46 protein-coding genes and 1 pseudogene are annotated in these 57,671 nt (G+C 67.6%); 21 read left to right on the forward strand and 26 right to left on the reverse strand.

The annotated features are described in order from the left end of the window. Positions 1-251: 251 nt before the first annotated feature. The 12 genes and pseudogenes from RF701_RS00730 to RF701_RS00785 all read right to left on the reverse strand — a co-directional run bounded on the left by RF701_RS00730 (position 252) and on the right by RF701_RS00785 (position 13,374). Positions 252-2,219 carry an EAL domain-containing protein gene (locus tag RF701_RS00730; protein WP_308813736.1) on the reverse strand — a complete coding sequence of 656 codons (1,968 nt, stop codon included), beginning with the start codon at positions 2,217-2,219 and terminating at the stop codon, positions 252-254. A 105-nt stretch (positions 2,220-2,324) separates the two neighbouring features. After that, positions 2,325-3,389 carry an ACR3 family arsenite efflux transporter gene (gene arsB / locus RF701_RS00735; RefSeq protein ID WP_308813737.1) on the reverse strand — a complete coding sequence of 355 codons (1,065 nt, stop codon included), beginning with the start codon at positions 3,387-3,389 and terminating at the stop codon, positions 2,325-2,327. Continuing rightward, positions 3,389-3,817, reverse strand: a complete 429-nt coding sequence (arsC, locus tag RF701_RS00740) for an arsenate reductase (glutaredoxin) (protein ID WP_203311262.1) — start codon at positions 3,815-3,817, stop codon at positions 3,389-3,391. Before arsC ends, arsB begins: the two co-directional genes overlap by 1 nt. 14 nt (positions 3,818-3,831) lie before the next feature. Then, positions 3,832-4,161 carry a helix-turn-helix transcriptional regulator gene (locus tag RF701_RS00745; RefSeq protein WP_287979989.1) on the reverse strand — a complete coding sequence of 110 codons (330 nt, stop codon included), beginning with the start codon at positions 4,159-4,161 and terminating at the stop codon, positions 3,832-3,834. Between the two features lie 73 nt (positions 4,162-4,234). Further along, entirely contained in the window at positions 4,235-6,061 is a 1,827-nt protein-coding gene (locus RF701_RS00750) for a DUF885 family protein (RefSeq protein WP_308813738.1), read from the reverse strand. Positions 6,062-6,204: 143 nt separating this feature from the next. Further along, a pseudogene (locus tag RF701_RS00755) lies at positions 6,205-6,962 on the reverse strand (IS5 family transposase). A 208-nt stretch (positions 6,963-7,170) separates the two neighbouring features. After that, positions 7,171-8,523 (reverse strand): transporter, encoded by a 1,353-nt coding sequence (locus tag RF701_RS00760; protein ID WP_308813739.1) that lies wholly within the window; start codon positions 8,521-8,523, stop codon positions 7,171-7,173. A gap of 37 nt (positions 8,524-8,560) precedes the next feature. Beyond that, on the reverse strand, positions 8,561-9,283 hold the full coding sequence (locus RF701_RS00765) for a hypothetical protein (protein WP_308813740.1): 723 nt from the start codon (positions 9,281-9,283) through the stop codon (positions 8,561-8,563). Positions 9,284-9,285: 2 nt separating this feature from the next. Beyond that, positions 9,286-9,993: a C39 family peptidase gene (locus RF701_RS00770; RefSeq protein WP_308813742.1), complete on the reverse strand. Its 708-nt coding sequence runs from the start codon at positions 9,991-9,993 to the stop codon at positions 9,286-9,288. Beyond that, a complete protein-coding gene (locus RF701_RS00775) occupies positions 9,990-10,358 on the reverse strand; it encodes a hypothetical protein (protein WP_308813743.1) in 369 nt (122 codons plus the stop codon). Before RF701_RS00775 ends, RF701_RS00770 begins: the two co-directional genes overlap by 4 nt. Positions 10,359-10,442: 84 nt before the next feature. Beyond that, positions 10,443-12,035, reverse strand: a complete 1,593-nt coding sequence (locus RF701_RS00780; RefSeq protein WP_308813744.1) for a hypothetical protein — start codon at positions 12,033-12,035, stop codon at positions 10,443-10,445. 193 nt (positions 12,036-12,228) lie between these two features. Beyond that, positions 12,229-13,374 carry a hypothetical protein gene (locus RF701_RS00785; RefSeq protein WP_308813745.1) on the reverse strand — a complete coding sequence of 382 codons (1,146 nt, stop codon included), beginning with the start codon at positions 13,372-13,374 and terminating at the stop codon, positions 12,229-12,231. Between the two features lie 581 nt (positions 13,375-13,955). Here RF701_RS00785 and RF701_RS00790 point away from each other — a divergent pair. The 4 genes from RF701_RS00790 to RF701_RS00805 are packed head-to-tail and all read left to right on the forward strand — an operon-like array spanning position 13,956 to position 18,677. Next, positions 13,956-15,428 carry a TolC family protein gene (locus tag RF701_RS00790; protein WP_308813746.1) on the forward strand — a complete coding sequence of 491 codons (1,473 nt, stop codon included), beginning with the start codon at positions 13,956-13,958 and terminating at the stop codon, positions 15,426-15,428. Further along, positions 15,428-16,429 (forward strand): efflux RND transporter periplasmic adaptor subunit, encoded by a 1,002-nt coding sequence (locus RF701_RS00795; RefSeq protein WP_308815593.1) that lies wholly within the window; start codon positions 15,428-15,430, stop codon positions 16,427-16,429. The genes RF701_RS00790 and RF701_RS00795 overlap by 1 nt, the downstream gene beginning before the upstream one ends. Before the next feature lie 35 nt (positions 16,430-16,464). Next, entirely contained in the window at positions 16,465-17,571 is a 1,107-nt protein-coding gene (locus RF701_RS00800; protein ID WP_308813747.1) for an ABC transporter permease, read from the forward strand. After that, the gene (locus RF701_RS00805; RefSeq protein WP_308813748.1) at positions 17,568-18,677 is read left to right on the forward strand and encodes an ABC transporter permease; all 1,110 of its coding nucleotides are present in this window, start codon (positions 17,568-17,570) and stop codon (positions 18,675-18,677) included. Before RF701_RS00800 ends, RF701_RS00805 begins: the two co-directional genes overlap by 4 nt. 55 nt (positions 18,678-18,732) lie before the next feature. Here RF701_RS00805 and RF701_RS00810 read toward each other — a convergent pair whose 3' ends face one another. Then, on the reverse strand, positions 18,733-19,740 hold the full coding sequence (locus RF701_RS00810; RefSeq protein ID WP_308813749.1) for an NAD(P)-dependent alcohol dehydrogenase: 1,008 nt from the start codon (positions 19,738-19,740) through the stop codon (positions 18,733-18,735). Between the two features lie 327 nt (positions 19,741-20,067). Between RF701_RS00810 and RF701_RS00815 the strand changes: the two genes are divergently transcribed. Together RF701_RS00815 and RF701_RS00820 are read left to right on the forward strand one after the other, a co-directional pair. Continuing rightward, a complete protein-coding gene (locus RF701_RS00815; RefSeq protein WP_308813750.1) occupies positions 20,068-20,628 on the forward strand; it encodes an alpha-ketoglutarate-dependent dioxygenase AlkB in 561 nt (186 codons plus the stop codon). After that, the gene (locus tag RF701_RS00820; RefSeq protein ID WP_308813751.1) at positions 20,628-21,296 is read left to right on the forward strand and encodes a 3'-5' exonuclease; all 669 of its coding nucleotides are present in this window, start codon (positions 20,628-20,630) and stop codon (positions 21,294-21,296) included. The genes RF701_RS00815 and RF701_RS00820 overlap by 1 nt, the downstream gene beginning before the upstream one ends. A gap of 33 nt (positions 21,297-21,329) precedes the next feature. Here RF701_RS00820 and RF701_RS00825 read toward each other — a convergent pair whose 3' ends face one another. Beyond that, positions 21,330-24,329, reverse strand: coding sequence for a TonB-dependent receptor domain-containing protein (locus RF701_RS00825; RefSeq protein ID WP_308813752.1), 3,000 nt, complete (start codon positions 24,327-24,329; stop codon positions 21,330-21,332). Positions 24,330-24,512: 183 nt separating this feature from the next. Here RF701_RS00825 and RF701_RS00830 point away from each other — a divergent pair, with 183 nt between their 5' ends. The 3 genes from RF701_RS00830 to RF701_RS00840 are packed head-to-tail and all read left to right on the forward strand — an operon-like array spanning position 24,513 to position 27,483. Then, positions 24,513-25,763 (forward strand): extracellular solute-binding protein, encoded by a 1,251-nt coding sequence (locus RF701_RS00830; protein ID WP_308813753.1) that lies wholly within the window; start codon positions 24,513-24,515, stop codon positions 25,761-25,763. Further along, positions 25,760-26,641, forward strand: coding sequence for a sugar ABC transporter permease (locus RF701_RS00835; RefSeq protein WP_308813754.1), 882 nt, complete (start codon positions 25,760-25,762; stop codon positions 26,639-26,641). The genes RF701_RS00830 and RF701_RS00835 overlap by 4 nt, the downstream gene beginning before the upstream one ends. Positions 26,642-26,646: 5 nt before the next feature. Then, a complete protein-coding gene (locus RF701_RS00840; RefSeq protein ID WP_308813755.1) occupies positions 26,647-27,483 on the forward strand; it encodes a carbohydrate ABC transporter permease in 837 nt (278 codons plus the stop codon). On the opposite strand, the gene RF701_RS00845 is transcribed toward RF701_RS00840, so the two are convergent. The 3 genes from RF701_RS00845 to RF701_RS00855 form a co-directional block, all read right to left on the reverse strand. Then, on the reverse strand, positions 27,473-28,561 hold the full coding sequence (locus tag RF701_RS00845; RefSeq protein ID WP_308813756.1) for an ABC transporter ATP-binding protein: 1,089 nt from the start codon (positions 28,559-28,561) through the stop codon (positions 27,473-27,475). The genes RF701_RS00840 and RF701_RS00845 overlap by 11 nt on opposite strands. 49 nt (positions 28,562-28,610) lie before the next feature. After that, entirely contained in the window at positions 28,611-30,419 is a 1,809-nt protein-coding gene (locus RF701_RS00850; protein ID WP_308813757.1) for a glucan ABC transporter ATP-binding protein/ permease, read from the reverse strand. A gap of 220 nt (positions 30,420-30,639) precedes the next feature. Next, positions 30,640-32,196, reverse strand: a complete 1,557-nt coding sequence (locus tag RF701_RS00855) for a sodium:proton antiporter (RefSeq protein WP_308813759.1) — start codon at positions 32,194-32,196, stop codon at positions 30,640-30,642. 200 nt (positions 32,197-32,396) lie between these two features. Here RF701_RS00855 and RF701_RS00860 point away from each other — a divergent pair, with 200 nt between their 5' ends. The 3 genes from RF701_RS00860 to RF701_RS00870 are packed head-to-tail and all read left to right on the forward strand — an operon-like array spanning position 32,397 to position 36,081. Further along, positions 32,397-33,743 (forward strand): alpha/beta fold hydrolase, encoded by a 1,347-nt coding sequence (locus RF701_RS00860; RefSeq protein ID WP_308813760.1) that lies wholly within the window; start codon positions 32,397-32,399, stop codon positions 33,741-33,743. After that, positions 33,740-35,266: a GMC family oxidoreductase gene (locus tag RF701_RS00865; RefSeq protein WP_308813761.1), complete on the forward strand. Its 1,527-nt coding sequence runs from the start codon at positions 33,740-33,742 to the stop codon at positions 35,264-35,266. Before RF701_RS00860 ends, RF701_RS00865 begins: the two co-directional genes overlap by 4 nt. 11 nt (positions 35,267-35,277) lie before the next feature. Further along, positions 35,278-36,081 (forward strand): SDR family oxidoreductase, encoded by an 804-nt coding sequence (locus tag RF701_RS00870; RefSeq protein WP_308813762.1) that lies wholly within the window; start codon positions 35,278-35,280, stop codon positions 36,079-36,081. A gap of 51 nt (positions 36,082-36,132) precedes the next feature. Here the strand turns inward: RF701_RS00870 and RF701_RS00875 are convergent, their stop codons facing one another. Next, positions 36,133-37,026, reverse strand: a complete 894-nt coding sequence (locus tag RF701_RS00875) for an SDR family oxidoreductase (protein ID WP_308813763.1) — start codon at positions 37,024-37,026, stop codon at positions 36,133-36,135. A 47-nt stretch (positions 37,027-37,073) separates the two neighbouring features. Further along, positions 37,074-38,897 (reverse strand): glycoside hydrolase family 15 protein, encoded by a 1,824-nt coding sequence (locus RF701_RS00880; RefSeq protein WP_308815594.1) that lies wholly within the window; start codon positions 38,895-38,897, stop codon positions 37,074-37,076. 212 nt (positions 38,898-39,109) lie between these two features. Here RF701_RS00880 and RF701_RS00885 point away from each other — a divergent pair, with 212 nt between their 5' ends. Further along, positions 39,110-39,679 carry a Dps family protein gene (locus RF701_RS00885; protein WP_203311237.1) on the forward strand — a complete coding sequence of 190 codons (570 nt, stop codon included), beginning with the start codon at positions 39,110-39,112 and terminating at the stop codon, positions 39,677-39,679. 21 nt (positions 39,680-39,700) lie between these two features. Beyond that, entirely contained in the window at positions 39,701-41,188 is a 1,488-nt protein-coding gene (locus RF701_RS00890) for an FAD-dependent oxidoreductase (RefSeq protein WP_308813764.1), read from the forward strand. Here RF701_RS00890 and RF701_RS00895 read toward each other — a convergent pair. The 5 genes from RF701_RS00895 to RF701_RS00915 form a co-directional block, all read right to left on the reverse strand. Further along, positions 41,185-41,577, reverse strand: coding sequence for a hypothetical protein (locus RF701_RS00895; protein ID WP_308813765.1), 393 nt, complete (start codon positions 41,575-41,577; stop codon positions 41,185-41,187). The genes RF701_RS00890 and RF701_RS00895 overlap by 4 nt on opposite strands. Positions 41,578-41,585: 8 nt before the next feature. Then, on the reverse strand, positions 41,586-44,750 hold the full coding sequence (locus RF701_RS00900; RefSeq protein ID WP_308813766.1) for a TRCF domain-containing protein: 3,165 nt from the start codon (positions 44,748-44,750) through the stop codon (positions 41,586-41,588). A gap of 187 nt (positions 44,751-44,937) precedes the next feature. After that, on the reverse strand, positions 44,938-45,957 hold the full coding sequence (locus RF701_RS00905) for an SDR family oxidoreductase (protein ID WP_287980017.1): 1,020 nt from the start codon (positions 45,955-45,957) through the stop codon (positions 44,938-44,940). 68 nt (positions 45,958-46,025) lie between these two features. Continuing rightward, positions 46,026-46,607: a phosphatase PAP2 family protein gene (locus RF701_RS00910; RefSeq protein ID WP_308813767.1), complete on the reverse strand. Its 582-nt coding sequence runs from the start codon at positions 46,605-46,607 to the stop codon at positions 46,026-46,028. A gap of 5 nt (positions 46,608-46,612) precedes the next feature. Further along, positions 46,613-48,100: an aminotransferase class V-fold PLP-dependent enzyme gene (locus tag RF701_RS00915; RefSeq protein ID WP_308813768.1), complete on the reverse strand. Its 1,488-nt coding sequence runs from the start codon at positions 48,098-48,100 to the stop codon at positions 46,613-46,615. 231 nt (positions 48,101-48,331) lie between these two features. On the opposite strand from RF701_RS00915, the gene gntA reads away from it, so the two are divergent. Together gntA and RF701_RS00925 are read left to right on the forward strand one after the other, a co-directional pair. Then, the gene (gene gntA / locus RF701_RS00920; protein ID WP_287980021.1) at positions 48,332-49,012 is read left to right on the forward strand and encodes a guanitoxin biosynthesis heme-dependent pre-guanitoxin N-hydroxylase GntA; all 681 of its coding nucleotides are present in this window, start codon (positions 48,332-48,334) and stop codon (positions 49,010-49,012) included. Continuing rightward, complete coding sequence (locus tag RF701_RS00925; protein ID WP_287980023.1) at positions 48,985-49,653, forward strand: urea carboxylase-associated family protein; 669 nt, start codon at positions 48,985-48,987, stop codon at positions 49,651-49,653. The genes gntA and RF701_RS00925 overlap by 28 nt, the downstream gene beginning before the upstream one ends. A 43-nt stretch (positions 49,654-49,696) precedes the next feature. Here the strand turns inward: RF701_RS00925 and RF701_RS00930 are convergent, their stop codons facing one another. Continuing rightward, positions 49,697-50,932 (reverse strand): efflux transporter outer membrane subunit, encoded by a 1,236-nt coding sequence (locus RF701_RS00930; RefSeq protein ID WP_308813769.1) that lies wholly within the window; start codon positions 50,930-50,932, stop codon positions 49,697-49,699. 712 nt (positions 50,933-51,644) lie between these two features. Between RF701_RS00930 and RF701_RS00935 the strand changes: the two genes are divergently transcribed. The 3 genes from RF701_RS00935 (at position 51,645) to RF701_RS00945 (ending at position 56,230) form a co-directional block, all read left to right on the forward strand. Beyond that, positions 51,645-52,880 carry an HlyD family efflux transporter periplasmic adaptor subunit gene (locus RF701_RS00935; RefSeq protein WP_308813770.1) on the forward strand — a complete coding sequence of 412 codons (1,236 nt, stop codon included), beginning with the start codon at positions 51,645-51,647 and terminating at the stop codon, positions 52,878-52,880. Next, positions 52,877-55,207 (forward strand): peptidase domain-containing ABC transporter, encoded by a 2,331-nt coding sequence (locus RF701_RS00940; RefSeq protein WP_308813771.1) that lies wholly within the window; start codon positions 52,877-52,879, stop codon positions 55,205-55,207. Before RF701_RS00935 ends, RF701_RS00940 begins: the two co-directional genes overlap by 4 nt. A gap of 150 nt (positions 55,208-55,357) precedes the next feature. Then, positions 55,358-56,230: an alpha/beta hydrolase gene (locus RF701_RS00945; RefSeq protein ID WP_308813772.1), complete on the forward strand. Its 873-nt coding sequence runs from the start codon at positions 55,358-55,360 to the stop codon at positions 56,228-56,230. Positions 56,231-56,329: 99 nt separating this feature from the next. On the opposite strand, the gene RF701_RS00950 is transcribed toward RF701_RS00945, so the two are convergent. Next, complete coding sequence (locus RF701_RS00950; protein WP_308815595.1) at positions 56,330-56,611, reverse strand: DUF427 domain-containing protein; 282 nt, start codon at positions 56,609-56,611, stop codon at positions 56,330-56,332. A 136-nt stretch (positions 56,612-56,747) separates the two neighbouring features. On the opposite strand from RF701_RS00950, the gene RF701_RS00955 reads away from it, so the two are divergent. Together RF701_RS00955 and RF701_RS00960 are read left to right on the forward strand one after the other, a co-directional pair. After that, positions 56,748-56,930, forward strand: coding sequence for a hypothetical protein (locus RF701_RS00955; RefSeq protein ID WP_308813773.1), 183 nt, complete (start codon positions 56,748-56,750; stop codon positions 56,928-56,930). Continuing rightward, positions 56,927-57,586, forward strand: coding sequence for a UPF0149 family protein (locus RF701_RS00960; protein ID WP_308813774.1), 660 nt, complete (start codon positions 56,927-56,929; stop codon positions 57,584-57,586). The genes RF701_RS00955 and RF701_RS00960 overlap by 4 nt, the downstream gene beginning before the upstream one ends. Positions 57,587-57,671: the final 85 nt, after the last annotated feature.

A 57,671-nucleotide genomic window follows, 5' to 3' on the forward strand; every position in this document is an offset into this window, starting at 1 on the left:
TTATCATCATCCGCGCCGCCCTAGGACCATCCCAAGGCGGTTTTTTGCGTGCCATTCCGCTCGAGTTTGGCGTCCGGTCTGCCTTCTGCGTCGGATCGGTCGCGAGGCTCAGCGCCCGCCCGGTACGGGGTGACGATTCTGTCGAAGCTGTGCCGCTATGTGGCGTCGGCGATGTCGTACTGTCCTACGCCCGGGCGACGATCGGGCGTTCGCTAGGCCCATCCTTGTGCGCGCGCATCGCTACGCGGCGATCAGAGGCCGTAGCGGCTGACGACGGCCGGCGTAGGCGACGTCGTGCGGGCGAGGAACCAGGCGGCTAGCTCCAGCGCGGGCATCGGTTTGGCGAAAAAATAGCCCTGAACGCGCTGGCAGCCGAGGTTGGTGACCCATGCGAGTTGCGCCTCGGTTTCCACGCCTTCGGCGACGCAGTCGAGTTCGAGCGTCCGGCACAAGGCCAGGATGCCCGAGAATATGTTGCGTCCGAAGGATTCCTCCATGTTTTCGACGAAGCTGCGGTCGAGCTTCACCTTGTCGAAAGGGAGGCGCCGCAGGTGCCCGAGGCTGGAATAGCCGACGCCGAAATCATCCAGCGCGAAGCGGGCCCCCAGCGCCCGCAGCGACTGTATCCCCCGGACCGCCGCGTGGAAATCGCGCATGAGCGCCGTCTCGGTCAGTTCAAAGGTGATGCGCTTCGGATCGATGCCGCCTTCTTCGATCAGATCCATCAGTTGCCGAAGCGTTTCAGGGGACGTGATGTCCTTTGCGGACAGGTTGAAAGACAGACGTATCGACGGCGGCATGGCGCTGAATTCCCGCAGCGCCTTGCGGAACAGCGCGATCGTGATGTCGTGGATGATGTTCAGCTTCTCCGCAGCGACGATGAAGCGGTCGGGCGGCACGGGGCCGAGACTGGGAGACGTCCAGCGCCCGAGCGCTTCGACGGACAGCACGTCGCAGCTGTGCGTGCAGAGGATCGGCTGGTAGCAGACGTGAAGCTCGCGATCGAGATCGGCTGCGAGCAATGCTGTCTCGACGGCGCGCTCGGATCGGATGATGTTTTCATGCTCGAACGAGAACAGGGCGCATCCGCCGCGTTCGTTCATCTTCATGTGATAGGCGGCGTAATCGGATCGGTCGAACAGCTCGTGCACGGCGCTGCCGGCATCGGGATAGGTTGCGATGCCGGCCGAGCAGCCGATCGAAATCGTCTGCCCCTCGATCACGAATGGCCTGGACAGCGCATCGCACATGGCCTGGCCGGCGGAGCGTACGTCGCCGATCGGGTCGGCGAACAAGACGCCGAATTCGTCGCCGCCCAGACGGGCAAGGCTGACACGCTCGCTCGCGAAACTGTCCAGCCGCGCACCCACCTCGACGAGCAGGCGGTCCCCCCAGGCATGGCCGTAGGTGTCGTTGATCGCCTTGAACCGGTCGAGGTCGAGCACGCCGACTGCCATGCGGCCGTTCTCGCGCCTGGCGTCCTGCAGCCATTGTTCGAAGCGATTGAAGAAGAAGCGCCGATTGGGCAGCCCGGTGAGCATGTCGGTGTGCGCGAGATGCGCATTGTCGGCGCTGAGGCGCTGCGTCTCTTCCTGCTTGCAGACGAGTTCCGCCTTGGAGCGGATCATGTTGGTGAAGGCGCCGAAGCCGTTCAGCAGCACACGCACCATGACCCCCGTCACCAGGGCGATGTTGAGCGCCATCGCGGTGAATACGGGATCGCCTCGCCAGAGATAGTAGAGGAGATAAGGCACCGTGACGATTGCGGTGACGAGCATCGCCGCGGACGGCAGATTGTACAGGCAGAAGATGCAGCCGATCACGGTCGCCGCGATGAACAGCGCGACATGGGCCTGCTGTTCCACGCCGCCATATTGGTTCATCAGCATCGACCAGGCCAGGAAGACCGCACCCAATATGCCCGCGAGGATCGTGGTGCTGACCAGTTGGGCCCGCGCCGCTTCCACCGTGACGGCATGGGCTTCGGGCGCGCGAAGCCAACAGACGATCCGCCACCCGCACGTCGCGATCAACGCGCCCAGGAACCCGACCGTCACCCAGACCGGCGCATAGGCGAAATGCGTATAGGTGACGGCAGAGGCGTTGAGGATGAGCAGCGTGTACAGCAGCGGCACCTGCCGCTTCAGCTCGCGATATTGCGCCAGAATCAGGCTTGGCTCTCTGGAAATGGCCAGCCAACCGACCAGGGTCTTTGCCATGCGCCCTTACTATCGGGGGCGGGCTAAAATACTGTAAATCCCGGCGGTTAAGAGAGATCAGGCAGGTACGCTGCCTGACCGCCCGCGCATGTACCGCACCTTGGCTCAGCTGGCAGCTTGCTCGTACCAGCCGCGCGTACGCCTGACGATCGCGACCACGCTGAGCATGACCGGCACCTCCACGAGGACGCCGACAACCGTCGCCAGCGCCGCGCCGCTCTTCAGGCCGAACAGGCTGATCGCCGCGGCGACGGCGAGTTCGAAGAAGTTGGACGCGCCGATCAGCGCCGCGGGCGCCGCTACGCACCAGGCGACGCCCAACCGCCTCGACAGCCAGTAGGCGATGCCGGCGTTGCAATAGACTTGGATGAGGATCGGGACCGCGATCAGCGCGATCACGGCCGGCTTGCGAACGATCTGCTCGCCCTGGAAGCCGAACAGCAGGACCAGCGTCGTGAGCAGCGCGACCAGCGACACCGGCCCGAGCGCTGCCAGCAGCCGGTCGAGCGCCGCGCGCCCGCCCGACGCCAGCACCGCCCTTCGGAGGACCTGCGCGACGGCGACCGGCACGACGATGTAGAGGCCGACGGAAAGCAGAAGCGTAGCCCAGGGCACCGTCACCGAGGCGACGCCGAGGAGCAAGCCCACGAGCGGCGCGAAGAGGAAGACCATCAGAACGTCGTTCAGCGCGACCTGGCTGAGCGTGAAGGTCGGCTCGCCGTCGCAAAGGTTCGACCAGACAAAGACCATGGCGGTGCATGGCGCCGCCGCCAGCAGGATGAGTCCGGCGATATAGGTTGAAATTTCCTCCTTCGGCAGCAGCGGCGCGAACAGCCAGCCAAGGAAGATCGTACCCAATGCCGCCATCGAGAAGGGCTTCACCGCCCAGTTGACGAACAGGGTAACGGCGACGCCCTTCCAATGCTGTCGTACGCTTCCGAGCGCGCCGAAATCGATTTTGAGCAGCATGGGGACGATCATCAGCCAGATCAGCCCGGCGACGATCAGGTTGACCCGCGCGATCTCCGCGGACGCGATCCTGGCGAAGGCGTCGGGCAGGAGATGCCCGAGCCCGATCCCTGCGAGAATGCAGAGCGCGACCCAAAGCGACAGGTAGCGTTCGAATGCGCGCATGCCGGAGGCAGGCGCCTCGGCCGGAACCGTCGCCATCAGCGTACCCGTCGGCCGTCGGCGTCGACGACCTGTTCGCCGTCTTCCTTGGCGAAGGCGCCGCGCTGCGGCTCGGGCAGGATGTCGAGCACCATTTCCGATGGCCGGCACAGGCGCACGCCCAATGGCGAGACGACCAGGGGACGGTTGATCAGCATCGGATGCGCCATCATCGCATCGACGAGCGCGTCGTCGGTCAGGGACTCGTCCGCCAGGCCAAGTTCGCCATAGGGCGTATTCTTCTCGCGCAGCAATTGACGCGGGGTGATGCCGGCGCGGGTTATGAGATGGGTCAATTGCGTGCGCGACGGGGGCGTCTTCAGATATTCGACGACATGCGGCTCGATGCCCGCGTTGCGGATCAGAGCCAGCGTGTTGCGTGACGTGCCGCACGCAGGATTGTGGTAGATGACGATGTCGATGGTCATAAGCGCTTCCGTCGTCAGCAGCAGGAAAGATCGGCGAGCAGCGGCTCGCACAATTCGGGTCGCCCCTCGCAGCAGTCCCTCGCCAGGAAGGTCATGAGCCTGCGCAGCGTGTCCAGATCGGCATGCTGGATCTGTTGGCGGCCACGTTTCTCGGCGACGACGAGACCCGCCTTTGCCAGAACGGCAAGGTGCGTGGACAGCGTACTCTGCGTCAGCCCGACCGCCTCGACGAGGGCGCCCGTCGAAAGCCCCTCAGGCGCGTGTCGCACCAGCAGCCGGAACGCCTCCAGGCGCGTCGGGTGAGCAAGCGCGGAGAGCGCAACCAGCGCGTCGTCGGTCGTCATGCATCGGCTTTATCCGATGGTTTGGCCATGGTCAATTCCCATCGGAAAATGCCGATGCATTCGGCCTGTGCGGTCAGACCGTCCGAGCACGCTCCTCGACGATCCGCTCCAGCATGGAAAGCGGCATGGCGCCGGCCTCCAGCACGTCATGGAAATGCTTGATGTCGAAACGTGCGCCCGCGATCGCCTTGGCCTTCTCGCGCGCGCGCAACCACGCCGCATGTCCGATCTTGTAGCTGCAGGCCTGCCCCGGCGAGACGCAATAGCGTTCGACCTCGCGCTGCGACCGACCCGGTGCGAAACCGACCGTGTCGACGAGATACCGGGTCGCCTGATCGTGCGTCCAACGCTTGGTATGGATACCGGTGTCGACCACGAGCCGCGCGGCGCGGAACAGGAAGGATTGCAGATAGCCTGCGCGTTCGACGGGCGATGCATAGCCGCCGAGTTCGTCGGCCAGCTGCTCCGCATAGAGTGCCCAGCCTTCGAGATAGGCGTTGAAGAAGGCGATCTTGCGCAATGGGTGCGTGGGCGCGCGCTGCGCGGTCGAAATCTGCAGATGATGGCCGGGCACCCCTTCGTGGTAGGTCAGGCTCGGCAGCGAATATTTTGGCCAGTCGGCTACGCTCTTGAGATTGATCCAGTAGATCGCGGCACGCGAACCATCGAGCGGCGCGCGGAAGTAATAGCCGTTCGGTGCGCCGTCCTGGATCTCCGGCGCGACGCGCTTGATCTCCAGCGGGGCGTTGGGCGGATTGGTGAACGCCTGCGGCAGACGCGCCTGCATCGCCCGGACGCTGGCGTTGAGGCTGGCGAGCAACGCCGCTCGTCCCGCGTCGCTATCCGCAAACAGCTGCGCGGGCAGGCGGTTGAGCTGGTCGAGGCGGGCGCCCACGCTGCCTTGCGTCAGACCCTGGCCGCGCAGGATCGGATCAAGCTGCGCGGTGAGTTCGGCGACCTGTTCCAGGCCCATGCGATGCACATCATCGGGCGACAGGGTCGTGGTGGTCGCCTGCGCCAGTGCCGCGGCATAGAGCCGATCGCCGTCCGGCAAGGCCCAGACGCCGGCGGCGCTGCGAGCCGACGGTCGCAGCGAACGGAGTAAGGTGATCTGCCGGTCGAGCGCCGGATAGATCTGTTCGGCGACGATACGGGCGGCGCGGGCTTGCCAGTCTCCGGCGATGTTCGCCGCGCTCGTGCGGCGGGTCAGCGCCTGGACCAGTTGACTGTCCGCGGGGGCGGGGGACCTGAGCTTCGCCATCTGGCCGAGCGCGAGATCAAGCGAGAAATCGGGTGCGACCCGGCCCTTTGACGCCTCCCGCCGCTGCACTTCGGTCTGGTTGTCCAGTTGCCGAGACATCAGCGCGAGGCGATCGAGATAGGCTTGCGCATCCTCGGCCGTCTTGACCGGATGGGTCGAGGCGAGGAAATCGGGTAGCGAGAAATAGACGCCATCCTGTTGGGAGATGGGGTAGGGGCGCTGCGGCGAGGACAGGCCGAACTGCTCCGGCCCGATCATGTTCGATTTGATGTTGTACAGCACGACCTCGCGATCGATGCGCGCCTGCGGCGATAGCGATCCGGGGTCTACGGCCGTGATCAGCGCATAGGCTTTCCGGTTTCGCGCCAGATCCCTGGCGATGGCGGCATAGCTGTTGTCGCCCAGCTTGTGCCGCAGATCAGCGTTGCTGCCGGTGTCGAGGCCAAGCGAGGTAGCGAATTCCGGTGACTCGCGAACGGTTTGGCCGAGCACCTGGTCGAACGCGGCGTTCAGTCGCGCATCGCCCGGCGATGGCGTCGCTGCCGGGGCGGCGGGTGCCTGCGCCAAGCCTTGGCGGGCGGGGAGCGCGGTCAATCCGGCGGTTGCCGCACTGGAAAGAATGAAGGTGCGACGATCCATGCCGATTTCCCCTGACGATACGGTGTTTTGGCGGAGGCTAGGCGACCGAGGGGGCGCTGTGCAACCCAGCCGTCGCCGGATACCGCTTCCGCGCACTTGGATCAAACTAGGCCGGCGCTGGGTCTAGGGTCAGGACTCATTGGTCACAGCCAGAAGATGACAGTGGCCGCGAGGGCAACAGCCGAGAAGAAGACCGTTGGGCATCGGTCGTAGCGGGTGGCGACGCGACGCCAGTCTTTCAGGCGGCCGAACATGATCTCGATGCGGCTGCGACGCCGGTAGCGGCGCTTGTCGTATCTGACCGGTTCGTTGCGCGATCGCCGACCTGGGATGCAGGGCTGAATGCCTTTGGCTTCCAGGGCATCCCTGAACCAGTCGGCATCATAGCCGCGGTCGCCGAGCAGCCATTGCGCCTTTGGCAGATCGTTGAGCAGAGCTGCCGCGCCGGTGTAGTCGCTGACCTACCCGGCGGTCATGAAGAAGCTCAAGGGCCGTCCGTCCGCATCGCTGACGGCATGCAACTTGGTGTTCATGCCGCCTTTCGTGCGGCCGATCAGGCGGCCGAGATCCCCTTTTTAACCCGCAGGCTCGATGCCGTGCGGTGTGCCTTCAGGTAGGTCGCATCGATCATGACGGTCTTTGGCACGGCCTCCGCTGCCGCGAGACCCTCCATCATGCGCAGGAAGACGCCTCGTTCACCCCAGCGCTTCCATCGGTTGTACAGCGTCTTGTGCGGACCATACGCGCTCGGTGCATCACACCAGCGCAGTCCGTTGCGATTGACGAAGACGATGCCACTCAGCACCCGCCGGTCATCGACCCGCGGCTTGCCATGGCTCTTGGGGAAGTACGGCTGCAGGCGCGTCATCTGCTCATCCGTCAACCAGTACAAGTCGCTCATCCACGGTCTCCTTGCGGAGCCTGAATCAGATCGCGACGCTCACATCAATGGGTCCTGACCCTAGCGTCCCCGTCGTCATGCGCGACGGGAATGCGTGCGGGGGCACTGGCCGCATCCGGTGGGGCGGGAGCGATCGCTCGGTTGTTCGCCAGGCGCGCCGGCCAGGCCGGCTTGCAACCCCAGGCAGGTCGGCGGTCGTGTCCCGGCGTTATTTCGGCATGATCAACACCAGCGGGACACGCAGGACGGTGCGCACATCGGCGGCGTCGTCGGTCGCGCCCACCTCCACCGACCAGTTGATGCTGGCGCGGTCGGTCGCACGATAGGTCACGCCGAACAGCAGCCGGGCAAGTTGCAGGTCACGCGACGTCTCCTCGAAAAACGCGGGATCGGTGGGCCGGGGGTTGATCAGCGAGGTGCGCGTCCGGGTGCCGAATGCCCAGGTGTGGGCATAACCCAGATTGATCGACGTGCGTTCGTTGAGCGAAATACCGATCCCCGCGCTGAACGACAGCGCGTCGCCCGGCTTGACGTAATTGATGCGTACCGGCGGGATCTCGGTATTCACGTTCTTGCCGAAGTTGCGGGTATAGCCGATCGTCCCGAACAGGACCGCCGGATCGCTCGGCAGGATGGCCGTGATGCTGGGCGACACGCCCCAAAAGCCGGCGCCGGTCGCAGCCTTCGTGGCTTCGCCCGTTGCCAGACGCGGTACGGCGAACGGGTCGCTGCCGGTCGGTGCGACGACCTGAAGATTGCCCACGAGATAGGGAAGGCCGCGGCGCCCGGTGAGGATCTGGTAGCGCGCCGAAAGTTCGACGTCGCCGATACCGCTCCCACGCGTGGAGCTGTTTATCTCGCGCGCGGCGTCGTTGTTCGTACTGCCCTGGACGGGCACCAGCACGGACGTGTCCCAGCGCTGCACGAAGGGTACTCGCGCGCCCAGTTCCAGCCGATCGGTGACGCCGTAGCGCGCCGCCAGTGAGCCGGTGATGATGTCCTGCCGGCTTTCGTTGATGTTGAATTCGCCGACCAGCACCGACTCGACGATCTCGATGCCGCGGAACAATGCCCGGTTACGATCGGCACGGGCGTAGTCGAACTGAAGCTCGCCGGTAAGCTGGCCCTTGCGCGTGACGACGCTGCCCTCGCTGCCGAGGACCGCCACCTCGGGCGGACGGTCTCGATCGGCAGGACGCGTGCCGACGCTCTCGAGCCGTGGCGTGGGCGTGGCCGCGACCATCGTCGCGGGGTCGCCCGGCGTGCTGGCCGCGCTCGCCTGCGCCACGGCGGCGGCGGGCTGCGTCGCGCCCGGACCGCTGGTGGCGGCCCCCGTCGCCAAGACGAGGCTGCCCATCCGCGCTTCCAGCGCCGCCAGGCGTGCCTCCTGCGCCTCGATCTGCCGGTGCTGGGCCGCGATCTCGGCGCGCGCGGCCTCAAGCTCACGCTGCAGGATCTTCGTCTGACCGAGTGACTGACCGGAGGGCCGCGACTGCGCATGACCGGCAGCCGGCGTCAGGATCGTCGCTGCGATCAGGGCTATGCGCCAGCTTCGTATCATGTCGTTCCCCCGGCGAATGTTCGTGTTTCCCGCACTGTCAGCGTACCATGCCCCGACCGGCGTCGGCCGCCAGTGCATCCACCTTCAACACCGCGCTGCCGAGTGTCAGTGCGGTCGCATCATGCAGATCGATGCCAATCGTCGTCACCGTATCGATCGTACGATCGTTGCCCGCATTGAGGATCGCGGTCGCGACCGATTGGCCGACCAGATGCGCGACACCGATCTGGTCCCCGACCAGCATCACCTGCGACCCGTTGGGCAGCGTGGAAAGCGAGACGAGGCCATCGGGCGTCCGCACCGCCGGGCCACCTGCCACCACGGCGATCGGCACCAAGCCCGCCTGCGCTTCGGTGGACGTAGCGCCGGTGCGGACGGTACTGACCGTGGGCAGCGTGATCTGCGCGCCCGTCGGGCGGTTGAACAGCACCGACACACCGTTCGCGAGCGTAGGGGCGGTGCCGGCGCCGGTCGCGGTCTCGGTGCCCCCGGCGGGTGTCGCGACGCTACCGTCGCGACCGAAGACCTGCAGCGTGGAGCCCTGATCGATCGTCAGCACGGTCCGCAGGATCGGCGTTCCGTTGAGCAACGTGTCGCTGGTGACCGAGAGGGCCAGCGAGCCGCCCCCCGGCAGAATGAACTTCCCGGTCTGCGTGGCGAGTTCCGCCTCGGGCAGGGGAGGGCCGAAGTCCTGGCCCCGCACGATGCTCGTCGGTGTGGCCGCTCCCACAAGTGCACAGCCGATGAGAAGTGCGCGCATCGTCAGAAGTCCCGGTAGAAGGGCGCGCTCAGCGTCAGCGCCTGCAGACTGAGCGGATCCAGGAAGGGCGTATTGATCGGCGCGCGTGCGAGCGGTTGCCATTGGCGGACGCCGTTGAAATTGCTCGTGCCGACGGGCGTCGCCGAGTTCAGCACGAAATAGACGCCGTTCCACATGCGTTGAAACGCCTCACGCGGCATGGCGTGAAGGCCCAGGCTGGGATCGCCGAGCAGCACCGTAGTGGCGGTGATCCCTTTGACGACGACGAAATGACGATAGCCCTTGTAGGTGATCAACGCGATCCCGGGCAGCCGCCGTGCCGCGATCGCATCCAGCGTCACCTTGTAGCCGTCGGACTGGAGATGGCTGTCGGCGAGATAGCGTTTCATGTCGAGCAGCGAGAAGCCGACCTTGCGGATGTTGGCCTGGTCGCCCTGGCGCCACATGCCGGTGAAGACGTCCGCCTCCGACCGCGGCAGGCCGTAATGATAGCGCAGCAGCGTGGCGAGCGCGGCGGAGCCGCAGCTGAAGTCATATTGCTGACGCACCACGGTGGCGAATTTGCGCGCCAGCATCGAGGCGACGGGGACCTGATAGTCGGCGATCGCACCCGAGGCGCCGGCGAAATGCGGATCGGCAGGCGCGATCGTGGCGGCGCAGCCCGTCAGGCCGAGCATCGCCGGAATCAGCCAGGCCAGCGTCGGCCTCATTGCGGACCGAGGTTGATGACGACGTTCATCGCCGAATTGATCGCGACGTTGTTGCCGCTGTTGGCGCTGATGACGGCGAGGCCGGACAGGTTCGAAAACGCATGGCCGTCGATCGTCACCGACCCCGTCACCGAATTGCCGGTGACCGAATTGTTCGACACCGTGTTGCGCTGGTCGGCGGCGGCGATCTGTGTACCGCGATCCTCGCGGCCCGCGACCGTGCCGAGATCGGCGTCTCCGAGCACTGCGCCATCCACGAAGGCCGGCGATTGCTGGTCCGCCGCCGCAGAGCGGTCCTGTGCAAGGCCAGGCGTGGCAACGGCTAGGCCGCCCACCAGTGAGAGAGCGCAGATGATGCGGCGCATGACGATCCCCTTTGTCCGTGCTGGACGTCGACACTAAGAAGGAGGCGGCCGGCGTAGCGCCGACCGCCACAGGTTGGGCTGCGATCAGCGCGTAATGTCGCCGGCGGTCACCGCCACGCTCACATTGGCGTTCTGGGAAGCGCCCGCGCCGGTGTTGACGTTGAGCGCCTGCATGCCAGCGAAGTTCTGGAACGCCGTGTCGCCGGTCGTCAGGCTGTTGTTCGTCGTGCTCGATTCACCCGCCGAACCGGCGAAGTTCACCTTCACCCCGCTGACGTAGTTCGACAGGGCCGAGGTCGCGACAACCGCGCCGTCGCCGAACGTGCTGCTTGGCGAGACGGTGGAGCTACCGGCGGTCTCCGTGGTCGTCGTCGTATACGCCAGGGAGGTATTTTCGGTGTTGTAGGTTTGGTTGTTGTTATTGGTCGTCGCCGTGTTGTTGCTGTCGTTCGTCGACGAGTTGCTGTTGTCGACCTGATTGTTGTTGTTGGTCGTCGCCGTATTGCCGCTATCGTTGGTCGACGCGTTGGTGGCGTAGGTCTGGTTGTTGTTGTTGGTCGTGGTATTGGTGGCGGTGTTGTTGCTGTCGGCCGTGTTGCCGCCGTTATAGCTGCCGTTGGTCGAACTGTTCGAGTTCTGGCTGTCGGCAATCGACGTATTGCCACTGTTGTTGGTCGAGGCGTTGGTGTTTCCACTGTCGGCCGTCGACGTGTTGCCACCGTTATTGCTGTCGTTCACCGAGTGGTTCGACGCGTCCGTCAGAGTCACGTCGCCGACCGTCGTCGATCGATCCGTGTTCGTGGTCGACGCGGTATTGCTGGTGTTGGCGGTGTTGGTCGTGTTCGACGTGTTGCCGCCATTGTAGCTGCCGTTGGTCGAATTGTTGGTATTGTCGGTGGTCATCACGTTGCCGCTGTCGGTAACGGATGCGTCGGTGTTGGTGGTCGTCGTGGTCGACGTTGCGGTGTTTCCGCTGTTGTTGGTCGAGCTGTTGGACGCCAGCGACACGTCACCGACCGTCGTGGAACTGTCCGAATTGCTCGTCGTGTTGGTCGAGCTCATGTTCGACGTGTTGCCGCCGTTGTAGCTGCCGTTGACGGAAGCATCGGTGTTGGTGGTGGTGGCGGTATTGGTGGTACTGGCAGTATTGCCGCCGTTGTAGCTGCCGTTCGCCGAATTGTCGGTGCTGGTGTTGGTGTTCGTATTGGTGGCCGTGTTGCCGCCGTTGTAGCTGCCGTTCGCTGAATTGTCGGTTCTGGTGTTGGTGTTCGTATTGGTGGCCGTGTTGCCACCGTTGTAGCTGCCATTCGCCGAATTGTCGGTGCTGGTGTTGGTGGCGGTGTTGCCACTGTTGTTGGTGGAGCTGTTCGATGCGAGCGAGACGTCCCCGACGGTCGTCGAATTGTCGGTGTTGGTGGTGCTGCTCGAATTATAGCTGCCGTTGGCCGAGTTGTTCGTGTTGTCGACCGCGACGGGATTGTAGCTGCCGTTGACCGAGTTGTTCGCGGCATCGGTCCGCGTCGTGTTGCCGGAATCGCTGATGTTTCCGGTCGCGATGCTGTCGTTGCGCGCGGCTGACTGGCCTGCGCCGGAGCTGCTGTCCTGCGCGGCAGCGGCGGAAGCGGTCGCGGCGAGCAGGGCGGCGACCGACGTACTGATGATCAGGCTCGATTTCATGCTCATTGTCCCTTCGAAGGAGTGCGAAAGGAGCGCCGTCCCCCTTTTCGCGAGGATCACCGCCCGTTCCATCGGAACAATGGTTAATTAGCCGTTCAGCTTTATCTCATTCTCCCTTCATGTGGGAGCAAAACCATTCTCATTCGGGGTTTTTCTGCTCCCCAAAAGGGGGGGCGCGATGCGGCGCGTCCTGTCAGGCCGCGTCGAACAGCATCTCGCCGCTGACCGCGCGTTGATAGCGGAGGAAGAGCTGCAGCAGGTCGGTCTGACGATGCATGTCGGTCTTCGCGAACACCTGTTTGAGATAGGTGCGCGCGGTATCCGTCTTGATCCGCATGCTTGTTGCCGCCTCGCCCAACGTCATGCCCCGAGCGAGCGAGGCGACGAGCTGGGTTTCGACCGGCGAGAGGCCGTGTAACTGGCAGATCGTCTCAAATCCGTGCGCAAAGCTGGTTTCCGGGCGCATCAACCGGACGATCGCGGCGGCGCCGCCGGAAGGGGCATCGGCGTCGCCGCCGGCCCCGACGTCACTCGCATGCCCTCGGTTCGCCGGTGCAATCACGGCAATCAGTGGCCGCTCCGCTCCCGTGCGCTCCAGCAGGAGCATGGCGCCCCGTTCGCGCTGGCTTTCCCGATGCCGCGGCGGCGCGATCACCGCATCGAGCGCGGCATGAAACCGCACGGCATCATGATATCGCGTCGGGCGGAGCGCGTTGCGCCGCAATTCCACGCCGTCGCCCGCATCGAGGATGGCCTGAGCCGACGCATTGGCGAAGAGCACGGTCTGATCGGCGCTGATGATGACGACGCCGCACTCGCTTTGCTGCAACGCCGCCTCCATCGCGCCCCGCCGTCGGTCGGCCTGATCGAGTTCCGCCGAGATCGCCCGCATCGCGCCGGCCATCACGCCCAGTCCTGGCGCGAGCGTGAGCAATTGCGCGGTAACGGCGGGGTCTTCCAGATGATCGCGGGCGAAGGCGAGGATCAGATGTCCGTCACGGTGGGCACCACCCGTGGCGACAATCAGCCCGCAATGGTCGGGCGTCGCTGCTTCCCGGATCCAGCTGAAGCCCCGACGCGAAATCGGCGGTGCGGCGTCGATCAGCGTCCGCATAGCGGCGCGATCCGTCTCGGTACGCGCCACGAGTCCGATCGCTTGGCTCTGCTCAGGAAATCCCCCGCTTTCGCCAGGCACGACGATGCAGCCGGCAATGGCGCCGACCGCCCGGCAAAGGCCTTCGACGAAGCGATCGACCGGGGGAAGGCTGGAGATCGGTATGGGCGACTCGGCGCCCTCGGCGGGCGCCAGAAGAAGCAGCTCGGCAAGATCCAGATCCACCATTGCTCTCTCTCCCGCTTCGACGCTCTCCCAAAAGCGTCAAGTGCCGCATTCAAACGGTTCTCCGGCCGGCATCAGTGTCGTGAACAGTGTATCCTACAACAACGTAAATCATTCAGTCATTGTGAATATTACTCAAAATGGGGCGGGCGCGCCAGCGCCGGCATCGGTGTCCCCGGCCGATCCGTAGGGTGCATCCGGCCGAATGAGCCACCCTTTCCCGCCGGGAAACGGTCGGTGTAAAGCCGTGCGCCGAGCCATCGTCGCGCCGAGTCGCGCGCAGGCCGTTGAAGCGGAGGCCGCTCATACTGGGTGCGTCGGCGTCCGCGAGACCATGTGCCGTCGAGCCAAAATTGGTGCGCTGCAGCCAAAGCCGATGCAACCGCTTTGCCCGAGCGGTGTCAGGGAGACGCCCGAGCGGACGCCGGACATCCATCCGCGGCGCTTGTCCGCGCGTCGGCCAGAATCGGCAGCGCTGCCGGTCTTGGGCCGCCGATCCGGCTGGACGAAGGATCGTGCGTCCGCGCGGCTTTCGATTTGCAATCGGACTGTGGGAAGGCGAATATCGTCATCCACGCTGAATGGACGCCATGTATTCCTCCGTCACCCTGATCGCGGCCGTCGTGAGCGCGGCGGCACAGGTGCAAGAACCGTCGCTGACCTATGCGGCGGCTCGGGCGCGGATGGAATCGTCCTCGCCCAGCCTGACGAGCGCGGAGCACGCCGTGGCGGCCGCGCGCGAGGCGGCGGCGGCGGCGAGGACCCTGCACCGCCCGACGGTCACCGCGTCCGCGCAGGTGCTGGAATATCAGAAGACGCTGGCCGTCGATCTGTCGGATGCGCGTTCCAATGCCCTTGGCGCCACACAGGATTTCCTCGCGGGGCTGCCCAATTCCCTGCCTCCGGCGTTTCAGCAGATCGCCGGCGAGGTGGTGGGGCGAATCGATCGCGCGCTGCCGGGGCTGTTCGCGCTCATCCCCGACAGCCTTTCCTATCGTTACCGCGACACGGTGTTTCGGCCGACCGTGCAGGCCGCCGTACCGTTCTACACCGGAGGGGCGATCCCCGCGATCCAGCGGGGTGCGCGTGCCGGCGTGACGATGGCGCAGGGCCGCGCGGCGCAGGCCCGGGATCTGGCGCAGGTGAATCTGGTTCGGGTGTATTTCGGCCGCATCGCAGCACGTGCCCTGCGCGCGTCCGCGCAGGAGACGCGGCAGGCGCTGGGCAGCCTTTACGACGATGTGCAGCGATCCGAGATCGCCGGCGTGACGCCGCGCGCCGCGACACTGGAGGCGGCGGTCGCGCGCGACGGCGCGGAGCGCGCGCTGCAGAGGGCGATCCTCGCCGACGAGGCGGCTGATGAAGACCTGCGCGACATTCTCGACATGCCGGGGGCCGCGCCGTCGACACCGCTGTTCGTGTCCAGTACCGCATTGCCGCCGGTCGAAACCTTCATGGGGGGCGAGGGTGATACGCCGCTGAGCCGGCAAGCCGATGCCGCGCGCGAGGTAGCGGGTGCCGCAGCCGATCTGGCTAAGGCGCGGTATCGCCCGCAGGTCTTCGGCTTTGGCGAGTATAACGCCAACAGCCGCAATGCGCTGCCCACCGAACCTGACTGGGTGGTGGGTATCGGTGCGCGCGTCACGCTGCTGTCCGGACTCGATCGCGGGCATACGCTTGCGGCGGCACGGGAGGGAGAACGTGCCGCGGCAGAGGCAGGAAGGGCTGCGCGCAAGGAAGCGCGCGAGGCGATACGTCGTGCCTGGAACCTCGTCGAAGGTGCGCGGCGCTCGTTTCTGCTGCTTGACAGTTCGATCGCGGCGGCAAGCGAGAATCTGCGCGTGCAGCGCGTCGCCCTGCGCGAGGGGGAGGGGACGGTGACGCGGGTTGCTGGTGCCGAGGCGGCGCTTGCGGCCGCGCGCGCGCAACGCGTGTCGGTGGCGTATGAATATGATCTGGCGCTGGCGGGGTTGTTGACGGCAAGTGGGCGGATGGACGAATTCGACACGTATCTGCGCCGCGCCGATCAGCATGTAACGGCCGAAGGCGCGTGATGGTCGAGGTCGCGGACGATACCGGCCCGTCCCGGCGAGGGCGGCTGATCCTTTACGGCGTGCTGGCGGCCGTCGCGATCCTACTCGTGGCGGGGCTGTGGCTGGCGAGCCGCCCCGCGACGCCGCCGCTACAGGGCGAGGTGGAGGCGGACAGCGTCAATGTCGCGACCAAGGCGCTGGCGCGCGTGGACAGGCTGATGGTCGACGAAGGGGACCGTGTGCGCGCGGGGCAGGTCGTGGCGACGCTGTCGAGCCCGGAGCTGGGCAATGCCGCGGTTCAGACCGCGGCAACGCTCGAGGGCGCGCGCGCGACGCGGTCGTTGACCGACGAGGGCGCGCGGCGCGAGGATGTCGCGTCGCTCAGGTCCACGTGGCTGGCAGCGCAGGCTACCGCGGACCTCGGCGCTGTCAGCGCGCGGCGCGCCGAGACCCTGTATGCCGAAGGCGTGATCGCCGCCCAGCGGCGGGACGAGGCGCGCGCGGCGCGCGACAGCAGCGCGCGTGCGGCCGAGGCGGCGCACGCCCAATATGCGAAGGCGGTGGCCGGCGCACGTCCGCAGACCCGCCGCATCGCCGATGCGCAGGTTCGGGTCGCCCAGGCGGCAGACGCCACGGCACGCGCGCTGCTCAACGAGACGCGGTTGGTGTCGCCGATCGCGGGCCAGGTTTCGCGCCGCCTCGTCCGTGCCGGCGAGATCATCGGCCCCGTGCTTCCCGCATTGCAGATCGTCGATGTCGACCACCCCTATGTCCTGCTCACGGTGCGCGAGGACGACCTGCATGGCCTTTCCGAGGGGCAAATACTGGAGGGCCGCGTGCCCGCGCTCGACCGTACGATCGCGTTCCGGGTTCGTCATCTGGCGGTGCAGGGTGAGTTCGCGACGTTCCGCGCGGATCGACAATCCCGTGGCTACGACGTGCGCGGTTTCGAGGTGCGGCTGGCGCCGGCCGGCCCGGTCGCTGGCCTGCGGCCGGGCATGAGCGTCCTGTTCACGCGATGATGCGCGGTGCGGCGTCGGCACCGGCCGCAGCGATAGTGCGGGGCTGGCGCGCCGAATGCACACGGCTCCGCCGCTCGAGACTCGACCTGATCCTGCTGACCCTGATGCCCGCGGTGCTGCTCGGCCTCATGGGCGCGATGATCGCGCGCGGATCGGTGCGCGACGGGCCCGTGGTCATCGTCGATCATGACGGCGGTGCGCTGGCGCGCGCGATCCGCAGGACGGTGGACGCGTCGCCGATGCTGAGCGTCGCTGCCGTCACCCCGGACGTCGCCACCGCCATGACGATGGTACGATCCGAAAGGGCGCTCGCCATATTGGTGATTCCGCGCGGTATCGGGCTGGCCGGATCGCCGCCGGCGGAGATCCTGTACGAAGCGCAGTTCCTTGCCGCCGGGTCGACGGCACAGGCGGCCTTGCGGGCTGCCGTGACCCTGCGCGTCGCGCAATCGGCGCCGCGTTCCGCCGGGGTCGACGGCATTTCGCTGGGGCGCAGACCTTTGCCGGGCGTCCGCCTGACGCTTCTGGGCAACCCGACCGCCAGCCTCGGCTGGTACCTGGGATTGCTGCTTGGTCCGGCAGTGATCCATCTGTTGTTCGCAGTCTCGGCGATCGGCGCGGTGGCCCCACTGCTGGCCGGCAAGACCTTCGCCGGATATGCCCGTGTGACGGCGCGCCCGTCGCTCGACCTCGTCGGGCGGCTGGCGCCGCATGTGCTCGCCTGCTGGTCGTGGGGCACGGCGTGGATCGTCGCGCTGACGCTGCTCGGTGACTATCGCTTCGTCGGCAGCATATGGGCGGTGGCGGGTGGACTTCTCCTGCTCGCGCTGGCGACGGTGAGCGTCGCCCTGCTGTTGATCGCGACGACGCGGGAGATGGCCACCGCCCTGTCCGCCGCGGTGATCATCACCGGATCGGCGCTCGCCTATTCGGGCGCGTCGCTGCCGATCAACGGCGCGCCGCGGCTGGCGCAGGTGTGGAGTGCCGCGCTGCCGCTGACGCACTATATCCGCTTCGAGATGGATGTGCTGATCGGTGCGCATCCGCGGCCGCTGTGCGTCGAGGCGGGGGCTCTGCTGCTCTATCCGCTGATCGCCGGAGGTTTGGGCCTTTGGCTGGTCGCGCGGAGCGCACGGACATGACCCTGCGCGACGCGTTCGAGCGCACGCTGATCGAGATCGCGACGACGCGCGAACTGGTGTCGCTCGCGATCGTCTCGGTGCTCTTCTACGCCTTCTATTATCCCGCGCCTTATGCGCAGCAGGCGGCGGAGGGCATGAACCTCGTGGTCGTCGATCAGGGGCATTCGCCGCTCGGTCGGTCGATCACGCGGGCTCTCGAGGCGAGCCGCTCGGTCCATGTGGTGGGTGAAGCCATTGATCTGGCGGCGGCGGAGGATGCGGTGCTCGACCGACGCGCGGACGGTATCCTTTTCCTGTCGCGCGATCTCGACGCGATCGCGACGCATCCCGCGGCGATCAGGCCCGGGGCCGGTGCCATGCTGGTGGTGAACGCCGCCTATGCCGTGCGCGCGGAGGCGATTGCGCTGACCCTTGCCGATACGCTGGTCGACGCGGTCGCGCAGCGGGGCAGGGCGATCGACCGCAGGCTGCCTGACCCGGCGGGCCTCGTCCGCGTCCAGCCGCTGTTCAACACGACCGCCGGCTATCGCGATTACATTTTCCCGGCGGTCAGCAACATCATTCTCCAGCAGACGCTGCTGTTCGCGTCGGCGCGGCTCGCCGCCGAACGACGCAGACGACGCGCGGCGTTCGGCGGATTGCGGGCGTCGCTGGGGACCTGGGCGGCGATGACCCTGATCGGGATTCTCGCGCAATCGTTCTTCTTCGGCTTCGCCTATTGGATCCAGGACGTGCCGCGGGCGGGAAACATCGCCGGGGTGGTGCTGGCCATGCCGCTTTTCGCCGGCGCCGTTTCCGCGCTGGGGCTCGCGACCGGCCACGCGCTCGGCGACGGCGACGCGGCGCTCAAGCTGCTGATCCCGACCTCGGTGCCGCTCGTCTTCCTGGCGGGCTTCGCCTGGCCGCTGGATCAGATGCCCCCGTGGCTGGCGACGCTGGCCTGGGCGTCGCCGGCTACGCCGGCCATGCACCTCTTCGTTCGCTTCAACCAGATGGGGGCAAGCGTCGCGGAGGCGGCGGGGCCCCTGGCTGTCATGGCGCTGCTGGCCGCGGCATACGGCATGATCGCGATGACGATGCTGGCGAGGAAGACCGCGGCGGCCTGACCTTCCGCGCAGTGTCATGCCGCCGGCCGGCGGCGTCCCCCAAGCCGGGACCGCCCTACCACTCGATCCCGATCTTGCCGAAATGGCCGCCGCTCATCTCGTAGCGGAAGGCGTCGGCGAGATCTTCAAGACGGAAGCGGCGGTCGATCACCGGGCGGATGCCGCTGGCGTCCAGGGCGCGGATCATGTCTTGTTGCTCGCGGCGGCTGCCGACGATCAGCCCCTGCAGCCGGGCCTGCCGCGCCATCAGGGCGGCGGTGGGAACCTCGCCGGCGCCGCCGGTCAGGACGCCGATCAGCGAGATGTGGCCGCCGACCCGAACCGCCTCGATCGACTGGGCCAGCGTGCCGGGCCCGCCCACCTCGACGACATGGTCGACGCCGCGGCCGCCGGTCCAACCGCGTATCGCTGCCCCCCAATCTGACTGGCTACGGTAATTGAGCGTGAAGTCGGCGCCCATGTCCTTCGCCCGTTGCAGCTTCTCGTCCGAAGAGGAAGTGATGGCAACGGTCGCGCCCATCAGCTTGGCCAGCTGCAAGGCCCAGATGGACACGCCGCCCGTGCCGAGCAAAAGCACAATGTCCCCAGCCTTCAGCTTGCCGTCGACGACCAGCGCACGCCAGGCGGTCAGACCCGCGGTGGTGATTGTCGCCGCTTCGACCGCGTCATAGCCCCTGGGCGCCCTGGTAAAGGCCGTGGCGGGCATGACGACATGGTCGCGCGCGAACCCATCGATGCCGTCTCCGGGCGTGCGGCTGAAATCGCCCACGGTGGGCGGGCCGTCCTGCCAGTCGGGAAAGAAACAGGACACGACGGTGTCGCCCGGCGCGACGTCGGTGACGCCATCGCCGACGGCCTCAACGATCCCGGCGCCATCGGCCAACGGGATTCGGCCGTCTGCGGTCGGCATCCGCCCGGTGGCAACGCCCAGATCGTGGAAATTGAGCGAACTGCCGTGAAGCGCCACCCGGATTTCTCCTGCACCGGGCAGGCCAGGGTCGGGGCGATCCTGAAGCGTCAGGCGGTCCAGCCCGATCGGTGGTTGCAGTGTCATCGCCTTCATCTTCGAACTCCGCCGGGGTGGAGCTAGCTGAACGGATGAAGCGCCAACGCTTTCCCGCGTATGGCAAGATGCCCGCGCACGCCGGTCCAAGCCGCCCGGGCCTTCGCGTCCTTGCGGCGGCGTATCCCTCGCCCTACGTGATCCAAGACGGTGCCCCGTCGCGGGACGGGGCGTAAAGTCGGCCGGATCCGCATGTTTCGTCGGAGGCGCTGCATGCCTCGGACTTCGACGTGGCCGGACCGGCGGCACGCTAGCAGGAGCATCTCGCATGGCTGTCGGTCGGCGCCGTATCCAGCCTTTGCCCATAGCCATGAAGGTGGCGGATTGATGCTCGATCTCTTCGGGCTACCAGCATTGCCCGGCCTTGCGACCCGCCAGAGCATGATCACGGAGGAGGAGGAAGGCGTGTTGATCGACCGGATCGACGCGTCCCACCTCGAACCCTTTCGGTTCCAGGGCTGGACGGGCAAGCGGCTGACGACGTCCTTCGGGTGGAGCTACGACTTCGAGGTCGGCCGGCCCAAGGATGCGCCGCCGATACCGGACTGGCTGCTTCCTATCCGCGACAGGATGGCGGCATTTGCGCGGATCGGCCCGGAAAAGCTCATCCAGGCGCTGCTGATCCGCTACGATCCGGGCGCGGGGATCGGCTGGCATCGCGACCGGCCGATCTACGGCCATGTCGTCGGTATCTCGCTCGGCGAGCCAGCGACGATGCGTTTCCGGCGGCGGCGGCCCGGCGGGTTCGACCGCGTGGCCGTCCCGCTCGACCCGCGCGGCGGCTATCACATGGACGGTCCCGCCCGGCACGAATGGGAGCATAGCATCGCACCGATGGGACAGCCGCGCTGGTCGATCACCTTTCGCAGCGTTGCGGAGCAGCCGTGATGAACGCGGGGCAGGACGTGACGGAAGCAGCCGCCGGCCGCGCCGACACACCCGATTTCGTGGTCGTCGACGTCGAAACCGCATGTTCGCAGGTCAGCAGCATCTGCCAGATCGGGATCGTGGGCTTTCGCGATGGCAGAGAGATATTCGCGTATGAGACGCTGATCGACCCTCTCGACCGTTTCTCTTCGTTCAACATCCGCATCCATGGTATCACGTCCGACCGCGTGATTGGTTCGCCGACCTTTGCCGAGGTCCACGGGATCGTGGCGGAACACCTGGCCGGTCGCGTCGCCGTCGCGCATTCGCTGTTCGACAAGGGCGCGCTGGCGGCGGCATGCCTGATCCACGGGCGCGAGCCGATCGAGGCGACGTGGCTCGACAGCGTGCGGGTGGCGAAACGCGCATGGCCGGACCTGCCCAGCCACCGTCTCAATGTCCTGACGACGTTCCTGGGCTTGCCCCACAAGCACCATGATGCGCTCAGCGACGCGCGTGCCGCCGGGATGGTGATCGTCCGTGCGATCGAGCACACCGGCATGGACCTCGCCGGCTGGCTCGCACCGGCAAGTCCCAGGCGACGTTCGCGATCGTCCAAACGCGTCGACGGCGATGGCGTGTCGAACGGCGCGCCGGCCGTATCGACCGAACGACGGCCAGAGCCGTGAGCGCGATCGTCCGGCCCAGCCTGGGCCTGACGGTCAGCGCCGACTGCCGAGCTTCACGCCGACGTAGAGATAGCGGCCGAGGGACGGGATCGGATAATCGTAGCTGTCGACGTCCGGCTTTTGCCCCGTCAGGTTGTTGACGCCGCCGTACAGGGCGAAATCCGGCGCCACGGCATATTGAACCTGCACGTCATGCTGCCACAGCTCCTTGTAGCGCAGCAGGTCGGGGGCGGCGTAGTCCGGGTTGCCGTCCGTCGCCGCCTTGGGGAAGCGACGGGTGCGGTCGAACCAGCGCAGGTTGTAGCTGATCGTCAGACGATCGAGCGACCAGGTCGGCGAGGCGACGAAGTTGAACTTCGGACGGCCGGGCTGGTCGACCTGATCCTCTGGCTGCGCACCTGGCGTCGCGATCTGCTCCAGCCGGTCGAGATAGCCGCCGACGAAGCGCAGGTCGAACGTGCCGGCGCGCGACGTGCGGACGACATAGCTGAGGTTGACGTCGAGTCCAGCGGTCCGGAAGCTCGCGACGTTCTGCGGCTGGACGGAAAAGCCGTTGATATAGCCCGTGCCCTGCCGGCGACGGATCGCAGCGCAGAAGACGTTGGCGAGCGTCGGCTGATCGACGCAGAGATTGGCGATCGTGTTGGCGTCGGCGGTGTTGATCGCGTCGCGCAGACGGATGTCGTACCAGTCCGCCGAAACCGACAGGCCGGGCAGGAAGCGCGGGCGCAGGACGGTGCCGGCGGTCCAGGTGCGGGCGGTCTCTTCCTTCAGCCCGGGGTTGCCGGTGCGCGATCCGTTGATCAGCACCGCGGCATCGGGATTGTTGTTGGCGGTGAAGGTCGCGGGATTGCCGCCGAGCGAGTTGATCAGCGCGACGCAATTGGTGGCACGGGTCGCCGACCCGGCGTTGCGGTTCTCCAGATAGCATGGATCGACGAAGTAGTTGGTCGTCGGGCTCGTCGGCTGGAACAGCTCGCCGATATTGGGCGCGCGGACCGACTGTCCGTACGAGCCGCGGAACGTGATGTCCCGGATCGGTGCCCATACGCCGTTGAACTGCCAGGCCTGGGTCCGTCCGACGGTGGAATAGTCCGACAGGCGGCCAGCCGCGCCGACCGACAAAGTCTGTGCGAACGGCTGATCTTTCAGCAGCGGCAGGTTGAGTTCGCCGAACGCCTCCCAGACGTCGAAGGCGCCGCGCGAGCGCGAAATGACGTAATTGGGGTCGAAGCTGTCACCCTCGTCGTACTGGTACCATTGTTTTCCGGTCAGGAACCCGTTGGGATCGAAGCGGCTCGTCTCGCGCCGGTATTCGCCGCCGACCGCGAACTGGATCGGGCCGCCGGGCAGCGTGAACAGCGCGCCGAAGTCGCCGGTGAGTTGCGCGCTGACGACGGTCTGGGTCAGGCGCGCCGTGCTGACGTTGTCACGGTTGGTCGCCCAGGCCAGCGCGGCAGGGTCGTAGACTCCGGAGCCGAATGTGTTGAGCGGCAGGCAGCCACTGCCGGCACCGGGCGTGAAGCTATAAGCTGCCACTTGCAGCGCCGCTGGGTTGAGGTTGGACCGGCAGGTCGGGCGGCCGGTCGACGGGTCGGTGACGACGTCGAGCGCGGCGGTGAAGCGATCGTTCCAGCGGCTGTTGAGCTTGGTGATGCGCACGTCCGTCTGGCCGTAGGTCAACGACACGTCATATTGCGCGTGGTCGGTGACGCGGCCGCTGGCGTCGACCACGCCCCGCCACGTGCGGCGGCGATCGCTCTCGCCAAGCCGCGGAAAGTCGGTGTTGTTGCGGTTGGAGACGATCGTCGTCTCGCCGGCGAGCAACGCGGCGTTGCGCAGCGCCGTGGGGATATAAGGATTGTCGAGCGTGAAGACGGCCGGATAGTTTCCGGAGAAGCCGCCGAACGTGGTCGCGGTGCTCTGGACGAACTTGCCCTCCAGGCTCAGCTTGAACGCATCGGAAACGTCATAGTGCGTGAGCAGATTGACGGCGTGGCGTTCCGTCGCCGACAGCAGGTCGCCGACATAGCCCGCGACGGGCGTCGCGCTGCCGCCGCTGACGAAGCCGCCGCCGACCTGCGTACCCGGGTCGTAGCGGGTGCCGTCGCCGTTATAGGCGTTGCCGCCGATCTCTATATAGCCGCTGGGCGTGCCATAGGGGTAGCGCAGGTCGCCGGCGAGCACCTGCTGATACGACCCGGCTGCCGGGCCGTTATACGCCAGGTTGGGGACGAGATATTGGCGGTTCTCGCGTCGCAGGAACGCGCGGTCGTCGTTGCGCAGCGGGCTGTCGGCATTGTATTCGTAGAAAAGGGTGACGTTGCCGCGGCCGCCCGCGAAGTTGCGCCCCGCGCCGATCGAAGCGAAGCGATTGCCGGCGTCGCCCTGGTCAGAGATACCCATCTGCGCCCGCGCGGTGACGCCGTCGAAATCGCGTTTTAGGATGAAATTGACCACGCCGGACACGCCGTCGGCGCCATAGACGGCGGACGCGCCGCCGGTCAGCACGTCGACGCGCTCGATCAGGTCGGTGGGTATGGCGTTGACGTCCACCGCGGCACTGTCGATCTGGCTTGCGACGTGCCGGCGACCGTTGACGAGGACGAGGGTACGCGCGGTGCCGAGACCGCGCAGGTCGAGCAGGTTGAGTCCTGCCGCGCCATATAGCTGGCCACCCGGGCGATCGGATCCGGCGGATTGCGTGCTGTCGACCGAGTTGGTCAGCGCCGGCACGCGCTGCAGAAAGGACGTGACGTTGGTATTACCCGACTGCTGGATGTTCGCCGCGCCGAACGATACGATCGGATTGGGCGCCGCATAGTCCGGGCGCGTGATGCGCGAGCCGGTCACCACGATGTCAGCAGATCCGGACGTCTGGTCGGCGGGGGCAGCCCTGACGTCCGGGCCGGACTGTCTGACGGGCGCCGCGACGGGTGGTTGGGCGGGCGCCTCCTGCGCGGCCGCCTGGCCGATTGACGACAGCAGAACGCCCGCGACGATCGCGGCGCGGCAGCTTGCCTTATCCTGCATCCCATGTACCCCTTTGATGCGCCACGCGTTTCTTTTCTTGAGGCGCCAGCGGGAGGGAACGTTTCGGCTGCGCAATCGCTCCACCAACATGGGTTATATATTCGTGGCAGGATGAAAGCGCTCTTCCGGCGGCACATTGCGGTGCCGTCGGGCACGTCCCGTTGCGCGGACGCGAACGCCAGCATGCCGACGGCGCCGACGCGACGCACGGTCATCGCCGCACTGCCGGCGGCCCTGCTGGCGGGGTGTTCGAACCGCCGCGACCCGCGTGCCTTGTCGGTGTGGGCGATGAGTTATGAAGGCGATTACTCGCCCCTGCTCATGCCCACGTTCACCCGCGCCACCGGCATTCCGGTGGAGGTCCAGACGCTGCCCTGGACCGCGGCGCACGAGAAGCTGCTGACGGCTTTCTCCGGTGATTCCCTGCCCGATGTGCTGATGCTGCCCAATGGCTGGGTCGGCGAATTCGCCATGATCGGGGCCATCGCACCGCTCGCCGATCCCGCGCTCGTCGACGACGTGTTCCCTTCGGTGCGCGCGGCGATGCGCTATGGCGCCCATGACTATGGCGTCCCGTGGTTGGTCGCCCCGCAGATGCAATATTATCGGGCCGACCTGCTCGCCCGCGAGGGTTTCGGTGCGGTGCCGCTCGACTGGACCTCGTGGCGGCGCATGGGACTGGCGCTCAAGCGGCGGCGGCCAGACGACTATGTCGTGCTGTCCTACCTCAACTGGCCCGATACGTTGTTCACCTTCGCCGGTCAGGCGGGCGCGCCGCTGCTGCGCGATCGCGACACGCGCGGCGACTTCACCGGCCCCGCCTTCACCGAGGCATTGCGATTCTACAAATCCCTTTTCGACGACGGACTGGCGCCGCGCGCGCTCTCGACCGAGCTGCAGGACCCGATCGCCGCGTTCGCGCGGGGCTATTTCGCGATCTATCCGGGCGGACCGACCTTGCTGCTGGACCTGCGCAGGCGGGCGGCGGAGATCCCACCGGACCGCTGGGCCGTGACCAGAATGCCAGGTCCGCGCGGGCCGGGCGCCGTCGACGGGATCAGTGCCTGCCTCGCGGTCGCCCGCAGCAGCCCTCGGCCGACGGAGGCCTGGGCGCTCGTCCGCCACATGACGTCGGCGCGGAGCGAGCTGCAGTTTCAGGCGATGATCGGCAATTTGCCGGCGCGGCGCAGCGCCTGGTCGTCCCCCCAACTCGCCACGCCGCGACTCGCGGCGTTCGCCGCGCAGATGCGACAACCGGCATCCCAGCCCGCGATCGTCGAGATGGAGCGGATCCGTGCCGAGGTCCAACTGATCGCGGAGCGCGTCGTGCGCGCTCAGCTGACGGTGGAGGAGGGCACGCTGCTGATGAACCGCCGCGTCGATGCATTGCTCGCGAAGCGCCGCGCATTGGTCGAGGCAGGACGGATCGCATGACCCGGCAATCGCGCACCGCATGGCTTTTCACGATGCCGGTTCTGGCCATCATCCTGCTCGTGTTCGTCGTTCCGACGGCGCTGGCGCTGGGGCTTTCGGTCACCGACTACAGCATCTACGCGCTTGCCGACCCGGCCAATCTGCACTTCGTTGGCCTCGGCAATTTCGCCGATTTGTTCGCGACCCCATTGTTCTGGCGGGCGATGGCGAACACGGCCTTGTTCGCGCTGCTGGGTGTACCGATGGCGATCGGCACGTCGCTGGCGGTTGCCCTTCTGCTGCATGATCGCACCGTGCGATGGAAGCCGCTGTGGCGCGTGCTGCTGTTCGCGCCCTACGTCACCAGCGTGGTCGCAACCTCGGTGGTTTGGCGTTTCGTGCTCAACACGCAGTTCGGCCTGCTCAACTACGCCCTGCGCGCAATCGGCGCGCCCGGGGTCGACTGGCTCGGCAATCCGCGCGCCTCGATTCCCGCCATCCTGCTGTTCGTGACGTGGAAGGTGTTCGGCTACAACATGATCGTCTTCACCGCCGCGCTTGCGGCGGTACCCGTCGACCTGATGGAGGCTGCACGACTGGACGGCGCGGGCCGCTGGATGCGCTTCCGTCACGTCACGCTGCCGGCGATCGGACCGACGCTGCTGCTCGCCGCGGTGATGAGCGTGGCGGGCTTCCTCCAGATCTTTGCGGAGCCCTATGTAATGACGCTGGGCGGGCCGTCGCAGAGCACCACGACCGTGCTCTATTTCATGTTCGACGAAGGGTTCAAATGGTGGAACCTCGGCCAGGCGTCCGCGGTGGCATTCATACTCTTCGTGCTGATCCTGCTGCTGACGATGGTCCAGACGCGTATCGGGCGCCGCTACGAATGGCTGTGAGCCCGATGCGGAGGCTGCTGGCCAATGCGGCGGTGGCGCTGGTCACCGCGGTCACGATCCTGCCCCTCGTCTGGATGGTGCTGGTGTCGTTCATGCCGCGCGGCGCCTCGAGCGCGTATCCGCCACCGTTGTGGCCGACGCGCTGGACGTTGGAGAATTACCATGAGCTGCTCTCGCGTCGACTGATCGACGGCGCCTGGTTCGACTATCGCGTGTTGCCGGCGCTGTGGAACAGCGTGCTGGTCGCGGTGATTTCCACCATGCTCGGCCTGCTCCTCACGGTGCCGGCGGGTTATGCCTTCGCCAAGCTGCGCTTCCGCGGGCGCGAGCGGCTGCTGCAGGCGTTGATCGCGGCGCTGGTCGTGCCGGGGCAGGTCGCGATGCTGCCGCTGTTCCTCATCTTCAAGGAACTCGGGTTGGTCAACAGCTATGCCGGCGTCATCCTTCCCAGTCTCGCCGGCATCTTCGCCGTGCTGTTCGTGCGGCAGGCGACGCTCGCGATACCGGACGAGATGCTGGATGCGGCGCGCCTCGACGGCGCCAGCGAGATACGAATCTTCGTCTCGATCGTGCTGCCGCTGCTCGCGCCCGTTACCGTGACGTTGGCGGTCTTCCTGTTCCTCGGAAGCTGGAACGATTTCCTCTGGCCGCTGATCGTGCTCGCCGACCAGCACCTCTACACGCTGCCCGTTGCGGTGGCGGCGATCGGCCGCGAACATGCCGCCGATGGGGAGTTGATGATGGCCGCCGCCGTCGTGACGACCCTGCCGGTGCTGGCCATCTTCCTGGCGTTGCAGCGCTATTACATCACCGGCCTGCTGGGTGGCAGCATCAAGGGGTAGGCCGGGCAAAGGCGCGTCCGTCACCGTCGAACAGCAGCACGTCGGACGAGGCCGCGCCCATCCGCAGCGGCTCGCCCAGCGTCGCCTGCCGGTCGCCCGGCAGCTGCGCGACGATCGGCTCCCCACTTCCCGTGCCGAGATGCGCGAAGGAGAGGGGGCCGAGCCGCTCGAACAGCTCGATCGGCCCTGCAAAGGCGCCATCGGGCGATGGGGTCAGATGTTCGGGCCTGATCCCCAGCGTCACCGATCGTCCGATCGCCTCGCGGGGCACCTGCGCCGCCACCGCCTGTGTCGCGCCACCGGCGAGCCGCACCGTCGCCCCCGCGCCGTCGGCCGCGACGATCTCCCCCGGCAGCAGGTTGATGCCGGGCGACCCGATGGCGCGGGCAACCGCAAGCGTCGCGGGCCGGTAGTAGAGATCCATCGGCGCGCCGACCTGCTCGACATGGCCATGCGCCATCACGACGATGCGGTTGGCGAGCGTCATCGCCTCCAGCTGGTCGTGCGTGACGTAGATCATCGTGCAGCCGAGGCTCTGATGCAGCCGCGCGAACTCGTGGCGCATGCGGACGCGCAGCGCCGCGTCGAGGTTGGACAAGGGCTCATCGAGCAGCAGGACCTGCGGGTCGCGCACCACCGCGCGCGCGATCGATACACGCTGACGCTGCCCTCCCGACAAGGCACGAGGACGGCGGTCCAGCAGACCGCCGAGGTCGAGCGTCGCCGCCACCGCCGCCACGCGGCGCGCGATCTCCGCCTTCGGCCGCCCGGCGATCTTCAGCGGAAAGCCGATATTCTCCGCAACGGACAGATGGGGATAGAGCGCATAGGATTGGAAGACCATCGCCAGCCCGCGCTCGGCGGGCGGGACGTTCGTCACGTCGCGTCCGCCGATCAGGATGGTCCCGCCCGATGCTTCCTCGAGCCCCGCGATCAGGCGCAGCAGCGTCGACTTGCCGCAGCCGGAAGGCCCGACGATGACGACGAATTCACCGTCCGCGATCGAAAGGCTGGTCGGCTGCAATACCGTCGTGTCGCCGAAGCGCTTGCTTACCCCCTCGATCGCGACGCTCGCCAAGCCGGCACTCCTTGATGAGCGCCGGTTGTCCACGTCTTTGCGGGGCGGTTCAAGCGTTTGTACGGATCGCCACGCGATCGGCCCGTGTAGCGTCGGCGTCGTCATTCGCGGCGGCTTGGGTCAGCCCGCCGTCGCGGGCGAGCGCTGCGAAGGCGCCGCCGGCGGCGAGCAGCGCGTCGAAGCCGCCCTGCTCGATGATCCGTCCCTGGTCGAGGACGATGATGCGATCCGCCGCCCGCACCGTCGACAGGCGATGCGCGATGACGAAGGTGGTGCGCCCCTGGCGAAGCCGGTCGAGGCTTTCCTGAAGCCGTGCTTCGGTCGCGACGTCGAGCGCGCTTGTCGCCTCGTCGAGCAGCAGGATCGGCGCGTCCTTGAGCAGGGCGCGGGCGATCGCGATCCGCTGGCGCTCGCCCCCGGAAAGCCCCTGACCGCGGTCGCCGACCGGCGTGGCGAATCCCTGTGGCTTGCGTGCGATGAAATCGTAGGCGCCGGAGATGCGGGCGGCGTCCTCGATCGACTCCAACGTCGCAGCGGGGTCGCCCATTGCGATATTCTCCGCGATGGAGCGGTTGAACAGTCCCGCCTCCTGGAAGACGACCCCCGTCGCCGCGCGGAGCGAGGCGAGGGTGACATCGCGGATGTCCTGCCCATCGACGAGGATGCGGCCGGCGCCTGGATCATAGGCCCGTTGCAGCAGTCCGAGCGCCGTCGACTTGCCCGATCCGGTGGGTCCGACGATCGCGACCGTCTCTCCGGGCGACGCGGTGAAGTCGAGGTCGTGCACCGCGCCCGATCCCGTCGGATAGCGGAAGGACACGTTCTCGAAGCGCACCTCGCCGGCGGTGACGCGCAGCGCCGGGGCGCCGGGCCGTTCCGCGATATGCGATTCCTGATCGAGCACGGCGAAGAACTGCCCGAGGGTCGGCAGCCGCTGCGCCACATCGACGATGAAGGTGGTCAGCATCTCCAGCCGCGCGATCATCAACGTCGCGAATCCGACAAAGGCGACGACATCGCCGATCGTGGCGAGCCCCCGCGCCACCAGCATCGAACCGACCCCGAAGATGGCGACGATCGCTATCGACGAGGCGCCGCGGGTCAGCACCGCCGACAGCGCCCACCAGTTGAGCACCGGATATTGGGCGTGCAGAAGGTCGTGCAGCGACATCTTCACCTGGCGCAGTTCGCCTGGCACCGCGAGAAAGCTCTGCAGGACGGAGACGTTACCAAGCAGGTCGCCCAGCTGCCCCGACAGGTCGGTGAAGCGGGTCTCCACCTGGGCCTGGCCGCGGGCGGTATGCTGCATGACGATCAGGTTGACGAGCGCGTAGACAACGAGCAGCGCGACGAGCACCAGCGCGAGGCGCCAGTTGGTCAGCAACGCGATTGGCAGAACCGCGAGCAGCACCACCGCGTTGGTGACCTGATCGCGCAGCAGGGGCAACCAAACGAAGAACAGGCTCTCGCACCCCGCGATCATGATCCGCATGAGCCGACCCGACCGGGCCTGATGGTGGAAGGACGGCGGCAGCGCGAGAAGATGCTCGACGAAGCCGGCCATGGACGCCAGTCGCCGCCGATGGGCGAGGCGGTCGGACCCGAGCGAGATGACCATCGCCGACATGAAAGCGGTGACGCTGATCGCGCACCACAGGGCGACATAGTCGAGCGGGTTGGCGCCCTTTGCCAAGCCGTTGATGGCGCGCCCGAACAGGACGGGCTCCAGGACTTGGAGGAGGGCGATGAGGGCGCCCGCCGCAACCAGTGCCGTCACCTTGCCCCGCTCGGGGTGCAGAAGCGCGAGCGCGCGGCGGAAAACGATGCGCGGTCGCGCGCTGGCACGGGTGAAAGGCATGGTTCTGCTCAGGGAATTGCAGCCGGACGACGGCGTGCGCGGCGTAGAGCAGGGATGGCGGCAGGATTGTGAACGCAAAGCCAAAAACGCGTCGTATTGCGCCGAGACGTGGCAAATCAGCGTCATTACGAGCAAGGGAGCGGAACAAACTGGTCCGTCATGCGTCTTGCGCGGCCGGACGGTGGTCGGCGACGATTGGGACAGCGTGGGCCCGGAGCGTTCAGCCGGCTATGGTCGTATGCTCGTCGAGGAACAGGCGTATCTGTCGTTCCTCCAGGTCGAGTTCTTGCGTCAGGGTCTGGAGGGTATCGCCGTCGATCTCGTCACGGCGTTCCTGTAATTGCTTGCGGGCATGCTCGATGGCGGCGAGTTTGGCCTCTGCGCGCGCGACCGTCCGCGCGCTGGGACCGGTCCGATCGACCGCCTGTGCGCGCTGGCGCTCGTTGTGGAAAGCGTCGACGGGATCGGTCGTCGTCGTCGCCGTGCCGAGGCCGACGCCGGCGATCGCGGCTGCCACCATCTCACGTGCGGCGACCGTTGCCGGGTCGACCGCCGCGATGTCGGGATCGCGGACATCGCACCACGCGATGAGCAGCTTCAGCGTGGTCCCCTGGATCACCAGGGTCGAGAAGATTGCGCAGAAAGCGAGGAAGACGATGATATCGCGGCCCGGAAAGGAAACCGGCAGCGCCAGGGCCACGGCGAGGCTGACGACACCGCGCATACCCGCCCAGGAGATGATCGTCGGATAGCTGAGCGGTGGCGTGAAGCTGCCGCCGCGGATCGCCGCGACCAATGCGGAGGCGGGATAGAAGGTGACGAACACCCAGACGAAGCGCGACGCGATCAGCACGGCGGAGACGGCGGCGCCAAGCAGCAGTAGGTCGCCCGCCGCATATTCGCTCAACCGCGCGAGGATACCACGCAATTGGAGGCCGACGAGCAGGAAGACGAGACTGGCGAGGACGAATTCGACCAACTCCCATGAACTCGTCGACTCCAGCCTCGTCTGTGCCGCAAGTCTGATCTGTGCGCGACCGATCATCCCGCCGCACGCGACGGCGGCCAGCACGCCGGACCCGTCGATCCATTCAGCGGCAAAATAGCTGGCGAAGGCGGCGAGAAACGACGTGACGATCTCGAGGAAACGGTCCTTGAGATGGAGCATCAACCAATTGGCGCCCGCGCCAGCGATCAGGCCCGTGCCGACGCCCACCACGGCGGGCAGCGCGACCGAGCTTGCCAGGCCGTGGAAGCGGAAAGCGCCAGCCAGCGTCGCGGCTACGGCGATCCGGTAGAGGATCAGCGCCGACGCATCGTTGATCAGGCTTTCGCCCTCCAGGACCGCGATGATGCGCTTGGGCAGGCGGAAGCGCTTCAACACCGACGTGGCCGCGACCGCGTCCGGCGGCGCGACGATCGCCCCGAGCGTGATCGCCGCGGGCCAGGACATATCGGGGATGAGCTGTCGTGCCGCCACCGCCACGCACGCGGTCGTGAACAGCACGGCGCCGAATGCCAGCAGAACGATATAGACGATGTTCGAGCGGAAGGCGCCCCAGTCGGTCCGCAGGGCGCTCGCCTGCAGCAGCGGCGGCAGGAACAGGGCCAGCGCGACCTCGGGTTCCATCACGATCGTGGGCAGTCCGGGCATGAACGCGAGTGCCATGCCGCCCAGGACGAGCATGACCGCGGCGGGGACGCGCAGCCAATTGGCCGCCAGCGTCAGGGCAAGCGAGGCGGCGATCAGCGACAGGGTGATCTCGAGCGTCTGCATGGTCTCCGCCGGCGGTAGCAGGTTCCACTGTAACGCATGTGATGCTCGGTTCGTCGCAGATGCCGGAGGCTTCCAGTGGTCAGGATGCGCGCCATTTTCGGGGCATTAGCCGCCCGTGATCGGATTTTCCGGTGATCTTCGGAACCGAAAGCGGCGGTTCGGCTTCATCATGGGATACTAATCCATATGAAAGTCCGAGCGTGGCAAGTTTGTATTTCCTCCACGCGCTGGGCGGTAGCGCGCGCGAATGGGATCGCGTGGTCGTGGCACTGGGCGACGATTTCGACTGCATTCCGCTCGACTTACCTGGGTTCGGCGGAAGCGCCGACGCGGCATCCGACGTCACTGGTCTGGTCGACTGGTTTGCAGCGGAGGTCGGGCGTCGGCAACCGCAGAGCTGGGCGGTGATCGGGCATAGCATGGGCGGCAAGATCGCGACGCTTGCCGCCGCTCGCGCCCGCGAGGGTGATCCGTCCTTCGCCGGGCTGGCGGCGGTCGTGCTGCTCGCCGCCTCGCCGCCCGCGCCGGAGCCGATGGCGGAGGATCGTCGAGCCAAGATGATCGGCTGGTGCGCGGGAGGCGGGATCGACACCGCCGATGCGGAAGCGTTCGTCGACGCCAATACCGCCGCGTCGCTGTCTGGCCCGGATCGAGCGCAAGCGATCGCCGACGTCGAGCGATCCGGCTGCGCCGCCTGGACGGCCTGGCTCGAGCGGGGCAGCCGCGAAGACTGGCGGTCGGAGGCGGGCATTATCGCGTTGCCCGCGCTCATCGTTGCCGGGGGAGAGGACGGCGATCTGGGCGTCGAGGCGCAGCGGCGGCTCAACCTGCCGCATTATCGCGATGCGCGCGTCGAAGTGGTGGACGGCGCGGCGCATCTGCTGCCCTACGAGCGACCTGCGGAAGTGGCCGCGCTGATCCGCGATCACGTCGCGCCAGCCTTTGCCCGCGCGCTGCCGGCGCCCTTTGCTGCGCTGCTCGCTTCCGCTCGCGTCAGCCGGCGTGCGCGCGCGGCAATGATGGATCGCCATGCCGCGCCGGACGCGGCCGGAACGCTGTCCACCGCGCAACGGGCGACGCTGGTCGCGCTGATCGAAACCCTGCTGCCGGGAGCGGTCGACGCGCCCGACCTCGCACGGCGCATCGATGCGTCGCTGGCGGAGGGGCGGGGCGACGGCTGGCGCCTCGCCGACCTGCCCGCGGATGCGCTGGCGTGGCAATGGGGGCTGGACACGCTCGAAGCCCGATCCCCCGGTTTCGCGAGCGCAAGTGCGGCACGGCGCGAGGAGGCGCTGCGTGCCATCGGCGAGGACTCCGGTGAGGATGGCGGCGGCGAGGCGCAAATCGAGCGTCGGCACATGCGGCTGTGGTTTGCCGAAGCGCGAGCCGAGGTTGCGCGTCAGTGGGTGGCGCTGCCGGCGACGATGGCGCGCATCGGCTATGACGGCTTCGCGGTGGGCGGCGACGACATGCCGTTGCCGGGCTATCGGCTGACCGCCGCGAACGCGCACGAACCGTGGCAGTCGCTGCTGGGCAGGCCGGCATGAGCGATCCGAGGAATCCGGCGGATGTGGTCATCGTCGGCAGTGGCGCCGGTGGCGCCCCGCTCGCCGCGCGTCTGGCGCAAGCGGGGCTGTCGGTCGTCGTCCTTGAGGCGGGACGCGCCTTTTCGCCCCTCGACCATGTCCCGGACGAACTCGCGGCCGATATCTACTGGATGGAAGAGCGGCTGAGCGGCGGCGCGGACCCCACCGCCTTCGGCGCGAACAATTCGGGCATGGGGGTGGGCGGCTCGACCTTGCACTGGGGCGCGTTCTGCCCACGACCGGACAAGCGCGACCTAGGGCTCCGCAGCGAGACCGGGCAGGGAGAGGACTGGCCGATCTCCCATGACGAATTGATCCGCTACGTCGATGCCGTCGAGCGTTTCGTCGGCGTATCGGGACCGGCGCGCTACCCCTGGGATGCAGACCGGCGGTACGAGCTGCCACCTGTCGCCCGCAACGCCTCCGCCGAAGCGATGGCAAGCGGATGCGAACGGCTTGGCATCACCGCGACCGACGCTCCCGCCGCTCTGGTATCCCGCGACCGGGTCCAGCCGCATTGGGGCAGGCGTCATGCCTGCATCAACTGCGGCACCTGTCATCAGGGTTGCCGCACGGCGGCCAAGGCCAGCACCGACACGACGTGGCTGCCGCTCGCCGTCGCGCATGGCGCCGACATTCGCGCGGAGAGCCGCGTGATCGACATCGAGCGCGACCACGCCGGTAGGGTAACCGGCGTCGTCTATGATCGCGGCGGCGAGCGGCTGCGGCAGGGCTGCGGCGCGCTGTTCCTGTGTGCGGGCGGCATCGAGACGCCGCGACTGCTGCTGAACCTCGGCCTCGCCAATTCGAGCGGCCAGGTCGGCTGCAACTTCATGGCGCATGTCGCGACGCAGGTCTGGGGTCGCTTCGACGCGGAAATGCGGATGAACCGCGGCTATCCTTCGTCGCTGATCACTGAGGACATGGTGCGCGCCGAGAACGCCGGCCATGCCGGGGGGTATCTCATCCAGAGCCTCGGCGTGATGCCGGTGACGCTCGCCGCCAATCTGGCGCGCGGAGCTGGCCTGTGGGGGGCGCCGCTGGTGGCGATGATCGACGATTACAATCGTCTCGGCGGGATTGGGATCAACGGCGAATGCCTGCCGTCGGCGGACAATCGGCTGACGCTGGCCGAGGAGACCGACGCCTTCGGCCTGCGCAAGGCGCGCATCGATTTCAGCTATGGCCCCAACGAGCAGGCTATCGATTTGCATGCACGACGGACGATGACCGCGATCTGGGAGGCGGCGGGCGCGCGCGATATCCTCGCCGTCGCCCGTTCCGCGCATACGATCGGGACCTGCCGGATGGGGCGCGACGGCGATCGCGCGGTGGTCGATGCCGACGGGCGAAGCTTCGACATCGACAATCTGTTCGTGTGCGACAATTCGATCTTTCCGAGCGCGCTTGCCGCCAATCCGGCGTTGACGATCATGGCGCTGTCGCTGCGCACCGCCGACCGTTTCCTCGCGTCGCGGGGGTGAAGGAGAAGATGATGGATCTGGGTATCAACGGCCGCATCGCGCTGATCAGCGGTGCCGATTCCGGAATGGGCAAGGAGACGGCGCGCCTGCTGCTCGAGGCCGGTGTTCGCGTCGCGATCACGGACAAGCCCGATGGCACGCTCGATCAGGCGGTCGAGGAACTGTCTCCGCTGGGTGAGATCGTCGCGGTGACCGGCGACGTGACCAAGATCGACGAGGTCGAGAAGGTCTGGCGCGACGTTCGCGAGCGGCTGGGCGAGCCCGACATCTACGTCAATGCAGCAGGCGTGACGGGCGCGACCGGCGATTTCCTCGACGTCGACGACAAGGGCTGGCTGGAGACGCTGAACATAAACCTGATGGGCGCGGTACGCATGTGCCGCGAGGCCATCCCCGCGATGCGGCGCAAGGGCTGGGGACGGATCGTCCTCTTCGCCTCCGAGGATGCGGTGCAGCCCTATGTCGACGAACTGGCCTATTGTGCGTCCAAGGCCGGGATCCTCAGTCTCGCGAAGGGGCTGTCCAAGGCCTATGGCTGCGACAACGTGTTGGTCAACACGGTGTCGCCGGCGTTCATCGCGACGCCGATGACGGACGCGATGATGCGCAAGCGGGCGGAGGAAAAGGGCACGTCGTTCGAGGAGGCGATCGCGAGCTTCCTGAAGGAGGAGCGGCCGGGCATGGTGCTGAAGCGCCGCGGCAAGCCCGAGGAGGTTGCCGCGGCGGTCGCCTTCCTGTGCTCTGAGCGGGCCAGCTTCATCAATGGCGCAGGCATCCGCGTCGATTCCGGGTCCGTGTTCACGATCGCCGGCTGAGGCTGGACGGCTATCCCGGCATCGAACGGATGCCGGGATTGCATCGGCCGATCAGGCGACGCCGGCTCCGCCGGTCACCCCGTAGACTTCGCCGCTGATGAAGCTCGCTTCCTGGCTGGCGAGCAGGACGTAGACGGGGGCGATCTCTACCGGCTGGCCCGGACGCCCGTATTGGCTTTCCGATCCGAACTGCATCACCGCCTCCGGCGGCTGGCCACCCGAAGATTGAAGCGGCGTCCAGAACGGGCCCGGTGCGACGACATTGGCGCGAATGCCCTTTTCGAGCAGCTGCTTCGCGAGCGCCTTAGTATAGGCGACGATGCCGGCCTTCGTGGTCGCATAGTCGAGCAGGATCGCCGACGGCTCATAGGCCTGGATCGACGCGGTGGTGATGACCGCCGCGCCCGCAGGCAGATGCGGCACCGCCGCCTGTGCGATCCAGTGCATTGCATAGAGGTTCGTCTTGAGCGTCCGGTCGAAGTCCTCCGACGTGACCTTGGAGATATCTTCGCGGTTCTGCTGCCGACCGGCATTGATGACCAGGATGTCGAGACCGCCGAGCTTCGCCACGGCCTGCTCGACCAGGTCCCGGCACCAGGCCTCGTCGGTGATGTCACCCGGCAAGTCGACCGCCGTCCGGCCTTCCGCCTCGATCAACGTAATGACCTCCGCCGCATCGTCGCGCTCGGCAGGCAGATAGGAGATCGCCACGTCCGCGCCTTCGCGCGCGAAAGCGATGGCGGCGGCGCGGCCGATGCCGCTGTCGCCGCCGGTCACCAGCGCCTTGCGGCCGGCGAGCCGGCCCGAACCCTTGTAGCTGGTCTCGCCGTGATCCGGCACCGGGTCCATCTTCGCGGCCGAACCGGGCACCGGCTGTGGCTGGCGCGGGAAGGGCGGGCGCGGATATTGCGCGCGCGGATCCTGCATGGTCATGCGATCGGTCATCGTCGTCTCCTTTGGGGGGGGGCAGGTATCGGCCGTCGGGTGACCGATCAGTCGCAGGCAGCGTTATCGTCGAGGACGGACAGCGCCATCAGATGGGCGAGATGGCTCAATCCCTGCGGCAGATTGCCGAGGAACGCGCCGGTGTCGGGATCGACCATCTCGGCGAGGATGCCATGGCCGTGCGATAGCGCAGCGGTCAGGCGATCGAGCGCGGCGCGCGCCTGCGGGCGCTGACCGAGCAAGGCGCGCGCCTCGACCATCCAGAACGAGCAGGCGAGGAAGCAGCCTTCCTCCCGCTGCATGCCGCTGTAGCGATAATGGAAGGGACCGGCGCCAAGCTCGCGGTCGATGGCGTCGAGCGTCAGGCGGAGCCGATCGGCGCCGTCGAAACCAAATCGCACGGCAAGCGCGAGCGACGCGTCGATGGCGTCCGCCCCCGGATACATGACGAAGGCCTGCCGTGTGTCCGACCAGCATTCGTCCTCGATCCACGCCTTGATCCGGTCGCGTTCGCGCTGCCAGCGCTCGCGGCACGTGGTCGGCAACTGGCCCTGGTCGGCGAGTTCGACCGCGCGCGCGAGCGCCTGCCAGCAACTGACCTTCGACATCGTGTAATGGCGTTCCTCCTGAAGTTCCCACATGCCCGCATCCGGAAGGCGCCAGCGGTCGGCACACTGGTCGGCGAGGTGGGACAGGAACTCGGCGCTGGCACTATCGAGGATATTGCCATTGGCGACGAAGCAGGATGCGGTTTCGAAGATGTCGCCGTAGACGCCATGCTGCGCCTGGTCGGTCGCGAGATTGCCCGTGACGACGGGCTGGCTGCCGCGATAGCCCGGCATCGCCCATTCCGAAACGGGCGGCACGATACCGCCGCCGAGCGTGTAGCAGACGCGTGTGCCCGTCTCGCGCAATTGGCCCAGCAGCCAGGTGAAGGCCGCTTTCGCTTCGGCCTGTGCGCCGGCTGTCAGGAACGCCTTGATTGTATAGCCGGCGTCGCGCACCCAGGCGTAGCGATAATCGTAGTTCTTGCGGCCGCCGATGCCCTCCGGAACCGAGGTGGTCGCCGCCGCCGCGATCGCGCCCGAGGGCGAATAGAGCAGGAGCTTCAACGCCAGCGCGCTGCGCAGGAACGCAGCCCGGTCCGCCCCTCGGTAGGTGACGCCTGCTGCCCAATCCCGCCATTCCGCATCGGACGTGTCGATTCGCGCATCGATTTCGCCGATCGCTGGAACGACGAGGGGTTCGTCGCGGCCGGCGATGATCGCCACCGTCCGCTGATCGCCCGCCGATACCGTCACCTCGCCGGTGATGCCCTCGTCCGACCAGCGGCAGGTGATGCGGGGATCATGCACGAACAAGCCTAGGACGCGCTCGACATGGAACACCGTGTGCTGGCCGATCGTCGAGTGATACGGGTTGACCGTATCGCCCCGCCGCCCTGGGCGCATGGTCAGCAGGAAGCGCACGGTGCCTTCCAGTCCCTCGACCCGGCGCGCGAGTTCGGCCCAGGGCAGACGCCCGGCGGTGCCGCTGTTGAGCGATTCGGTCAGCCGCGCGCGGCCGGTCGCGGTGATGAAGACGGTCTCCAAGACGTTGCTGTCGTCGCGGTAGCGGCGTTCGACGGTGAAGGCGTTCTCGGGCACCAGGCTGAACCTACCGCCCCGCTCGGCGTCGAGCAGCCGGTCGAAGAGCGGTGGCGAGTCCATGTTGGGTACGCACCACCAGTCGATCGAGCCGTCGCTGCCGGACAGGACGACCGAGCGACCGTCGCCGAGCGCGCCATAGCACGCCAGCGGCAGATAGCCCTCAATGCGCCCGTTCGACGCATCGGCCGCCTCTGGACGCAAGCGGTCGACCAGGGTCTTCAGCGCGCCCAATCGCGCCGTCCGGTCCGGTGTCTCTCGTCCTGCGCCATGTGCAATCGTCCAAGCTACTGAACGATCTATAATGTTTTTAACGCAGGTTGGTTCTCGCGCCGACGATCCTGTGTCCGCGGCCGCACCCGGGATGCGGCGCGATGGAACCGCGATCCTGCACGCGCGCTTCGTCCGACACATGCATCAATGATCGGAGTCATACGGTGGCCGCCACGGACGAAGCCCAGCCGCAATACAAGATCGCGTATCGCGAGATTCAGCCGTTCGGTTCGCTCAAGGAGCTGCCGCTCGGCCTGTCGGACAACGCGCGGAAGCAAAGCGTCTCGATCCTGAACCAGGTGCTCGCGGACACGATGATGCTGCGCGACCTGTATAAGAAGCATCACTGGCAGATGTCGGGCGCGACCTTCTACCAGCTGCATCTGCTGCTCGACACGCATTACGAGAAGCAGGTGGAACTGGTCGACATGGTGGCGGAGCGCATCCAGGCCCTGGGCGGTATCAGCATCGCGACTCCCCATGACGTCGCGGAGATGACCCGCATTCCGCGCCCACCCAAGGGACGCGAGGACGTGCCGACGATGCTGGCCCGCCTGCTGGAGGCGCATCGCATCGTCCTCGAGCAGGCGCATGAGGGCGCCAAGGCCGCCGATGAATCGGGCGATGACGGTACCAACGACCTGCTGGTCAGCGACATCATCCGTTCGAACGAGCCGCAGGTCTGGTTCATCGGCGAACATCTCGCCGCCACCGCGCTGCAGCGCGCCGATTGATCGACCGAAAAGGACGAGGCCGTGACTGAACGCAATCTGGCGGACGGCATCGCCTCGTCCGATCTCGGTGACGATGCGATGATCGCCGGTAAGGTCGGCGACGAGGATGTCGTGCTGCTGCGGAGCGGCGGCAGGCTCTGCGCCATGTCGGGAACGTGCCCCCACGCCGGCGCCCCGCTGGCGGAGGGGCTGGTCGTCGACGGCACGCTGCGCTGTCCCTGGCATCACGCGCGTTTCGACTGCGCGACGGGCGAGGCGGTGGGCGCGCCGGCCTTTGGCGCGCTCGACCGGTTCGCCGTGAGCGAAGAGCATGGGGTCATCCGCGTCGGGGCGAAGCTGCCCTTGCAGCAGCCGGTCGCGGCAGCGAACCAACCGGGACGGATCGTCATCGTCGGCGGCGGCGCCGCCGGTCACGCCTGTGCCGAGATGCTCGCGCGCCATGGCGCGGGCAGCGCGGTGACACTGCTATCCGACGATGCTGATGCGCCCTACGATCGCACGGCCTGCTCGAAGCAATATCTGGCGGGCAAGGTCGAGCGAGACGAGATCGCGCTGCCCGTTGCGGAAGGCGTGGTCGTCCGGTTGGCCACGCACGTGGAGGGGATCGACGCGGCTGGTCGCTTCGTCCAGGTCGCGGGCGGGGAATCGATCGCGTACGATCACCTCGTGCTGGCCACCGGCGCCGAGCCGCTCGTGGCGCCGTTCGATGGCGCGGATCGGGACGATGTGCACGTCGTGCGCACGCTCGCCGATGCTGACGCCCTGGTGGGCCAGGCGACGGAGGGAAAGCGGGCGCTGGTCATCGGGTCGAGCTACATCGGGCTCGAGGTCGCTGCGTCGCTGATCGGCCGAAAGCTCGAAGTGACGGTCGTCGCCGACGCGGACGTGCCATTGGAGAAGACTGCCGGGCCGGAGGTCGGATCGATGATCCGGCGGTTGCACGAGAGCAAGGGCGTCACGTTCAAGACGGGGCGGACTGTCAAGGCATGGGACGGCCATGCCGTAACGCTCGACGACGGCAGCCGTGTCGAAGCCGATCTGATCGTTGCCGGCACCGGTGTGCGGCCGCGCATCGCGTTGGCGCGCGCGGCGGGCTTGGCACTGGCCGAAGAGGACAATGGCGGGGGAATCACGGTCGATTCGACGCTGCGCACGTCCGATCCGGCGATCTTCGCGATCGGCGACGTCGCCAATGTGCCCGATCCGCGGCTCGGCCACGCCATACGAGTCGAGCACTGGGTCGTTGCGCAGCATATGGGGCAGTGGCTGGCCCGCCATCTGCTCGGGCTTGTCGATGGCGACTATGACGACGTGCCGTTCTTCTGGTCCGGTCATTACGACGTCAGCCTGCGCTATGTCGGTCACGTCGCGTCGCCGGAGGAGCGACATATCGACGGCGACATCGCCGCCAAGGATTTTGCGGTCTCCTTCGAAGAGGAGGGAAAGCGGCAGGCCCTGATGACCTGCGGACGCGATCGGGAGGCGCTGATCTTCGAGGCGGAAGCCTAAAGGGGGCCGTCGTCAGCCGTGGCGGCGACGCGGGCGGCGCCCTGGTACCAGGCTGCGTAGCCGGTGTTGCGGATCATCCGGCGACTGAGGTCCGGCGCGCCGTCCGTCCACCAGACCGGCCCGCGCTCTCCCAGACCCGTTTTCGCGCGCGCCACCGCCTCGCGTGCACGGCGAAGCGCGTCCTCGTTCCCGGTCCGCAGCGCCGCTCCCACAGCCCGCCGCGCTTGCATCAGGTCCTCGACGAGCGCCTGCCGTTCTCCCGGCGCGAGCGCGGGATCGCTCTTTCGCCATAGCCGGCCGCGCACGACAAGGTAGCGGCCGTCCGGGGTCGAGAGCGGCGGGGTCACGGTGTCTGGCGCAGGCGGAGCGGGCAGGCGGCCAGACGTCACCACCTCCGTCACTGCGCTGCCATCAGGTCGCCCAGGCGGCTGAGCCGCGCGTCGGGATCCTCCAGGCGTTCGGCGAGCAGGGCGCGGCCGTTCTTCTCCTGCAGGCCGAGCCGCTCCGCCAGCGCCGTGGCGTCGCCGCGTGCCGTCAGCGCGATAGCCGCCGGTCCCGCGTCGACGCGGGCGATGTCCGCCTCGCGCGCCTGCAGCCGCAGCCGGGCGATCACGAGCAGCCGCTCCGCATCGGGCGGGATCGCGCCAAACCGGTCCTCTAGCTCCGCCTCGAACGCGTCGAGATCGGCCTGTGAGGCGATCCGCGCCAGTCGCGCGTAGAGGGTGAGCCGGCTGTCCTCGTCCGGTATCCAGTCGGCCGGCAGGTGACCCTGCGCGCCCAGGTGCAGCGCGGGCGTCCATCGCTCCACGCGCTCGCCGCGCGCCGTTCGCAGCGCGCCCTGCAGCAGCTGCTGGTAGAGTTCGACGCCGATGAGCCGCATGTGTCCGGCCTGGGTGTCGCCCATCAGGTCTCCGGCACCGCGCAGATCGAGGTCCCGCGCGCTGATCTCGAACCCCGCGCCCAGACGGTCGAATGCCTCCAGCGTCCGCAGACGCTTCAGCGTGCGCGGCGCGATCGCATCGTCGGCATCGGTGAACAACAGCACCTGACCGCGGCGGCTGCCACGTCCGACCCGACCGCGCAGCTGGTGCAATTGCGCCAGACCGAAACGGTCCGCGTGCAGGATCGCCATGGTGTTCGCACGGGGGACGTCGAGCCCGGCCTCGATGATGTTGGTCGCGAGCAGCACGTCCCCGTCGCCACGTCCAAACCGCACCATCGCGTCGTCGATCTCGGCGGCAGGCATCTTGCCGTGCGCCGCCACCACCTCGAGCTCGGGGACGAGGCGCGCGAGGCGATCGGCGAGCGGCGCCATCTCGGCGATACGCGGCACGACGACGAAGCTCTGGCCGCCGCGTCCCTTTTCGCGCAGCAGCGCGGCGCGCAATGTCGTCTCGTCGAAACGGCTGACGGCGGTACGTATAGGCTGCCGTCGCGCGGGCGGGGTCGCGATGATCGACAATTGTCGCAGTCCGACCATCGCCGCCTGCAAGGTTCGCGGGATCGGCGTCGCGGTCATGGTGAGGACATGGCCGGCGGAAAGGTCCTGCAACCGCTTCTTGTCCGCGGTGCCGAAGCGCTGTTCCTCGTCCACGACGACCAGAGCCAGATCCTTGTAGACGATCCCTTTGCCAGCCACCGCGCCGGTGCCGACGACGATGCGGACGGAGCCGTCCGCGAGCCCCGCCTTGACCGCCTTCTTCTCGGCGGCGCTCGACAGCCGGGACAGGCTGGCGACGGTGATGCCGGTGCCATCGAAGCGGGCGCTGAAGCTTTCCCAATGCTGCCTGGCGAGAACCGTCGTCGGGGCAGCGACGGCAACCTGACGTCCCGACAGCGCCGCCACGGCGACGGCGCGAAGCGCAACCTCGGTCTTGCCGAAGCCGACATCGCCGACGACCAGCCGGTCCATCGGCCGACCGCTCGCGAGATCGGATCGTACCGCCTCGATTGCGGCGAGCTGGTCGGGCGTTTCGGAGAAGGGAAAGCCACTCGCGAACCGCTCATAGTCGGCGGGCGGCGGATCCAGCACGGGCGCCGTCTGATCCGCGCGCTTCGCCGCGAGGGCGGTGAGCTGACGCGCGGTCTCCGCGATCGCCTCGTCGATCTCGCGCCGTCGCTTGTACCAGCTCGAGCCGTCGAGCTTGTCCAGCCTGACCGCGTCCTCCTCCGCACCATAGCGCCACAGTCGATCGGCTTCCGCGATGGGCACGAGGCGCGTGGCGTCGTCGGCATAACGCAGGGCGATCGCGTCGCCGCCTTCCGCCGCGTCGCCCGGCATCGGCTGGATGCCCATGACCACGGCGAGGCCATGATCCTCGTGGATAACGACATCGCCCGTTCGCAGCTCCACGCCGGCATCGAACCCCGGTACGGAGCGGGCCGCGGGCGCGCCGGCCAGTTCGGCCCGGCTGCCGATCAGATCGGGGGCGGCAACCGCCAATATGTCGTCGCAGCGAAAGCCGCGATCCGCACATGCCTCCAGCGACAACAGCGTGCCGGGTGGCGCCGCTGCGACCTCGGCCCAATCACGGGCGGCGCGCATCTCGCATTTCACCGCATTGGCAAGTCGACGGCCGAGGAAGCGCAGGTCGCGCTCGCTTCCGATGAGGACGGCGCGATCGCCGGCCGCCAGCGCATCGCGCACCAGTCTTGCGCAGGCGCGGAGCGGCGCATTCTGCTCTACGAAACGGGGCGGCGGATTGCCGATGCGCTGTACGGCGACGACGCTGCGGTCCGCGAGCGCCTTTCGCCAGGCGTCGTCGCGCACGATGTCCTTGCTGGCTCTCCGGGAGCCCCGCTTCTCGCTGTCGGCGACCAGCTTCAGCAGCCTGATCCTGCGTTCGTCGGCCGCGGCGGTGATCGCCACCTGCGCGCCGGGCAACTGGTCGAGCAGGGTTGCCGGCGCCTTGCCCGGCGACGGCTCCGTCGCCCGACCCAGTTCGCGCCGTTCGATTTCGTCCGTGCTATGCTGGTCGACCGGATCGTAGCGGCGGATCGCCGCGATTTTCCCTTCGGCCACCTCGACCCGCAACGGCTGGCTGGCGTCGGCCGGGAAGACGTCGAGAACCTGCCCGCGAAGCCCGATCTCCCCCGGCTCGTCGACCCGCTCGTCTGCGATATAGCCGATGTCCAGCAGCGTTTGATGCAGCGCGGCGAGATCGATCTCGTCGCCGAGCGCGATCGCGGGGGGGGCCGCAGCAAAAGCGTCCGGCGAAGGATAAGCACGCGCCGCCGCCTCGCCTGTGCTGATCAGCGCGATCGTCGGGCGGTCTTCCCGTTCGAGAAGGCGGCGCAATCTGTGCAGGCTGGCAACCCGCTGGCCGACATTCGCGGGAGAAGCCGGGGCAGCGTCGCCGGGCAAGGCGTCGCTGCCGGGACAGACGAGGATGGTGCTGCCGGGGCACAATGCCGTCAGCGCTTCGGCGACGGCGCCCGCCGCGATCTCGTCGCGGACGATGGCGATCAGGTCTCCGTCCAGCAGCAGCGGCGCCAGCGCTGCGGCATGTTCCAGGCTGCCGAGTAGAGTCTGGGAAGCGGACATTTCGGGCGATGGGGGCATAGTGGTCCTTCTGAGGACCTTGGCGAACGAGCCGCCAGCCTCGGCGTTCCTGCGGGATCGTGTCTGGTCGGGTGCCGGCGTGGCGGGGCGCGGCGAAAGGCGTCGGTGTGTTCCGGCGGCCGCGCTGCCCCGGTTCAGCGACGCGGCGGGAAGGGCGCCGATGACGTGCCGATCCCGCCGCCCGCCATCACGGCTGGCCGGAGCCGCCGGCGGCGCCGTAGACCTGCCCGTTGGCATAACTTGCGTCCGACGCCGCGAGCTGCACGTAGATGGAGCCGAGTTCGGCTGGTTGCCCTGGCCGGCCCAGCGGCGTGTTGCCGCCGAACTGCTGCAGCTTCTCCATCGTGGCGCCCCCCGCCACCTGCAGCGGCGTCCAGATCGGCCCGGGCGCGACACCGTTGACGCGGATGCCCTTCGGACCCAGCTGCTTGGCGAGCGACTTGGTGAAGTTCATCATCGCCGCCTTGGTCATCGCATAGTCGACCAAATTTTCGGACGGGTCATAGGCCTGTTCCGACGTCGTCTGGATGATCGCCGATCCGGGCTTGAGGTGGGGCAGGGCGGCCTTGGTCACGTAGAACATGCCGTACAGATTGGTCCGCATCGTCGCGTCGAAATCCTCGTCGGAAATGTCGAGCAGCGACTGCCGCTGCTGCTGGCGGCTCGCGTTGTTGACGAGGATGTCGAGCCCGCCGAGCTGGCTCACCGCGCTTTCCACGAGCTTGCTGCAATAGCTGCGGTCGCGCAGATCGCCCGGGATGGCGACCGCCTTGCGGCCTGCCTGGCGGATCAGCGCGACGACCTCGCGGGCATCCGGTTCCTCGGCCGGCAGGTAGGCGATCGCCACGTCCGCGCCCTCGCGGGCGAATGCGATAGCGGCGGCGCGTCCCATGCCGGAGTCGCCGCCGGTGATCAGCGCCTTGCGGCCCTGCAACCGTCCCGATCCCCGGTAGCTCGTCTCGCCATGATCGGGGCGAGGGTTCATCTTGCTCGCAAGGCCCGGAAAAGGCTGCGACTGCTTGGCGAAGGGCGGCTTGGGATAGCGCGTCGTCGGGTCCGTCAGGGGGACTGTCGGCGCTGACCCGGTGGGCAGCTGCGCGCCGGCCGAGGTGGCGGAGGCCGCAAGCCCGACCGCTGCGCCCCCGACCATGGCCCGGCGGCTGATGCCCGCGTCGCGAGGCACGTCGTTGCTGGATGCATCCGTCATTGAATCTTCCTCGTTCTGCGGTTTTCACGGGTAACAGCGCTGCGATGGCGCGGTTCCGGTGCGATGAGTCACGGTACGGAGCCGGCCGCGGCGGGCCGTGCCGCGCCCCATGCGGTATTGCCCAAGCGGTCGGCGGCCAGCCCGATCGCCATGCCCGCCAGAACATCGCCGATATAATGGCGGCCGCGCGGGACCTGCACGATGGAGACCGCGATCGCCGCGGCGCGGGCAGCGGCCGCGCATGCTGGATAGGCGCGGGCGAATGACTCCCCGACGGCGATCACGCCCGCGCTATGGCCGGAGGGAAAGGCGTTGTCCTCAAGACGATCGCTCAGTCCGTGCCTGACGCGCGGATCGTCGCCGCTATCCGGCCGCCGCCGGTCGACCACGGCCTTGATGCGACCCTTGCCCCAGGTGGCGATGGTGTGGGCCGCCAACATCCGCACGCCGGTCGCCGCCAGCCGCCGGTCTCGTCGGATGACGCCCGCGGCAATCGTGGCGGCGCACAGGAGCCGCATCTGCGGTTGATCGCCGATCTCGCTCACTGCCCCGACGAGGCGCATGACCGGCGTATCGCGCTTCTTGTTCACGGCCGTCGTGATCCGATGATCGGCATGCTCGAGTTCGCTGGCTGGCCGCTTGCTACCCATGGCCGTCACCGTCCGGATCGGCCGTTCGACGCCGCCGCCACGACGCGCAGGCGGCGCTCGTCGGGATCGGTCGGGTCGAGGAAGAAGGCACCGGCATCGCGATTGGCAACCAGCCACGCCACGTGCGCATCGTCGATCCTCTGCCCGGGCACGAGACGGGGGACGCCCGGCGGCGCCGGTGCGATCATTTCGGCCGCAACGCGCCCGCTCGCCTGTTCAAGGCTCACCAGCTCGGTCGGCCCGAAAAAGGCGGTGGCCGGATCGACCTGCATCTCCACCGTCAGCGTATCGATTCCGGGAAGCACGGCGGGCGCGGCCGGCAGGTCCAGCGTGCCCGCCTCGACCTGTCGGGCGGCATCGCGCAGGCCGCCGACCAACGCTTTGACATCCCGCGCGCTCGTACCCGGTGCGAGTATTGCGAGGATGTGCCGCGCATCGGACAGGCCGACGCTGACACGGTGCCGTGTCGCCAGCCAATCGTCCAGCGCATAGCCGGTCACGCCCCAGGCCGAAACGTCGACAAGCACCTTGGTTTCGTCGAGCTCACTTGCGGCCGGCAGGTCGCCGCTGCCGAACACGCGTAACTTGTCGATCCCGGCAACCGCCTTCCGAAGCCTGGCTGCCGAGCGCAGGACTCCAGCCCATATCGCCTCGCCATCCAGCGCATGATCGCGCCGGACGGCATCCAGGCTGGCGAGGATCGGCACCGAGGGGCTCGTCGTCTCGAACAGTTCGAACGCGTGCCACAGACGCTGGAGATCGACGATGCCGCCCTTGGCCAGCAAGGCCGACCCTTGCGTCAGCGCGCCCATCGTCTTGTGCAGGCTGTAGACGGCGACGTCGGCGCCCTTGGTCAGCGGGTCGTGGGGCAGCGCCTGGCAGAAGGCGAAGGCACCGCCCCATGCGGCATCGCAGATCACCGCGACGCCCCGCGCATGGCACAGGTCCGCCAGCGCGGCGATGTCGCTCGTCACGCCATAATAGGTCGGGGACACGACGACGAAGGCCTTGGCTTCCGGATGGCGATCGAGAGCCTGCTCGAGCGCCGCCGGGGAGACGCCATGCTCGATGTCCCAATCTGCATCGATGACGACCGGTACGATGCGTGCATCGAGACCCGTCGCCAGCGCATGGGCACGCTCTGCCTTGTGGACGTTGGCGGCGAACAGCACCGTATCCCCCGGGCGGGCGACGGCGGCCAGCGCGGTGTGCAGGCTCTGGGTCGAACCACCCGTGACGAAGCGGCAGAAATCTGCCTGCCACGCCTCTGCCGCGATCTCGTGTGTGCGCTGCAGGACATGCGCCCCCTCGGTACGATCATCCAGGCCCTTGGGCGTGACCACATCCGCCTGGAATACCCTTGCCCCCAGAAGGGCGCGCGCGCCCTTCGGGATCGTGCGACCCTGATGATGGCCCGGTGCGCCGAAGCCGTGGATGCGATGCCGCTCCAGGTGTTTCAGGGCATCGAGTAGGGGGGCCTCTCGCTGATCCATCGGGTCTGATCCAATTCGACTTTGCCCGTGCCGACGAGGACCGATGCGCGGCCAGCGCGCGGGTGCACGGACGTTTGGGAAGGTTGCGCGGTGAACGCTTCGGCGCGCGAGGAGTCTCGCAAGATATTATCCTGTGAGGGTATTTCTGATTGAGGCACATCAAGACGGCCGTCGATACGCGGAACGGCGGCACCGACGTGCCGTTACCCATGCATGTTGCTACCGAAATCGATGTTCGACTGGGCCGATCCGGGCGAGGAGGAGGCGAGCCGACTACTGGCGACCCATATCGCGGACCAGGAATTTCCCTGTGTCGGAGCTAAGGCCGCGCTCGCCAAGGGCACGCTCGATGTCCTGGGCGCCCGGGACATTGCCAGCGCTTGGGATGATATGCGTATCCACGATCGGCTGCGGGTCTTCGCCGCCCGCTATCGTGCGGAGCCTTCGCTCTTCCGAAGCTTCGCGGTCGTCTTCTCCGGACCGGGCGACCTGACCGAAGAGGCGTTCGAACAGGCGATCTGGCAGCGGATCCAGTCGCTGTCCGACAAGGATGTCTGGCTCGGGCAGGAATGGGACTCGCGCGTCAGCCCCGATCCGTCCAACCCGCATTTCTCTCTGTCCTTCGGGGGCGAGGCATTCTTTGTCGTGGGATTGCATCCGCGTGCCAGCCGACCCGCGCGGCGGTTCGCCAGGCCGGCTATGATCTTCAACCTGCACGATCAGTTCGAGACGCTGCGCGATCAGGGCAAGTACGAGACGATGCGCGAGAAGATCATGGTCCGGGACGAAATGCTGGCCGGGTCGCGCAATCCGATGCTGGCGCGGCACGGCGAAGCCAGCGAGGCGCGGCAATATAGCGGGCGGATCGTGGAGAGCGGATGGCAATGCCCGTTCCGCTACGCCGGCAAGTGATGTCGCGCGTGCCGGCAGGCGCCGTCGTCGAGATCCCGGAGCGCAGCGGGGATGCCTTTCGCCTCGCAAAGGGCCAATGTCTCACCGTGATCGATCCGCGCGGGTGCCAGGTCGCCGATCTGCTCGCCTTTCGCGCCGACGATCTGGGCGAGGTGCTGTCCTCGGGACGGACACTCGACTATGCCGAGACGATCCGCCTGACGACGGGCCACATCCTCTATTCCAACCGATCGGGACCGATGCTCGAGATCGTCGCGGATACGGTGGGCGTGCACGACTTCCTGCTGACGCCATGCTCCTTCGCGACCTTCGACCATTTCTATCCCGATCTGCCGCGCCACCGGGGCTGCTTCGGCAATCTGGCGGCGGCGCTGGAGCCGTTCGGCGTGACGCCCGACCAGATACCCGTGGCCTTCAACTGCTTCATGAACGTCCCGGTCGATCCGTCCACCGGCAAGCTATCGGTGTTACCGCCGGTCAGCCGGGCGGGCGACAGCATCACGTTCGTCGCGCGCATGGACCTGATCATCGGCTTGACCGCGTGTTCGGCCCCCGCGTCCAACGGAGGGTCGTTCAAGCCGATCCATTATGTCGTCCACGGCGCCGAAGAGGCGGGATCGCTTCACCCGGATCACGCATAGTCCGCGCTGACGCCCGGCGAGCCCACGCGCGCGGATTGGTGGGTCACAATGGAGAACCGCCCAGCGCCTTGTAGACGTCGATCGCCGCGGTACACCGCAAGGCCTGGGCGTCGAGCAGCGTTTCCTCCACCGCAATCTCGCTCCGCTCCGCGTCCAGGACGAGCGCGAGGTCGCCTCCGCCGTTTTCGTAGCGGAGCCGGGCGAGCGCGACGGCGCGGCGGGAGTCGGCGGCGGCGCCGCGCAACGCGCGCTCCCGTTCCGCCGAGCCGCGCGCCGCCGCCAGCGCGGCATTGCCCTCTTGAAGAGCGTCGAGCAGTTTCTGGCGGTACTGGGCGAGCGCTTCCATCTGATCGGTGCGGGCGCCGGCGTAGCCTGCCCGCAGGCGACCGCCCTGGAAGATCGGCGCGAACAAACTTTGTGCCGCGCTCAGGGTCAGGCCAAAGGGCCCGCTCGTCGCCAGCGCCTGTCCCAATGAATTGGCGGACAGCTTGAGCGACGGCAGGAACGCCGCGCGCGCGGCGCGCACGTCGCCGTTCGCGCCGGCGATCCGCGCCTCGGCCGCCAGAACGTCCGGACGGCGAAACACGAGATCGCCCGGCTGACCCGGATCGATCGCGGGCGCGACGAGCGTCGACAGCGCCGTCGGCACGAGCGAGAAGGACGGGGCTTCTCGGCCGAGCAGCACCGCCAGCGCGCCGACCAGGGTTTCCCGCGATTGCGTCAGTTCGGCCCGACGTGCCTCCAGCCGTCCGACCTCGACGGCCTGGAGCCGCTCGTCGACCTCCGCCGCCGTGCCCTCGCGCCGCCGAACGGCAACGATCCTGGCGAAGGATCGGGCATTGTCGAGGAGGCGCGCGTTCAGCCGCAGGCGGTCGTCGACGGCGGCGATCGACACGAAGGTCCGCGCCGTTTCCGACGCCACCACCAGCCGTGCGGCGCCACTGTCGAACTGCGCCGCATCGACACGCGAGAGCGCGGCGCGGCGGCCGGCGCGCAGGCCGCCGAACAGGTCGACGTCATAGGCGATATCGAGCCCGGCCTGACCGGCGCTGCTCGTATATTGGCTGGTGTTAAAGCCATCGGTCCGTGTCTGCGTGAGGCCGGCGTTCGCCGCCACGCTCGGCAGCAACGCCGCCCGCGCGAGACCGGCGCTCGCCCGCGCACGAAGAACGCGCGCACGCGCCGCCTCGACGCTCGGGTTCTCACGGACCGCATCGGCGACCAACCGAGGCAGGAGGGTCGAGCCGAACCGATCCCAGAATCCAGCGTCGAGCGCCACCGCGGCCGGTTCCGCTGTATCGTCGTGCCAGCGCGGGGAATCGACCGGCGGAGGCGACACGACCGCGACCGGCGGCACCGAGCAAGATGCCGTAAATACAGGCAGAAGAAAAAGGGCCTTTCGCATCGCAATGTACTTACCGTGCGCCGACTGACGAATCCTTACTGCGCGTTCCGCCAATTTGAGTAACGAACGCGCTGTTCCGAAAAGAGACAAAGAAGATCAAATTCAACGAAATGGCGGAATGGAGATGGTAAATTGGCCGAATCTCCCTTGGCTAATATTGTGGTAACCTTTCGATAAGGTCAAAAAGCTCGGGCGCCAATTTCTGGCGAATCAATAAGGGGAAAGAAGGATGCGTACTCTCGACATCGCTGAAACGAACGACGTCTCCGGCGGCTGCTTCGGCCTGCTGCCTTGCCTGTTCGGCGGCCTGTTCTCGTGGAATTTCTGCGCCCCGGCGCCGCAGGCTTGCGCGCCGCAGCCGGCGCCTTGCAACCCCGCGCCGGCGCCTGCGCCGTGCAATCCGGCGCCGGCGCCCTGCAAGCCCGCTCGCCATTGCCGCTGACCGGTCGGCCCGTCGCGGCGGGTTGACGGGTGCCCAGGGGCTGCGGACGATCCGCGGCCCCGTCCGGCAGGCACCATCACGCTTTACGCGCCTTTTACCGCTACCGCGCTAGCCGCATCGTCATCGCACCGGGCGCACAGGGCAATGACGACACCGCTGTTCCGATATGAAGTCATCGAGGCCAAACGCGACCGGCTCACGGGAGTCGTCGTGGCCGCCGTGCCGCCGCGCTCGGGCACCTACGCCGTCATCCTCGCGCTCGCCTGCGCAGGCTTTCTGCTGATCGCGATCTTCGGACAATTCTCGTCCCGGACGCATGTCTCCGGCATCGTGACCTACGACCGTGGTTTCGCGCGCGTCTATCCACCGCAAACCGCGGAAATCCGCGCCATCCATGTGCGCGAGGGGCAGGTCGTCGCGGTGGGGACGCCGCTCGTCACCATTTCGCTCACCCAGGGTCAGGACGCCAACGGCGTCGGCGTCAGCGGTCAGCTCACCGAACTGGCGCGGCAGGACCAGCAACTGCTCCGACAACAGCAACTCGCGCAGACGCTGGGCATCGGCGAGACCGGCAGCCTAGAACAGCAGCGCGCGGGGCTCGCCGCCATCATCGCGTCGCTGGAGCGGCAGCGGGCGCTCGCCCGGGATCAGGTCGAGGCGGCGCAGGTCGAGGCGGCTCGTGCGACGCGGCTCGCCAGGGCCGGCGCCGGGCCGCGCCAACAGGCCGACAGCGCGCGGGCGGCCGTCACCGCGCGCCGCGCCGAGGTGGAGGCTCTCGAGGAGCGCATCCTTGGTCAGCGCCGGGAACTCGGCACCATCTCCGCGCAATTGGCGCAGCGCCGCGTCGCCACCCAGCAGACCTTGTCGCAGGTCGCCGCGCAGCGCGCGAACCTCGCAGCGCAGCGTGCGACGGTGATCCGCCAAGACCGCTTGGTCCTGACCGCCCCCGTCGCCGGCCGCGTCACGGATCTGGTCAATCAAATCGGACAGCGCACGCGTCCCGACGTGTCGCTGGTCACCGTGATCCCGCAGGGCAGCGTCCTGGAAGCGCAGCTTTACACGCCTACCCGCGCCGCCGGCTTCGTGCGGCCGGGAGACGAGGTCCGCCTGCTCTTCGACGCGTTCCCCTTCCAGAAATTCGGCGCGGGCATCGGCCGCGTGATCGACATCAGCGGGGTACCGGCCGATCCAAGTTCGCTGGATCCCGGATTGAAGATCGACCAGCCCGTCTTTCGCATCCGGGTCCGGCTCGATCGCGGCAGGGGTGCCGGCGCACAGCCCCTGCGTCCCGGCATGACGCTCGCGGCCAATCTCGTACTCGAACGGCGTCGAATGTGGGAAGTGCTCCTCGATCCGCTGCTTCGCGCTGCACGGTCATGACGGTATTCGCTCTCCCCTGGGCGCGCCAGATGACGCCCGTCCTACAGGCGGAGGCTGCCGAATGCGGGCTGGCCTGCCTGACGATGGTGGCGCAATTCCACGGCCACCGCGTCAATCTGGCAGGACTGCGGCAACGCTTTCCGACGTCGATGAAGGGCGTGACGCTGGCCGAACTGATGACGGTGGCGGATCACCTGGCGCTCGGCCCGCGTCCGCTGCGTCTCGACATGGAGGAGCTGGGCGAATTGCGCCTGCCCGCGATCCTGCATTGGGATCTCGAGCATTTCGTCGTGCTGGAGCGGGTGGCCGGTCGACGCGTATCCATTCTCGACCCCGCGATCGGCCGCCGCGACCTGTCGCTGGCCGAGGTGTCGCGGCACTTCACCGGCGTGGCGATGGAATGCCAGCCGACCCCCGGCTTCGCCCGCGTCGAAGCGCGCGTCAACGTCCGCCTTTCCGACCTGTGGAGCAGGCTGACCAATTACGGCCCCGCGGCGACGCAGGTCGCGGGCTTGTCGCTGCTGATCCAGTTGACGGCGCTGGCGCTGCCCTATTTCATGCAGTTGACCATCGACGGGGCTATCACGCAGGGGGACGCAGGTCTGCTGTCCATGCTCGCACTCGGGTTCGGCGGTCTTTACGTCCTGAATGCGTTGCTCACGGGATTGCGCGGCTGGGTCGTGCTGACCCTCGGCGAGACATTGGCGGCGCAACTCGCGGGCAATGTCGTCCACCATCTCGTCCGCCTGCCGCTCGCCTATTTCGAGCGTCGCCATGTCGGTGATCTGATGAGCAGGATCGGGTCGATCCGTCCGATCCAGGAATTGCTGACCCAGGGTATCGTGAACGCCGTCATCGACACGATGCTGGCGCTGACCACGCTGGTCGTGATGCTGTTGATCAGTCCGGCACTGGCGGGCGTGGTCGTCGCGGCGACGCTGATATTCTTCGCTATTTCCTTCGCCATGTTTCCCCGATGGCGCCAGAGGTTCGAGGAGCAGATCCTCGCGAAGGCGAGCGAGGAAACCTACCTGCTCGAGACGATGCGCGCGATGCGGGCGATCAAGCTGCACGGCAGCGAAGGCCTTCGCGAGGCCGGGTGGCGCAACCGCAACAACGAGGTGGTCAACGCGAGCTATCGCGCGCAGATGTTCACGCTGCGGACGGGATTGGCGCAGCACGTCCTTTTCGGCGTCGAACTCGTCCTTGTCGTCTACCTCGGCGCGAATGCGGTGATCGGGGGGGCGATGACCCTCGGGGTGCTCCTCGCCTTCGTCTCCTACCGCAGCAGTTTTTCCGACAGCGCGATCAACGTCGTCCAGCAGCTGCAGCAATGGCGGATGATCGGGCTGCATCTCGAGCGCCTGTCCGACATCGTCGGTGAGACGCCCGAGGGCATCGGTGCGGCACCTCCACGTCCGGAATGGCAGATCCCCGCGGAGATACGGCTCGAGGACGTCAGCTTCGCCTACAGTCCCGTCGAACGACCCATCCTCGACCGCATCAGCTTCACCATTCCCGCGGGCGGGTTCGTGGCGATCGTCGGTCCTTCAGGGGCCGGCAAGACAACGCTGATGCGCCTGATGCTGGGGCTGTTGACGCCGACCGGCGGTCGCATCCTGATCGACGGCGTTCCGCTCGGCCCGGCGACGCTCGCCGCCTGGCGTTCGCGTGCCGGGGCCGTCCTGCAGGACGACGCGCTGCTGACCGGCACGCTCGCCGACAATATCGCGTTCTTCGATCCCAGACCCGATCAGACCCGGATCGAACAATGCGCGCGTTTCTCGCGCATTCACGACGACGTGGCGATGATGCCGATGGGCTATCACAGCCTGATCGGGGACATGGGATCCGCACTCTCCAGTGGCCAGCGTCAGCGGCTGTTGCTGGCCCGTGCTGCCTATCGGCAGCCCGATGCCCTCTTTCTCGACGAGGGCACCGCAAATCTCGACGAGGTGAACGAGGCCGCGATCGGCGATGCGATCCGCGACATGCCGGTCACTCGAATCGTCATCGCCCACCGCCCAGCGCTGGTCGAGCGCGCGGATACGGTCCTGCTGGTCAACGCGGGCAAGGTTCAGGTCATCGAGCGGGCCCGCGCGGCCGGGCCGTCGCCCGGATCGGTGACCATCGACGTGCCCGCCGCCGATCCTGCGGATCACGCGGCGCATGCCGGCTTCGGTACGGTGGCCCCGCCGTCTTCGCCGCCAGCGACCGTAGCGACGGATGCCTCGCCACCGCGTGCCACCACGCAACAGCGACGCGCCCTGGCGGACGCATTCCGCTCCATTCTCTCCGAGCACGAGCAACGCCGGACGATCGTCTGACCCGCCGCCGTTCGCCGGTGGGGCGTTCGACGTTTCGAACCGCCATCCCCTCGACTGCGAATGCGGGATGCGATCTGAATTTGGGTGAACGCAAAGGTCGCGCTACGGTCCGCGTCTGGTACTTGTTGCTATTAGCGGAGAGAGGGGCGGATGCGAAACAGGAGCGGTGTCGCGATCGCGATCCGGGCGGGCGTGGCCTTGCTCGCCGGGCTTGCCGCCTGCGGTTGCTCGCCGCTCGGCCTGTTCGATACGCTGGTGCCCAAGGACGGCGGCGTGGCGAAGGTCGGCGCCGACATCGCCTATGGCGACGCGCCGCGTCAGACGCTCGACGTCTATGCACCGCGCAGGGCGGCGAACCGCGCGATGCCCACGTTGGTCTTCTTCTATGGCGGTAGCTGGAACAGCGGCACGCGCACCGGCTATGCCTTCGTCGGCAGGGCGCTGGCGGCGCAGGGCTTCGTGGTCGTCGTTCCCGACTACCGTCTCGTCCCGGCGGTGCGCTATCCCACCTTCGTCGAAGACGGCGCGGCGGCGGTGCGCTGGACGAAGGCCCATGCCGCGCAATTCGGGGGCGATCCCGGTCGGATCGTGCTGATCGGCCATTCCGCGGGGGCCTATATCGCCGCGATGCTGGCGGTCGACGACCGCTGGCTCAGGGCGGACCGGGCGGCGATAAAGGGCTTCATCGGCCTGGCGGGCCCCTATGACTTCGCGCCGTTCGACGTCGATGCCAGTCGCGCCGCGTTCGGTGCCTGGCCGCGCCCGGCGGACACGCAACCGGTGACCTGGGCCGGAGCTGGCGACCCGCCGTCGCTGCTCCTTGTCGGCGCCGACGACACGGTCGTACGGCCGCGCAACAGCGAGGCGCTGGCGGCGCGGCTGCGGGCGGGTGGCGTGGCGGTGGACGTGCGTTCCTATCCGAACATCGGCCACGTCGGTCTGCTGCTCGCGCTGGCACGGCCGTTCCGCGGCAGGGCGCCCGTGCTGCGGGATGTCGCGGCCTTCGTCCGTGCACGCGAATGACAGCGTGTCGACCGATCGGCCTTCGCCCGCTCGCGGGCGGCGTGTGCGATCACCGACGCCTGGCACCCATGCCGGTATCGGTCGCCCGCGCGTGCCGCGTCAGGCGACCGTGACGCCCTTCCAGAAGGCGATGCGCCCGCGTATGTCCGCCGCCTTGGGCTTGGGATCGGGATAATACCAGGCGGCATCCACGTTTTGAGAACCCGAGACGTCGAGCGTGTAATAATGCGCGACCCCCTTCCATGGGCAGGTGGATGTCGTGTCACTCGGGCGGAGCAGGGCGTCGTCGACCGCCTCGCGCGGGAAATAATGATTGCCCTCGACGACGACGGTATCGTCACTGCTGGCGATTAGGGCGCCGTTCCACCGCGCTTCGACCATGGTGCGTCTCCTGCATTTGGCGATCCCATATATGGGGGGCTGCGCGTCGAGGCGCCAGCCGTCCCGATCCGCGACGAACGCGCGCTGCCCAAGCCCGCCCGATCCTGCTAGCGCCAGCCGCATGTTGAAGACTCGCATGAAGCGCATCGCCACGGAAACCGACCGCGCGCGCGCGCGCCTGGCCGCCGTCGAGGCCGCAGTTGCGGCGCTTGTCGACGAGGATCTGCTCGATTTCGCCGACATTTTCGCCGCGGGAGAACCGACGCCACTGCGCGCCATGGCGGATGCGGAAATGCAGCGGCGTGGGATCAGCCTTTGAGACGGCTGCCGTCCCGGTTCCGCCGCCTCGATGGCGCGCTGGCGGACCTTCCCGTCGAGGAGCCGATGCTTCTCACCGAGCTGGACGGCTTCCTCACCGGGCTGGTCGTCTGTCCCCAGCCGGTGGACGCGAGCGAATATATGACCGTCATCTGGGGCATCGATGTAGACGATGTGCCACCGTTCGACGATCCTCGTGACGTGCAATGGTTCGCCGGTGCCGTCGCGGCGCGGCGCGACGAGATCGCGCGTGATCTCGCGCGCGGCAAGTTCCAGCCGATCCTCGATACCGACGCGCGCGACGCCGAACCGATGTGGGAATATTGGATCGACGGCTTCGCGGAGGCGATCGCACTGCGGCCCGAGGCGTGGGACCAGCTTGCCGACGATCAGGCAGGCGCCGAGCCCTGGTCACGCATGACCATGTTGATCGCGATCGCACGCGGCGACAGCGATCTGGACAGCGTCGCGATCAATGCGTTCGAGGACCATGCGGTGGCCGAACTGATCGACACCGTCCGATGCCTTTACGACTCCCGCAAGCACGCGCCGGGTCCGGCGGCGATCGCTGCGGCGGCGACCGGCGTCGCCAAGATCGGCCGCAACGAGCCTTGCGCCTGCGGATCCGGTCGCAAGCACAAACTGTGCTGTGGATGATCGAAGCGGCGTCACCGAGCGGGAAGGGGGAGGGCGCCGAGATTCAGCACGATGCAAGAAGACCGTGGTGCCGGTTCGCGCCAAT

This window comes from Sphingomonas sp. GV3, assembly GCF_031082075.1.
GTDB classification, from domain to species: Bacteria; Pseudomonadota; Alphaproteobacteria; order Sphingomonadales; family Sphingomonadaceae; genus Sphingomonas; species Sphingomonas beigongshangi.

Coding starts and splice junctions, on each gene's coding strand:
- gntA (WP_287980021.1), top strand. CDS start 48,332: ATGTTCGACTGGGCCGATCCGGGCGAGGAGGAGGCGAGCCGACTACTG.
- RF701_RS00795 (WP_308815593.1), top strand. CDS start 15,428: ATGGTCGAGGTCGCGGACGATACCGGCCCGTCCCGGCGAGGGCGGCTG.
- RF701_RS00805 (WP_308813748.1), top strand. CDS start 17,568: ATGACCCTGCGCGACGCGTTCGAGCGCACGCTGATCGAGATCGCGACG.
- RF701_RS00910 (WP_308813767.1), bottom strand. CDS start 46,607: ATGGGTAGCAAGCGGCCAGCCAGCGAACTCGAGCATGCCGATCATCGG.
- RF701_RS00815 (WP_308813750.1), top strand. CDS start 20,068: ATGCTCGATCTCTTCGGGCTACCAGCATTGCCCGGCCTTGCGACCCGC.
- arsB (WP_308813737.1), bottom strand. CDS start 3,389: ATGGCGACGGTTCCGGCCGAGGCGCCTGCCTCCGGCATGCGCGCATTC.
- RF701_RS00780 (WP_308813744.1), bottom strand. CDS start 12,035: ATGAAATCGAGCCTGATCATCAGTACGTCGGTCGCCGCCCTGCTCGCC.
- RF701_RS00900 (WP_308813766.1), bottom strand. CDS start 44,750: ATGCCCCCATCGCCCGAAATGTCCGCTTCCCAGACTCTACTCGGCAGC.
- RF701_RS00820 (WP_308813751.1), top strand. CDS start 20,628: ATGAACGCGGGGCAGGACGTGACGGAAGCAGCCGCCGGCCGCGCCGAC.
- RF701_RS00850 (WP_308813757.1), bottom strand. CDS start 30,419: ATGCCTTTCACCCGTGCCAGCGCGCGACCGCGCATCGTTTTCCGCCGC.
- RF701_RS00855 (WP_308813759.1), bottom strand. CDS start 32,196: ATGCAGACGCTCGAGATCACCCTGTCGCTGATCGCCGCCTCGCTTGCC.
- RF701_RS00875 (WP_308813763.1), bottom strand. CDS start 37,026: ATGACCGATCGCATGACCATGCAGGATCCGCGCGCGCAATATCCGCGC.
- RF701_RS00940 (WP_308813771.1), top strand. CDS start 52,877: ATGACGGTATTCGCTCTCCCCTGGGCGCGCCAGATGACGCCCGTCCTA.
- RF701_RS00905 (WP_287980017.1), bottom strand. CDS start 45,957: ATGACGGATGCATCCAGCAACGACGTGCCTCGCGACGCGGGCATCAGC.
- RF701_RS00935 (WP_308813770.1), top strand. CDS start 51,645: ATGACGACACCGCTGTTCCGATATGAAGTCATCGAGGCCAAACGCGAC.
- RF701_RS00760 (WP_308813739.1), bottom strand. CDS start 8,523: ATGATACGAAGCTGGCGCATAGCCCTGATCGCAGCGACGATCCTGACG.
- RF701_RS00825 (WP_308813752.1), bottom strand. CDS start 24,329: ATGCAGGATAAGGCAAGCTGCCGCGCCGCGATCGTCGCGGGCGTTCTG.
- RF701_RS00870 (WP_308813762.1), top strand. CDS start 35,278: ATGGATCTGGGTATCAACGGCCGCATCGCGCTGATCAGCGGTGCCGAT.
- RF701_RS00750 (WP_308813738.1), bottom strand. CDS start 6,061: ATGGATCGTCGCACCTTCATTCTTTCCAGTGCGGCAACCGCCGGATTG.
- RF701_RS00945 (WP_308813772.1), top strand. CDS start 55,358: ATGCGAAACAGGAGCGGTGTCGCGATCGCGATCCGGGCGGGCGTGGCC.
- RF701_RS00810 (WP_308813749.1), bottom strand. CDS start 19,740: ATGAAGGCGATGACACTGCAACCACCGATCGGGCTGGACCGCCTGACG.
- RF701_RS00730 (WP_308813736.1), bottom strand. CDS start 2,219: ATGGCAAAGACCCTGGTCGGTTGGCTGGCCATTTCCAGAGAGCCAAGC.
- RF701_RS00840 (WP_308813755.1), top strand. CDS start 26,647: ATGCGGAGGCTGCTGGCCAATGCGGCGGTGGCGCTGGTCACCGCGGTC.
- RF701_RS00835 (WP_308813754.1), top strand. CDS start 25,760: ATGACCCGGCAATCGCGCACCGCATGGCTTTTCACGATGCCGGTTCTG.
- RF701_RS00955 (WP_308813773.1), top strand. CDS start 56,748: ATGAAGCGCATCGCCACGGAAACCGACCGCGCGCGCGCGCGCCTGGCC.
- RF701_RS00830 (WP_308813753.1), top strand. CDS start 24,513: ATGCCGACGGCGCCGACGCGACGCACGGTCATCGCCGCACTGCCGGCG.
- RF701_RS00775 (WP_308813743.1), bottom strand. CDS start 10,358: ATGCGCCGCATCATCTGCGCTCTCTCACTGGTGGGCGGCCTAGCCGTT.
- RF701_RS00765 (WP_308813740.1), bottom strand. CDS start 9,283: ATGCGCGCACTTCTCATCGGCTGTGCACTTGTGGGAGCGGCCACACCG.
- RF701_RS00915 (WP_308813768.1), bottom strand. CDS start 48,100: ATGGATCAGCGAGAGGCCCCCCTACTCGATGCCCTGAAACACCTGGAG.
- RF701_RS00790 (WP_308813746.1), top strand. CDS start 13,956: ATGGACGCCATGTATTCCTCCGTCACCCTGATCGCGGCCGTCGTGAGC.
- RF701_RS00745 (WP_287979989.1), bottom strand. CDS start 4,161: ATGACGACCGACGACGCGCTGGTTGCGCTCTCCGCGCTTGCTCACCCG.
- RF701_RS00865 (WP_308813761.1), top strand. CDS start 33,740: ATGAGCGATCCGAGGAATCCGGCGGATGTGGTCATCGTCGGCAGTGGC.
- arsC (WP_203311262.1), bottom strand. CDS start 3,817: ATGACCATCGACATCGTCATCTACCACAATCCTGCGTGCGGCACGTCA.
- RF701_RS00950 (WP_308815595.1), bottom strand. CDS start 56,611: ATGGTCGAAGCGCGGTGGAACGGCGCCCTAATCGCCAGCAGTGACGAT.
- RF701_RS00770 (WP_308813742.1), bottom strand. CDS start 9,993: ATGAGGCCGACGCTGGCCTGGCTGATTCCGGCGATGCTCGGCCTGACG.
- RF701_RS00925 (WP_287980023.1), top strand. CDS start 48,985: ATGCCCGTTCCGCTACGCCGGCAAGTGATGTCGCGCGTGCCGGCAGGC.